We start from the raw sequence: 55,501 nt of genomic DNA on the forward strand, positions 1-55,501 counted from the left end.
CCCTCGTTCAAGCCCAGTTCCCGGGCAACGTCGGCGATCGTGCGTCCGGAATCGATCACCCGATGGGCAGCCTCGACCTTGTACTCGGTCGTGAATGACCGGCGCTTACGAGGAGGCATGGAGACATCCTTCCAGCAGGACCTTCGGTCCTGCCAAATCGGTGTCCACTATTCGGGGGAAGCCTCAGCGGGCGCAATTATCGCTGTGATCCGGATACGCACGCACTCGGTCTGGCCAGCGGTCGCAGCCCACCTCGGGTTGAACGAGTTCGCACTGCCGCTGCCGCAACTCACCGCCGCTTCGGACCACGCTCCCGACCCACTATTCGCCGGCCCGCTGAGCCTCATCACGTGGCCGATCATGATGATCGCCGCCGGCATGGCCCTGTACACCATCAGTGGCGCCCGACGTTCCAGCTCGCCGCAGCTGTCCATGTCCAAGCAATAGGGTCGCTGACCGACACTGCGGTTCCCGGCACCTGGCCTTCGCGCCGAGCCACCTTCAGCTGATCAGTTGACCAGCGAGGGTTCGTAGACCCGGCATGGGCCCTTCGCCTTCTCCGGGCAGGACCTGGATGGCGACGTGGTCCGCGCCGGCAGCGAAGTGGCCGGCCAATCCAGTGGCGATCGTTTCCGGCGTCCCGTGCAGGATCAGGTCGTCGATCAGACGATCGCTCCCGTCGCCTGCGACGTCGGTCTCGTCGTAGCCCTGCCGCAGGAGGTTGTTGACGTAGTTGGAGAGTCGCAAGTAGGGATTACTGACGAAGGCGCGGCCACGCCGGCGAGCCTCCGCGGGGTCCGTGTCGACGACCACCGTGTGCTCGGGGGCGAGCAGCGGGCCCGGGCCGAGGAGGCGGCGGGCTTGCTGGGTGTGGCCGGGCACCGTCAGATATGGGTGGGTTCCGGCGGCGCGGTCGGTGGCCAGGCGCAGCGTTCGCGGTGCGAGCGCGGCGAGGACGCGACGATCCCGGGGATGTCCTTCGGCGTCGAGGGCGTCGAGGAACGATTCCATGTGCTGGTACGGGGAACGATAGCCGGTCACCGTTTCCGGGTGGCCGAGTCCGATGCCCAGCAGGAAACGACCAGGATGGCGAGCCTCCAGGCGGTCACAGGACTTGGCGAGCGTGGTCGGGTCGTTGGTCCACATGTTGACGATCGCGGTCGCCACGACGACGTGCCTGGTCGCGTCCAGGACCTGCTCGACCAACCGGAGCTCGCTCTCGTCACGCTGACCGAGGCCGAGCCACACGGCGCCGTATCCCAGCGCCTCGGCCTCGACCGCGTAGCCGATGCGGCTGGGATCGTCGTACACGGGGTGGAGCCAGGCTCCATATCTACCGAGTGTGATCATTGTGCTGTCTCCTCTCTCAGTGCTCGATGACCAGGTTCACCAATGCGCCCGTCCCGCAACGTGAATCGGAATTGAAGATCGACGACGCCGCCGGAGAAATCACCGTCGAGGCGGCGGTGCACTGGTGTTCAGCACTCAGGTTGGGGTCTCCCGGGGCACCCGGGAGAACTCGCCGATCGTCAGGCCCTCGCGCATGGTTCCAGTATCAACTCTCCCGTTACGGGAGGGTCCAGTGCACAGCCGGGGTTGACACTCCGGTGACCGGACGGTCGAGCGTGGTACTCACGCCCCGCAGCGGGCCTGCACACACGACTGGACGGGATGGCCACGATGAAGCCACAGAACCTGACCGGCGAGGTACCCGCCATGTCCAATCAGCACGCCCCGCAGTCCGCGTAACGGACGCCGCGAACACCACGAAGGGAGCATCCGATGAGCACGACTGTGGTGACCGAGTTCTTCGCCCGGCCAGGCCGCGGCGATGACGTGGCCAAACTCCTCCTGGAGATCCTCGGGGCGAGCCTCGAGCACACAGGATGCGAGGACATCCGTATCCTGCGCGACGAGGATGACGTCGACCATGTCGCAGGGCTGACCCGGTGGACCGAGCGGCACAACTACACCGACTACCTCGACTGGCGTACCGAGCATGGCTTCACCGCCACCTTCGAAGCGATGCTGACCCAGCCGCTGGTCATCCATTACTACGAAGAGGTCTTCCAGGGCGAGGGGATCGCGCTACGCAACCGCTGAACATGCGACCCGAGGCCACCCACGACCTGGGGTGGACACGTATTGCCAAACAGCCGCGGACCTGAGTGTCGAAGAATTCTCATATACAGCGCACATTCGCGAACAAACGATAGAAGTCGATGCGATTCGAGGCCCACGCACACAACAACCAATAGTAGGGAGCGACATGACCGAGATCCGTCCATTCCGCGTCGAGATCAGCGACGCGGTGATCGATGACCTCCGCGAGCGGCTGGCGCGGACGCGCTGGCCCGAAAGGGAGCCCGTCGACGACTGGTCGATGGGAATTCCACAAGCCTACGTGCAGGACCTCGCGGGGTACTGGGCGGAGTCCTACGAGATGCGGCGTGTCGCCGATCAGCTGAACCGCTACGAACAGTTCACGACGACGATCGACGGAGTCGACATCCACTTCCTGCACGTCCGCTCGCCTGTTGACGGGGCGACGCCGTGCATCATGACGCATGGCTGGCCGGGGTCGGTGATGGAATTCGTCAAGGTGATCGATCCGCTTGTGGATCCGGTCAGTCACGGCGGGAAGGCGTCCGACGCGCTTGATCTGGTGATTCCGTCGCTCCCGGGCTATGGGTGGAGCGGCAAGCCGACGGTGACCGGCTGGAATGTCGAGAAGATCGCGTGGGCGTGGATCGAGCTGATGGACCGGCTCGGCTATGAGCGCTGGACAGCTCAGGGCGGCGACTGGGGAGCGCAGGTCAGTTCGGCGATCGGGCGGCTGGCCGATCCCGCCAAGCTGATCGGGATCCACGTCAACTGGGCGCTCGCCGATCCGGCGAAGCTCACGGAGCTCGGCGGGCCGACCGAAGAGGAGCAGCGCTACCTCGCGCGCATCGAGAATTCCAGCAAGGCCGAGGTCGGATACGCGATCGAGCAGGGGACCAAGCCGCAAACGCTCGGATACGGCCTGACCGATTCGCCGGTCGGCCAGCTCGCCTGGATCGTCGAGAAATTCAAAACGTGGTCGGACTGCGGCGATGACATAGAGAATTCCTTTACGAAGGACGAGTTGCTGGACAACGTGATGGTCTACTGGACGTGTGCTGCGGCGGCCTCATCGGCGCGCCTGTACTGGGATTCGCTCGCGTCGAGTTTGGGGAGCTTCGACGAGGTGCCCGCGCCGTCCGCGTACTCTCTCTTTCCCGCGGACAACGTCGCGATGTCCGAGCGCTGGGCGCGGACCCGCTATACCAACCTGCGCTACTACGGCACGCCGGTGCGGGGTGGCCATTTCGCTGCCTACGAGGCTCCTGCCGAGTTCATCGCCGAGGTGCGCGCAGGGCTGGCCGCTCTCCTGCCAGGGTCGATTCGCGTGTGACGTTTCCCGTACGGCGTGTCTCAGCAGCTGTTCCACAATGGACGGTGTGTGGCTCGCACACCCCGCGCACCGTGAGTGCGGCCCGCCTCTGCGTGCCGACGATGTCGAGGGCTGCGTCCAGCAGCGCCGTACGGCGATTCGTGGACTGACCTGTTGTTACGCGTGCGCCGACGGAGGCCCGCTCGGGAAAATAGGTATGCCCCCGGCCATTCGACCCTCGTGGGAGTCCCCCGGACAGGCGATGCTGACACGAAATCCACCAGCACCATTGCGCGGAGGCTTTCATGTTCCCACCGAATGCCCAGCCCCCAGACGGTGTCAGCGACGACAGCGCCCGTTGTGTCGAAGACACGTTGACGATCCGGCGTTGTGCGGCCTGCGATAAGGTCTTCGCGCCGCTGACCACGGCGTGTTCGGCCTGCGCGTCCGAGGATCTCGAGTGGGTGCCCTCGTCCGGCGCCGGTTTGATCGTCTCGTGGCGGGCGGTGCGTCGCATGAGTTTTCCGCACGGCGAGTTGACGCCGTTGACGATCGCCATCGTCGAACTCGACGAGGGCCCATGGGTCTACGCCTCCATCGAAGATGAAGTCCCGCTGATCTACACCGGGCCGGTGCGTGTGCACTTCCAGCCGAGTCCCCGCCAGAACAGGTTTCCGGTCTTCACAGTCGACGCCGATCCACGGCAGCCACCGTTCTGGCGTGTGTCCCGCGAAACCGTTGCGAATGGGAACGACCGGCCGGAGGCGGCTGCGACCTAAATGGCAAGCCGTGTACTTCGATGACTGCTTTATTACCTCTTGCCTACGGATACGTGCGCGACGATCTGCTCAGTGACCGCGACTCGGAGTCCGCCGACAACATACTGCGGGCTGCCGCCAGATCACTCGGGTATGCACTGGGCACCGTATTCCACGAGTTGGCACCACAGAACGCGACACTGCCGCCGGCGTTCGTCGATCTCGTCCAGGAATGCCGGCGCGCCGAGGCACACACCGTGCTGACGCTCCCCGGACACCTGTCTGACATGCCCGTGTGCCGCATGGTCCTGCTCGCGATCCTCGAGGCACGAGCCGAAGCCGCAGTACAAGAAGTCCGCCCCTGACCGATCACCCCGGTCTGGTCGGATGGGCCGGCCTTCCTGGTATCGCCTCAGTTCGACGTTGGACCCTCGCCGCCGCTAGTCCAGCCCGAGTTGCCCGCCAATACTTCCGCGACTTCTCGTCGGGTCGCCGCGCTGTCACACCAATAAGTCTCCGGACTCACCGTGCGGATTCACTTGGGAAGGCGCACGCCTCGGACGGAGCGCTCGCCCGTGAACACCCCGGTCTGAAGATGCCGGGGTGACCCTTTCTCGCCCCTGCACCCTGTCGCGCCGTCGCGCAGGATCCGTCTGGATGCCCCCGCCGCTCCGCTGTTACAGCAGTCCGAGCTGTTGCAGGTTGGTGATGTATTTGACGATGAGCGGCGCGGTGATGTGTGGGATGTCTTTGTCCGGGCCGATTTTCGCCTCCTGGACCGCGGTGTGGAACCGTTCGGCCGTTGCGAGGGCTCCGTGCAGCGGCTTGTCGGGTTGTTGGTAGAAGTGCAGCAGCGGCAGCACGGAATGCCGGCGCTGCCGGTCCGGCAGGGCACGCATGGCGGTCTCGAACCGGTCCAGCCAATCGTGGTAGTCACCGATCCGTTCGATCGGGTGGCCGGCGTCGATGAGCCAGTCGACGTATTCGTCGAGCCCGACGCCGTCGTCGTGCGGGTTGAGCACGTGATACGTCTGGGCCCCGGGTTCCAGCCATGTGCCCAGGGTGGCGATCGCTTCGGGTGCGTGGAAGTCGGCCGAGGCGGGTGCGGCCGTGAGGGTGGTGGCGACTGCGGCCGTCAGCCCGTGACGGTCCACATGATCAGCTTCCGTATGCCGATGTCGGCGGCCATGAATTCTCCTGTTCAGCAGGTCCCGATGTTGGGACCGCCCAGAACATAGCGCCGCGCGATAGTGAAGCGTAAATGTTTCGGATACTGCAAATTTCATGTCTTGCGGTGCTACGAATGTCGGCCAGGCCGGCACTGTGCCCGTCGTCAATCGCGGTCCCCGCGCGCTGGGTCGCGCCGCGGACTGCGATTCGACCGCGCACGGGGGAGGTCACGATCCCCAGGGCCAACTGATCTTCGATCCCAGGCTTCCAGCCATCGTTTTCCGAACGCCCCGGCAGAGCATGCCGAGGCGTTTGGTGGAGCTGCTCGACACCCTCGCCGACGCGCCGATCGACCTCGCGGCCGAACGCGCCCACGTATGGAAACTTCTCGGCGGCCAGCAGATTCGGGCGAACGAATTTCGTTGGATTTCGGCGATTACTACCGGGACCCCGCGACACCCTCTTCTGACCTCGGTTCCCCTGCCCCGGCCGCCTCTCAGGTGCGTCCTGCGATAGCCGATGAGCGTGCGGTCGGGGCCTACTGTGACCATGTATCCGCTACACGGCCGCGCGATTCAGGCTCAGCCAGGGGTACGGACGTCGGTGTCGGCGAGTACGGGTGTGAGGTCGACGCCGGGCGGGGGACGCAGGCGGCGTAGGTTGCCGTCGATGCTGGTGACATACAGCGCCCAGCCCTGTCCGTTGCGGGCGATCCGGACCGAGGTCGGGCCGTTGGGCAGCATCGGGCTCGAGGTCTGCCAGCCGGTAGCGATGGCGCAGGTGGCGCCCGTCACCGGATCCATGCTGTAGACACTGCCGGAGGTGTCGCCAGCGAGATAGAGCTGCCCGGCCTGGGTGGCCTCCATGTCGTCGAGGCCCGGGAAGAGGCCGTCGTGAACGCCGGCGACCACAGTGGCGGCCGTCGGCGCATCCAGCGGAATCCTCAGCACCTGCGAGGTGAAGTCGTTCTCGGTGTAGATGGCTGTCTGGTCCGCTGTCAGCGCAATACCGTTGGGGTAGGGCGTATTCGACCAGTGCGGGGTGAATTCACCGGTGGACGGCCGATACCGGCTCATGCCCACCGGTATGGGAATCGACAGGTGGGAGATGAGCAGGTCCCCGTCGGGAAGCAGCAGCAACCCGTTGGGTTGAACCAGCCCGGTCAACAGCGTGGTCACCGCGCCGGTGGTCACGTTGTAGCGCCGCAGGGTGCCGGTGCCGGTGAACGCGGTGCCGTCGCCGGTCAGGAAGTACAGATCGTCACCGACCAGCCGCAACCCAGCCGGATTGTCCAGACTCGACAGCAGCGTGGTGACCTCGCCGCTGGAATCGACGTGGTACAGGACGCCTCTGACAATGCCGGACACGTAGAAGCCGCCGCCCCCGTCGGGCTCGAGATTCTCCAGACCACCCAGACCCGACGCGAGAATATCGGCTTGCCAGCCCTCCGCGCACGAAGCGCCATCGGTCTCGGCGTGCGCGACCGGAGCGGTCGCCATCAGTCCGGCCACAGCGGCCGCCGCACATGCGCTCGACAGCAACCTATGCATCCGATGAACTGCTCCCACCCCGATCGACATGCGGCAGATCCTATCGATGGGGACTTACATCTGCAGTGCCAACCGGCCAACAGGCGATCCGCACTCGCTCCGTCGAGTAGAAGCGGTAGCAAGGAAGAATCGCACGCTATTGCGCTTCATGCGCCAAGCAACATGCACTCATGCCTGTGGTCTCAATGGGTTAGCGCAACACTGGGTTTGACAGCGCCACAGCAGGTTGCGCGGCGCCCGTCCCGATCGAGGGGTTCGCTACTGGTGCAGTCGCGTATTTCGAACATCGACGCCACCTGAGGCTGCGAGAACACCGCCATCTACGGCTGCGAGTCACACCCAGGTCCCCCTGATCCGGTCGTTGAGTTGCGGGTGGGGGCAGGTATGGGGTGAGAGGCCGGAACGTCATCGAGGGCGGGGCGACATACCCTCACACAGCGACAACCCCGGGCGGATAGGCGCCGCCCGGGGTTGTCGCGTTCGAAGGGGTCATCGGAGTTGGAGTTCGTCCGTCCACGGTTGGTAGTGCGGGCCCGCGGGTGTTCCTGCCCGGTAGGGGCCGGTAAGAATTGTGTCGCCTGGTACATGCGTGTCTCCCGGTCTTCGGCCTCTGTGCGAGCTACAGCATCTCGGCGTACATGCGGCCGTCGCGCACCCCGAATTCGATCCGACACGGGAACTCCGACGGGTATCCGGCCTGGAGGTTGTGCAGATTGCCTCCGATGACGAACGTCGCCCACTCCCGCAACTCTTCGGGCAGCTCGAACATCCAGCCGTCGGTGGCGCGCACGTACGGGATGTCGGCACCGAGGGGATCGTGGCGGCCGAGAGCGGCCACATCGAGGATCATCCCCTTCTCCCGCGCGGACGCGATCGTGGGCGGCTGCAGCAGCATCATGGCGGAACCGTAGCGCCACCCACGCCCTCCGCGGCCGAGGCGCGACGAGGCGCGACGAGGACGCCCGATTTGCCCGGCCGGCAAGCCCGGAACCTACTGAAACCGCTGGTCGACCGACGCAATGAAAGCGCGGCGGCGTTTTGCCGCAAGGCATTTCAGCGGCTTCATGTACCACCTGACGCGATTCTTACTTTCACCCCCCAGTGGTGATCCGCGATCCGCCGAGGATGACGAGCGCCGACGCCGCTGCGCCAGGTCGGGCGTCCCATTTGACCGAACGGCCGGTGGGGTGTTGTGAACCGGGCTCATACTTGTTCGGCCGGGTCTTCACAACCGAGCTGGCGCGGCTCAACGCGTTATCCGGCCAGCGTTCGCGCCGCTGATTCCTTGTTCAAGGGCACACAACCGAGGGAGGCGCAAGTGACCGAGATCAACTTGGAAGGCGAAGGCGAGGAACTGTTCGTGCCGTTGTCGGAGTTGGGCGGAAAGGAGCCCGATGAACCAGACGGGTCTCGTGCGCCGACGTGCAAGCTGTACAACGATTACCCCGTCGGCATCACGATCCTCCGGCGAGCCGGCGGAAAGTATCGTTACCTGTTCACTCTGGATTCCGGTGCCACCAGCGATGATTTCTGGACCGACGACGAGCTGTGGATAGCGAGCAACACCGGATTCAAGTACCGGGTCGAGTTCCAGTCCGGCGGCGGCCACCGTTTCTTCGCGATGCACAAAGTGTCTCCGGCAGCCGGCACGAACAACGTCAGCCGCTTGTAGGGACGTGACCGATCGGATGACTGACGGTGAGGGGGTTTGCCTCCCACCACACCGAAGTTCGACAGATCGGCCTTCAACCATTCAAGCTGACCTGATGGGGTCCCGGCGGCTTCCGCTGTTGTGCATCACCGTCGGGTCCATCGCCGCCGTGGCGATCATCTGGACCAGCACGCATTAGCGCATCCGCGGCCACCCGCGTGACGAGGCGCGAGCACATCGGCTCGCGGGTGGCCGCGATCAGTAAACGAACGAGCTCCCGAACACCGGTTCACGCTGAGGAGTGGAGGTCCAGGGTGGGGCCGCTCGCGTTCAGTCGACCATGGTGGGTTCAAGGGATCGCTGCATCACCGCGTGAATGATCATGTCAGCGTGGAGGTTTGGGTGCGGGAAATACGGAATGTCGGCTGCTCGTCAGGACGAGTTGTGGCGCCGGTGGCGGGCTGGCGAATCGCTCAGTGCGATAGCTCGATCCCTCGAGATGTCACTGCAACACGTCCGGCGGTTCCTCTTGCAGGCCGGAGGGATCCGCCGGTCGCCATCACGGCGACGCATCCAATACTTGACGATGGCCGAGCGAGAGGAGATATCTCGCGGCCTGGCAAGGGGTCGGTCTGCCCGGGAGATCGCCGCTTAATTCCCACCGCCGGTTCGATTCCCGACGTTCGGCGCCCGAGACGCCGCCCCAACGAACGGGTTTCCGAACACCTCGACCTGCGAGAACACCAGACACAGAGCAGCCGTGCCTGCGTTCGGCCCACCATCGTTTTCCGAACGGCTGTCGGCATGCCCAGACCGACACTCCGCCCGTTCGAATCATTGGCGCGGGCCGAGCCAGACCCGGCCGGCCACCGTCGCCGCCACAACACGCTGATCCACCCCGACACTTGCGCCCGGAAGCCGACACCTGACGCTTCGACATGACATGGTGCTACCAAGTGATCAGACTGCACATCAGGGGGCTATGTCATGTCGAATATTCCTGCCGACCTCAAATACACCGACGAGCACGAGTGGGTGCGTACCGAAGCAGACGGAATACTGACGATCGGCCTCACCGACCACGCCCAGAACACCCTCGGGGACATCGTGTTCCTGGAGCTGCCCTCGGTGGGCAAGCAGGTCAAGGCCGGTGACGCCATCGGCGTCGTGGAATCGGTCAAGGCCGCCTCCGACATCTACAGCCCGGTCACCGGCGAGGTCGTCGCGATCAACATCGACGCGGCCGACGCGCCCGAGGAAGTGAACAGCGACCCGTACGACGTGTGGCTGTTCAAGATCAAGCTGGCGGCCGGTACCTCCACCAACGCTCTGCTCGACGCCGCCGCATACAAGAGGTTGGTCGGGTGACCACCCTGCTGCGCGGCGCCCTCGGCCGGTGGCCGGCACCGGCTCGCAGAGCCCACCTTCCTCCGCGGTGCGGGCTCGGGGCGACATCGTCCGGATCAGGACCCGTTGGGTGCCGGAGCCGGGCGGCGGCTGCTGTTGTCGACCGTGGCGCTGAGGTAGTCGATGCCCGTCACACTGTTCCAGTCCATGGTTCCGTGGTGGCGTAACAACCACTCGTCCGGGCATGAGGCACTGACTTGTTGGGTGGAGTGGCTGTTGACCAAGAACGAGGTCTCGTGTGGGCCAACGGTGCCCGTGCACTGCACCCGGGCCTGCACGCGGTAGACGTCGTCGGTGTCGTTGCGGCAACTGCGATCGTTGCACGACACCCCTTCGGCCAGGTCCGTGGCGTTCGCCGCCGGGGCGAGCGCGCCAGCCGCAGCGGCGATCAGAGCGGCAGTACCCAGACCGACCAGCAACCGTTGAGCCATGCGTGTAACTCCTTATCGACAGTGTCCCGACCCGGGATTCAGCTTGTCGCGCAGGAGGTTTGGCGCGCATCGGGGTGAACCCGGAATTCTTCCGCTCAGGCACCCTGATTCGCGGTGAGTGCCGCCGTGCCGGACTCAGATCCGGGTGGAGAGGATGATGAGGCACCCACCAGCAGCTCGACGCTATCGACGCCTCGGGGCGTGGACTCCGGGTGCTGACGACATCGCCGACCGGCTCGCCCGCGCCGCCCGGCATGAAACTCACCGAACCTTCGTGCCGACAGAAACGAGAGCTGCCCCGGACCTGAGGTCCGGGGCAGCTCTCGTGATCGGTTGCGGCTCACATAGGCCAGTGGTCCCGAGGCGGGCCGTGGGGGTCAGCCCCAGGGGACGTCGGACTTGGCCATGGCCTTGATTCGCCGGTCCTTCGCGGACGACAGCAGGCTCGCCCCGAAGCCGTCGGAGGAGACGAAGAAACCGATCCGGTCGGGATCGACGTCCACGTGTTCGGCCAGCCAATCGACAACCGCGATGGCGTCGGCCACGTCCTGCGGTCCGGCGACGCGGGTCCCGCCCGTGGAGTCGGCTGGGTCGCGCCGGCTGTAGTCCAGGACGACGTAGTCGTTGCGGGCCCAGCGCGGGAACACGTCGAGGTAAGCCAAGTATCCGTTGCTGATCGGCGGGGCGGGCAGGATGACTGCGGGGTAGGGCTGCCCGGGGGCGGGGTTGAGCGGAACGCTCAGCGCCACGTCGAGCTTTGCCCCGTCTGCCCCGGCGATCGAGACCTCCCTGTACTGGGCGACCTCCGTGTAGGTCTCGTATTCGTCGGCCAGGCCCCACTGGTCCAGACGGCCGATCCGTCGCGGCGACGGGTCCAACAGCGCCTCGCGGATCGCCCCCAACCTGGCGAGATCTTCGGCACTGAGCGCGGTCGTCTTCTCTGGTGTTCCGCCAACAGTCATGACTATGCAGCCTTCCGTAGCAGTGATGATGACGAATTTGCGGATACGTTCCCACACCGAGGAAACCACAGGGACACGCGTCGGAAGCGCGACTTCGATACTGCGGGAACGGTTTTCAGCTTTCCAGCCTGGGCGGGTCCCGGTAGCTTTCGCGGAATGAACTCGGCACGATCGGTCAGGACCGCGCCCCATGTTGTCACCGTCCGGGCCCGCTGGGGAGCCGAATACCTGCCAGCTCCATCACTCGTGGGGTCGATGCGCCTGCCCGCGCCCATTCTTCGGACACCGCAATCCAGACAATGCGTGCAGGCGCATCGCAACACCACCACCCGAACGCTCGTCCGGTTTGCGGTGCCCGGGTAGACGACACTGCTCAGTCTGGCAGTGCCGCCGGTGCCGCGCGGGGGCTATTCGTCGTCGTCGGTTATTCCCTTGTAGCGCAGGAACTCCTCGAAGGAGACCCTCCCGTTCCCTGAGCGGTCTTGCTGAATATGGCGCTCAAAGGTGTCCCGCACTCCCTCGCGCTGGGTCATACCCCACGCCATTGCTTCGTCGAGGGTGATGAAGCCGTCGTGGTCTGTATCGATCTGGTCGAACTCCTCCCGGATGGCGATGATCTGCTCCTCCAGGTCCATGCCCGTCTCCTCTGCCGGGTGGTTACCAACTGAACAGCCACACCTTCGTTCGTCATCGAGCAGCACTGAGCGTACGCGGAAAGTTTGCTGGGGCGCCCGGATTGACGGGAATCGAAACGAACCGAATCACCGGTGCACGAGCTCCCGGCCCGCATGTGCTCATGGCCTCGGAGGGTGGCCATGAGCACATGCCAGCGGGTTGCCCGACATTCGGGCTGATCGTCTTCCGAACGCCTCTATCAGGGAGTTGGGGAGAGTGGTGCTGAGCCCCGGCGAGTGGCTGGACCATCGGTATCGGGTCTACGAATCTTTTGTATCGGGTGCTACGAATCCTTTGTGAGGTGCCCGCCCGGCGCCGGTGCTTCGGGGCGTGATCGTCTTCTGGGAGTTCACGTCGACCCTTGCGGGGCGTAGGCGGTCTTCTTGCCCGCAGCGGTTTTCACGGGGGTGGCCACATCGGGACATGGTTCGGATGAGGAGCTGAGGGTATGCGCATCGTGGTTGATCTGAATCGGTGTCAGGGGTACGCGCAGTGCGTTCCGCTGGCACCGGATGTGCTCGAAATGCTGGGTGAGGAGGCGCTGGCGTATGACCCCAACCCTGATGACGCACAGCGCCAGCGCGTCTTGAGAGCGGCGGCGGCGTGCCCGGTCCAGGCGATCGTCGTGGAGACCTATACCCCCGACGGGCCGGAGCCTGTTACTCCAGACGGGCCGGAGCCTGCGGCATGAGCACCGCGTCGCTGGCCGCGGACCTGGTCAGGATGTTTCGGGCCGAGGGCCGGATCGTAATCGTGGGGGCGTCGCTGGCCGGGCTTCGTGCCGCGGAGGCGTTGCGGGACAAGGGCTTCTGTGGGCCTTTGACCCTCATCGGTGACGAGTCGCACGAACCGTACGACCGCCCGCCGCTGTCCAAGCAAGTCCTCAAGGGCTGGGTTCGCGCCGATCACACCAAGCTTCCCCGCATGCGGGACATCGACGCGCAGTGGCGGCTGGGTGTGGCCGCGACCGGTTTGGACCGGGTGAACAAACAGGTTTTGCTGGCCACCGGAGACGCGGTGCCCTACGACCGGCTGCTCATCGCTACCGGCGTTCGCGCACGGCCGTGGTTCAACCCGGCCGAGGCCGCGCTGCAGGGGGTGTTCACGGTGCGCACCTGCGATGACGCGGCCCGGCTGCAAGCTGCACTGCATTCGAGCCCGAAACGGGTTCTCGTCGTCGGCTCGGGGTTTGTCGGCTCCGAGATGGCTTCGGTGTGCTGCGAGCTGGGGTTGCCGGTGACCGTCGCCGAGCGCGGAGGCGGGCCGCTGGTGGGGCCGCTGGGCGGGGTGATCGGCGACATCGCCGCCCGGATGCAGCGCGGCGCCGGAGTCGACCTGCGCACCGGCGTGTCGGTCGAAGCCCTCGACGGCGATGCCGGCGGGCATGTGCGCCGGGCCCGGCTCTCGGATGGAACCACGCTCGATGTCGATGTGGTGGTGGCGTCGTTGGGGTCGATCCGCAACGTCGAGTGGCTGGCAGGTGCCGGGTTGGCCGCCGGTTTCTGGGGAGTCGGTTGCGATGCGGGTTGTCGCGCGTTCGACATCAACGGGGTGGTGACCGACAACATTTTCGTGGCCGGGGATGTCGCGCGTCAGCCACACGTGCTGTATGGGTATCAGTTCATCTCGATGGAGCACTGGGACAACGCGGTGTGCGGGGCGCAGGTCGCCGCGAACAACATGATCAACCTGGAGACCGAGCGGCGACCGCACTTGCCGCTGCCCTCGTTCTGGTCGGGCCAATTCGGGGTGAACATCAAGGGCGTGGGGGTGTGCTCGTTCGGCGATGAGATCGTGTTCACCCAGGGGTCTCCCGAGGACTATCGCTTCGCCGCGGCGTACGGCCACCGCGGCCGCATCGTCGGAGCGGTGACGTTCAACCATGGCAAGTGGCTGCCGTACTACGCGGCGATGATCGAGCGCTCGGCACCGTTCCCGCCACCGCCGCCGGGCTATGACCAAGCGCCCGACCCGGCACCGATGCCGGCCCGCTTCCCCGATCCACGAGTGCCGACCGAGATTCCCGATGTGGTGCTGACCGGTCACGACCCCACCTCACGGGGCGCCGAGTTCCATTGACCAAGGGAGCCAGCATGACTGCAGCGATGGTCTGGGCGGAGGCGATGAAATACGAACACCGCGCCGACCCGTACCCGTTCTTCGACCAACTGCGCCAGACCCCCGTGGCGCGAGTTGCCGACAACCTGTACGTCGTGACCGGCTATCAGGAACTACTGACGCTGGCGCACGACCCCCGGGTCAGCTCCGATATCAGCCGCAGCCCGCTGGGAGCCACCCTGACCTCGGGTGCCGACTCCGAGCCGGGCGCCGAGGACATGCAGGCCTACGGTCGCCGGCCGAGCATCATCGTCTCCGATCCCCCCGAGCACGATCGGGCGCGCCGACAGGTGATCCGCCACTTCGGCCCACCACATTCACCCGATGTCATCCCCGGCATGGAGCCCGACATCGTGCGGTTGTGCAACCAGCTGCTCGACGGCATCGAGGCCACTGGCAGGACCCGGCTGGATGTGGTCGATGATTACGCCTACCCGGTGCCGGTGATGGTGATCTGCAAGATCCTCGGGGTCCCGCTCGCAGACGAACCCATGTTCCATTCCTGGATCCGCGACATGTTGACCGGCATCGATCTGGGCCCGGATGCGACTACCGAGCAGGGCAGGGCCCGCGCCGAGAAGTCCCGCGCAAGCCGTGACGCGCTCATGGACTATCTGGCCGGCCTGATCGAGCAGCTCCAACGCGAGCCTGGGCAGGGCTTGTTGTCCAAACTGATTCACGACCAGGGCCCCGATGGTCCGATGCCTGCCGAACAGGTGTTGTCCAATGCGGTGCTTCTGCTGGTCGCCGGTCATGACTCGACGGTCAATACCATCGCCAACTGTGTGATGACGCTGCTGCGCAACCCCGGATCCTACGACCAGGTCCGCAGCCGACCGGAGCTGGTCCCACGCGCGATCGAAGAGGTCCAGCGGCTGCAGGCGGCGGTGCAGTTCTTCCCCAGCCGCAGCGCCACCGCCGATATCGACATCGCCGGCACCGTCATCCCGAAAGGGGCAGCGGTGCACCTGGTCTACGCCGCCGCCAACCGCGACCCGAACCGCTTTGCCAACCCGAACCGATTCGACCTCCACCGCCCCGACAACGAACACTTCGGCTGGGGCAGCGGCATCCACACCTGCTTGGGCGGCCCGCTCGCACGACTGGAAGTCAACCTGGCGTTGGAAACCTTCCTACGCCGCGTCGCCACACCCCGCCTGGTCGTCGACCCGCCACCCTATCGGCGAAGCCAAATCTTCCGCGGCCCCCAACACCTGCTCATCGACTTCGACCACATCACCGACTGAGCAGCCCGGGTTCTGGGCATCGGGGTTCAGAGGTGGCTGTCGATGCCAGGGCTGGCGGGCTGGGGCTCGTGCACCGCGGGCCCGATCGCGACGTGTGCGAGAAACGCCGGCAGGTCGATGCCCAGATGCTGGGTGACCTCACACAGCGCGTTGTCGAGTGCCGCCTGCATGGAACCCGGCTGGGGGTGCAGTCGCACGACGGTGCCCGCCCGCCGGATTTCGACGTGGCAGACCTTGTCATCGCGGGCGCACCCGGCGACCGGCCGCGGTGCACCGATGACGACGTGGGCCTCACCGCCGCAGCGGCTGACCCGGCCGCTGATGAACATCTGCACTCCAGCACTTCCCCTCGAGCGACCATTTCCGCTGTGACGGTCCCATTGCTGCTCGGGCCGGGTGGATAGGAAGAGTCTGCGGGCCGATCCACCCGGCTGCCGAGCACGATGCGCCGCTCGGAGTTGGCGAAGCGGGGCATCGATTCCGGAGTCGTCCACTGTGACCCCGGTCGGATGATCCGACGTGAGAATGCGGCGCGATAACCGCACCCTGATTCCCGCCACGCTTCACGATCGGCTCACCCGCACCGAACCGTATCGAGTTCCTGTGCTGGAGCAGCCCGAATACCGCTCTGATGGCACGAATCGAGAGTGCCCAGGCACGGGAGGTCAGCGATATCTAGAAATTAGCTAAGTGGTCGAGATTGTCGTGCAGAATGCCGGGCAGAACCGGCCCGACCGGTCGGTGAACCTTAATGGGGTGAAATGACCGATCTGATGGGATCGACCGCGCATGAGCTGCTCGCGCAGGTCCTCGCGCGCTACGGCAGCATCGACGTCTTCATCGCCCGTCTGCACGCTCTGCTGGACACACCCACAGTCGCGCTTCCCGCGTCGGCATCCTCGGCCGATGGTCGGCACCGGCTCGCTGAGCGGAATCAAGGACTGGAACTCTGTGACGGGCATCGACTACCTGAGCGCCACGGTAGACAACAGCAGCCACCCTGCCCCAGCGCCCAGCGGGTCCGGGTCCTGATCCGGGACGAACTCCACCAGGAGTAAGAGATCCCGGAGCATCATGATGATGCGACCGTTCGGTATCTTTCCCGGGTAGGTTCGGGGTATGGTGCGCCATCCGGCGCCGATGCTCGCCACGGCCGGGCCCGCGCCCGCCGCCGACGACACCCGGTATGCCTACGAATGGAAGTATGACGGAATCCGCTGCCTGGCATGGATTTCCGACGGCGTCTGCCACATGGTCAGCCGCAACGGCAACTCCCTCACCGCCGCGTTCCCCGAGATCTCCCACGCCCTGGCGGCGCTGGCGGCGGGGGCGGGAGATCACCCTCGACGGTGAACTCGTGGCGCCGGACCGCGACGGGGTGCCGCGGTTCTCCCGTATCGGGCGCCGCCTGGGCGTGACACGGCCGAGCCCAGCGCTGATCCGGGCGCGGGTCGGCGTGCCTGTACGTGTTCGATCTGCTGGGTTTCGGCGATCGGGACCTGCGCACGCTGACCTACCTGGACCGCCGCGAGCGCCTCGAGCGGCTGGGCCTGCCCCACGGGCATGTTCTGCTCTGCCCGTCCTACCTCGACATCCCGGTCTCGCGGATGCTGGCGGTCGCCGCCGCCCACGACATCGAGGGCGTCATCGCCAAACGCGTGGACAGCACCTACCGGGCCGGGCGCTCGCAGGTATTGGCGCAAATTCCCGCTGCGCCGGTCGGCCGAGGTGGTGGTGGTCGGCTGGCTGGCCGGCCACACCCACAGCGAGATGTTCGGGTCCCTGCTCGTCGCCGCCCACGACAACCAGGGGCGGCTGGTGCTGCTCGGCGCGGTCGGGACCGGGTTCAACGACACCACCCGCCGCTCGCTGCAACGCGAGCTGCTGGCCCTGGCCGTTCCCGCGCCGCCGGTCACCGGTGAGATCCCGGCATCGATCACGGCCACCGCGCACTGGGTCGCCCCGCACCTGGTCGGTGATGTCGCCTACCGCGAACGCACCGCCACCGGCCTGCGCCACCCGTCCTGGCGCGGACTCCGCTTCGACCGCTCACCAGCGGAAATTTCGGTTCCCGAACACAACTGACCCTCCGCCGCGGGCGGTTGGCCATCGTTTTCCGAACGCTCCCGGAACAGGCTTCATCGGAAGCTGGCCGTAGAGGGCGTGGCCCGCAGCCCGGGCACTGGAAACGTTGATTCGGAGACGGGGTTCCAAGACCGATCCATCCAGCGACGCTGGCTGCCGCACAACGGATCTCGAAAGCGATCGTTTTAGAGACAGAACATCGCGAATCGCGATCACTCGGGCGGCGGGCGTCACCGTTATCCGCCCCCGAAAAGTGGGGCCATAGGATGGGACATAGCAGTACAGCGATCATCATCCGCGAGGGTGACGTATCTCGACCGAGAGTTTCGGAGGCGAGAACATGTACTTCACCGATCGATCACTGCTTCCCGAGAACCAGGCACCGCTGATCATCACCGCGGCCCCCTACGGGCCGGTGTGGGTTCCGTCGGACTATCCCGAAGACATCCCGGTGACCTGGGATGAGCAGGTCCAGAAAGCCGTCGACTGCTTCGAGGCCGGCGCCCGCCTGCTGCACATCCACGTCCGTGACCCGAAAACCGGCAAGATTTCCAAGAACTTCGACGACTACAGCGCGCAGATCGGCCGGCTGCGTGAGGCCGTGCCGGACATGGTGTTGCAAGTCGGCGGCTCCATCTCGTTTGCCCCCGAGGGCGATGCCGTCGCCAAATGGCAGAGCTATGACACCAGGCACATGCTGACCGAGCTGGACCCCAAGCCCGACCAGGTCACGGTGACCGTCGGCTCCACGCAGTACGACATCACCTCGATGCTGACCGTCGACGATGTCGAGGGCACCCACTTGGCTGATTCGCACGTCATGTGGCAGTACTCGCAAATGGTCGCCGACGCCACGCCGGAGTTCTACATCGAAAACCTCAGACGCCTGCGCGAGAACGGCATTCAGCCCTACTTCGCGCTCGCGCATGTGCACGGTCTCGAGATCGTCGAACGGCTGATCCGGCAGGGCTTGTACGCAGGTCCGGTCAATGGGTTCTACAGCATGGTCGGCGGCGGCTCGACCGGCTCGAACCCCTTCGACCTGATGGAACTCATACGCCGCGCTCCGCAGGGATCGGTCTTCACCTACCAGTCGATGTTCCGGCTCGTATATCCGATCTCGGCGGTATGCATCGCGCTCGGTCAACACGTCCGTGCCGGAATCGAAGAAAACCTGTGGGGTCCGGTCAAGGGCCAGAGGTTCACCACCGTGGAAATGATCCGCAAGATGGTGCGCATCGCCGAGGAGCTCGGCCGACCGATCGCGACCCCTGAGCAGACACGGCAGATCCTCAAGCTCGGCACCTGGTACAACACCGCTGAGGAGACACTGTTCAACCTCGGGCTACCACCCAACCGTGACGAAGGCCAGCGCGGCTTCCTCACCTACGAGGGCTTCCACACCTTCGAGGAAGAAGGCAGAGTCCACGCCGCAGCCGCAGCCGGACTCGCCGATCCACGCGACATCCTCTGACTGTGGTGTTTACAGGGCGTGGAGAACGTCGGTGCGAAAAGCAGCGCTAAGGCATCTACCGCACATAAGAGCAGTACATCTGCGGTACCCGCCTAGCGCCGGATCTCACAGAGGTGGGCTGCCAGGCGGTTCCGTCGCGCCAAGGGCTCGCCCGCGCGGTCGACTCCAGAATTTATCCGCGGCAGCACGCTGGATCGATAGCCAAACCGCTTAGCGTGACTTTTCGCAAATCTGTCCCTCAACCCCCTGATGAGGGAGGTCTGGGTCCGGGTAGAACCTCGTTGGATTCTCGGCGAGTTCCACCGGGACCCCAACGCCAACGTCGTGCCGCCGGGTTCGTTGATCACGACCATCGACCCTGGCGGAAGATCGATGCGGGGCTTGACGATTCGGGCGCCAAGATATGACGACGGCCTGGACGGGTGGCACGCGGTCAGCGCGGGCCGGGCTGGTCGGGCTCGGTTACATCGATGAACAGGGGGCGTAGGGAGTGGATCACGTCGTCGACCGGGTCGATCGACCCATCGACGCGACTGAGCACCACTGCGCCTTCGATCGCTGCCACAGCTAGGTTCGACAAGCGTCGGGCTGTGGCCGGTGCCGCGCCGTGGTCGCGCAGCACCGACTCCAAGGCGGTGCGCCAGGCTGTGAAGGCCCGGCCGGCTGCGTCGACCACACCTGGTGTGCGGTCGGCGGATTCGATGGCGGCCGCCAATATGGGGCAGCCCGAACGGAATTCGCCGGAGATCAGGCTTTCGCGCCAGGCGCCGGCGAAAGAATCGAAGACCTCGACCAGGCTGCGTTCGCCGGCATCGCCGAGGATTCGGTTGATACCGCCTCCGGCGATATCGACCGCCTCCTGGATGAGTTGGTCACGTCCGCCAGGGAAGTGGTGGTACAGCGAGCCGCGTGGTGCGCCGCTGTGGGCGAGGATCTCATCGAGACTGGTGCCCGACGCACCGGCGCGGCGGATCAGGGCGATGGCGCTGGTCAGCATGCGTTCGCGCGCATCGGAACGGCGTGGGCTCATCGCTGCCGTCCGGTCAGGGTCCGGCGAGGATCGAGCTGTGCGGAGATGCCGCGCGCGGGAAAGCCGAGCCCCGACCTCCACCAGCGGCCCCAGCCCCGGGGTCGCAACGCGATCGCGGCGAAGAGAGGCAGAGGATCCAGGTAGGTCACCCGGCCGCGCACCAGACCGTCCTCGAACCAGAAGCGGTCGCAGGCATCCCACGTCAACGGCCTGCCACCGACGGTCCCGGTGAGCCGCACCTCGATGTACACGCCACCGTCGAACACATTGGCCGCGAGGACCTCTCCACGCATGTCCGGAGCCAACGCGTAGACCCGCGCGAAGAAGTCGAGCAGCCCCGCCGGCCCCACCGCCGGTGGCGTTCCCGGCTGCACCGCAACGTAATCCGGATGCGTCACCAGGGCCAGGTCGGCCACCGCATCGAAACGACCGGCGGCGAAGGCCGCGGTGAACAGCTCTACCCAGTGCCCCGGGTCGCGCACCCGTTCAGGATAGGGACGATGGTCGACAGGTGTGGATTTCACGAGAACCCCTCCAGCTCAACGTATTATGTCATATGGCATAATATATAGTCCACGGGCTGAAGAGGTCAACCGTCCACCCCACGTCGAGCGATGGCCGCAACAGCCGGAACGTCGTTGTTCGGCTGTCTCTCTCAGTGAGGTTGCGTCGACGAACCAGGTGGCCCATGGCGATCCCGGTCCGTTCCGCATCCACCTGGCGCGATGTAATCGACTGCGGCATCAGGGATTTCAGCCCGCACGCGCGGAAACCGGCCCCGCTCGGTATAGGCTCATGAGGTCCAAACGGCCGAAATCCGGCGGTAAGCCGTGACTGCAGATGGTTTCGGGAGTCGGCATCCCCTGCGCGGTGGAAGAAGTCGAACGGCCGGACAGCGAAGTCGCCGGATGGCAGCCGGTCTGTGAATGCGGCTGGCGGGGGTCGCTGTGGCGGCGCGTGGCCACCGACGCCGAGCAGATCTCACCGCATACCGCGCCTACAGCCCGGACTCGCTCAGCGACGACTTCGACGACGTGCTGATGGTCGAGTGGGAAAAGCACATTGCCCCCGCCACCGCGGTTCACGAGGTCGCGCTCATCACCGCGGAGATCAAGGACGCCGAGCAGCGGCGCGTCGAGGCCGTGACCCGCGCCCGTGCCGCCGGCGCCTCCTGGGAAGCAATCGCCCAGGCAGCGAACATCACTCGCCAGTCGGCTCACGAACGCTGGTCAAAGATCGTCCGATGAATATCAGGGCTGGGGCGACGTCGTTATCTTTTGAACCTGCGACCACTTGACCCCCAGATTGGCATCCGGATCATTTGTGCACGTCACACACGTCAGGCATGTTCGCCCAGCGTCCTTGCGACCAGGCATTGTTCGGTGGCGCGCACGCCGTGCGGCCACCAGATGGCCACCGCCGCGATTGTGATCGGCGCCGTTGGTCGTCAGCCTGTCGGGGTGGATCTGCTGGAGGTGGTGTCAAGTGAACGGTGGGACGTCCTGCTGGCAGACCGTGCCGGGTGGGGGCAGCGCGCCACGGATGACGTAGTCGCTCTCGTAGGCTTTCGCGCAGCTGCTCGGGTTGAACAGCGTGGTGTGCCCGTATCCAGCGACGGTAAGCAGCCTGGCGTTGTGCAGTTGGGCGGTCATGGCCAGGGCGTTGTGGTACGGGGTGGCGGGATCGTAGATGGCGTTGACGGTGAGGATCGGTGTCGCGGAGCGGCCCCACGGGCCGGTGTAGCGATGGGCGGCCTTGGCGGGCCAGGTGGAGCACGCCTCGGTCACCCACGCCCAGAAGGGCCCGACCGTACCGGCTCGAACGGTACTGAACTTCGCCATGGCGCCGTAGCTGTGCGGATCGCGCGGGTTGGGACTCTCGCCGCATATGATCGCCAAGGTCTGCTCGACGCCCGTGTACTTTTGCTGTTGGGCCGAACCTTCCCGGGAGGAGTCGCTCAGCGCTGTCGAGGACCGGTCCACCAGGCGATTCTCGCCCGGGTCGGGCATCTGCGGCGTTGCGCCCAGCCACAGCTGCTGCAGCAGCTCGGCCAGCGCCGTCCAGTTCGCTGGGGAACCGGCGGTGGCATGGACGGTATACAGATTAGCGCGCACGGCGTTGGCGGTGGCGGCGTAGGTGAACCCGTCCTGCGGGTGGATGAGCAGGCGGTGCAGCAGTGCCTCGTACTTCGCTCGGGTCGCCACCGCACTGCCGGCCGAGAACGGGCAGCGGATCGGGCCTGCTTGGCTGCACAGGTTCAAGAACTGTTCCAGCGTCTTGGCCGTTCCCAGGTCGGATGCCTGCCGTAGGAAGGTCGACAACACCGGATTCCAGTCGTACCACGCAGACGGATCGATATTGCCGTCCAGCACCATCGCCCGGACCCGGTCGGGGAAAAGGTTGGCGTAGGTGGCGCCCAGCAGCGTCCCGTAGGAGACCCCGAAGTAGGTCACCAGCTGTTCGCCGAGGACTCTGCGCAGCAGATCGATGTCGTACGCCGAGTCGGTGGTGGAGACGAACCGCAACAAGGCCGGATCACGCCGCTCGCAACCCCGGCCGAGCTCGGCGTACAGGTCGATCCACCGCTGCTCCTGCTCGTGGCCGACCGGAAACCCCACGGGCAACTGCGCGAACCAGGCATCGTACTCCGCCTTATCGTCGAAGCATTGGACGGAGGTCGATTCACCGACCCCGCGCGGATCCCAGCTGACGATGTCGAACCGTTCCTGGATCTGGAGTGGGAAGAGCGGATATGCGATTGGGAGGACTGTGGTGCCTGCTCCTGCCGGCCCGCCTGGGTTGAACAGCAGGCTGCCGATCCGATGCGCGGGGTCGGTTGCCCGGTGTCGGATGACCGCCAGCTCGATCGTGCGCCTGTCGGGATGCTGGTAGTCCAATGGTGCCGGCACGGTGGTGCATTCGAAATCCGGGTGGTCGGGGCACGGGGTCCAGACCGCGGCAGGCGTTCCCCCAGGCGCCTCATCCGACGGCTGAGCCGTGGCGGGCGCGGCGCCGCAGGCCACAGCCGCGGCCACCATCATGGATGCCACTATGCAACGGGTGAAACGAGCGCGGTTCGTCACAGATCCTCGCTATCGTCACGGTGAAAATGCGTGGCTGTCTCACAAGGAACCCTCGACGCCGAACCGTAGCCGATCACGCGGCAAATGCCTGGTTAGGTCGATTCACCGGCGTGGTTCGATCGGTATCGCACACAAGCCGGTGACTAACCAAATGAGCCATCTCAGGTCCGAGGGTTGCGGCGTGTGCCCCGACATGGGGCTCGCCCGTCTGTCCTACGGCCGGACTCGGCAACTCCCTGGACGCCACGACCTGCGGCGAGAACCCCGACGCGCACCGTTGACCGGGCCGAACGCGGCTTCATGTACCGCTGCGGACGGAGCCTCTCGTCGAGGTAGCGATGATCGTAGAGACCGCGCCCGACCTGCGGTGGGTGTGGGATTTGAACCCACGATGGCGTGAACCACGACGGTTTTCAAGGTAGCTGATCTCGACGTTTGCGTGTGACGGGTGACGTTGGCATTTGGGGGGGGATTCGACATCTGAGCAGGGGATCTTCCGCTGGCTTCGCCCGAACGGACTACCCCGTGCGACCGCAGCTGGCCAAGACCGGGGTGCCGGTATCGCCATGGATCGAGAATCGAAAGCGTGAGGGGCACAAGCAATTTGACCTAGAAGACACGGCCAGCGCCGTTCGGGGCTTGAAGATACTCGTAGAGCCGGTCCGAAGACGGCCTCCGACCTACAATCTGTCGGGCTGAGCGCCAGATCAGCGCGGTCTCCAAGTATCCGCTCATCATCCGCATACCGTGCTGACCGAAGCCGAGCAACCGGGCGACCCCGCCTGGTGAGTGCTGCCCTGTGGTTTCCCTTGTGTGTCAGGTCCGTTGGGTATTCTTCCAACTCAACGAGCTTGTGGGGAGTTGTCAGTTGGGGAGCATGCAGTGTGCAGCCGGGTTGGCTGGAGAGATGGTTGCTCATGCGGTGCAGTGGGTCTCGGAGGGGGTGGCGGCGGGTCCATTTCTGGCCTCTGTGGGCACCGGCGATTCGCGGGTGACGTTAGTTGATCTGATGTGGGCACCCGCAGCGATGCCGAGGCCGGACAGTTCTGGCGTCAGCACCAGTTGGGGTAGTGATCAATGGGGCTGATGCCGCGCTGTGTGAGACGAGGAGCCGCGATGGGTGGGATGCTGGGAGTTGAACTGGGCGGAGTCACGGCGGCGTGCGAAGGATCAGCGGGATCCGGCTGGCGGGAGATGGATGACCCGCTCGAGACGCTCCTGACGGTGGATGTGCCGGACCTGCCTACTGATCCGTTCGCGGCGGAAGGTTTGGCGCACGCGAAGCAGGCTGCGATGGCGTGGTTTTCGTCGGTGGATGCGGTGTTGGAGCCGGGGAACAGGCGCGCCTGGCGGAGAGACTGACGGCGGCCTACGGTGCATCGGCTCATACACGACGCTGAATAACACTCGAACGGCCCGTGTCGGACCCGAGGATGCCTGGCGGGGTAGCGGCCGAGATCGTGGTCGCCAGGTTGCGGCGGCTCGCCGAGGCCGTGCGCGTGGTCGACAATGAGGATCTGGCCGGCCGGTATTGAACGTGCCGGAAGGCATTGCGGCGCTGTCGATGCCGGCCGGGTGGTGTTGGCCATCGCGGTCCGCACCGAAGTCCGTTCGGCATGGTGGTGATGATCATGATTCGGATCTGATGGAATCGTCATCGGTTCGTGGGGTCGGTCGGGTCGAGCCCCCGCACGCCGAAGGTGCTGGCTCCGTTCGTCGTTCATGCTTGGATTGACGTCGGGAAAGGGCTGGGCGTTGCAGCGGACACGCGAATGTCCGCCATTGGCACGGACCTTGCTCCGCCCTGTGCTCGGATGTCCACCTCTGTGGCCGTCGAACACGTGGAACTGGCAAGTATCTGGCATTGAAGCGCACCCGTACGCAAATCTGCAGGTCAGGATGTGCCCTCGGCGGGGCATGCAAAACATTGGGCAACTGGGAAACGGCTGGTCATCGAAGGTGCATATTCGGTTTGACGCTCCGGCGGATGTGCCCAAAGATTGCTCGGACGTCCGCACGGACGTGCGGTGGCGCTCCCACCCGAACGGGTAGTCCTTGGACCCGCCGAACCGCACCCGGACCCGCTCCGGTCGCGGTTCGTATTCGGTGATCTCCGGAGTCTTGTCCTCCGGGACCCGGTCCTGCTTCCGACGGATGACGACCGCGCCAACCCGTGGATCGAGCATCGAACCCCCTCGCCTTCGCACGGCAACGTGCCATGTCTGGTTTCGCGCCGCTCCGGCTACGGCCGGTGGCTCGACGTTCGCGCAGCGCACACACCCACACGGCCCGCACACCTCACGCAGTCCGAAGCGGCTCGACTAAGCAGGGATCACGTCACCATGACTACTGAATGGAGGTTCGATTGGTCGATATGTGTTGCTGACGTTCCGGTGATCCGCCACCGGCGGAGCCGACCACAAGCGCATGGCAACGAATAGTTCTGTGCCGCAACGTTGTTCACGACGCTGGTGGTGGCATCACCGGCGGGCGCGGGGCGTGCGGCCTGGCGCTGCGCCACATGAGATCCGGCTGGCGCTCGGCTGTTATGCACCCGTCCTGGGACCGATTCGATCAGTTCCGTGTAGCCAGAGCGTACATTTGGGCGCTCGGGCCCCAGTCGTACCGGCCGGCGGCGAGCGGTGGGGCACGGGCGATCGTATCGGGCGGTTAGGTTAGCCCCAGAACGAATCGCTAGGGCGTCGTGCCTACCCGTGTCGTGCTACGTCCTCGCACAGGATGCTCGGCCAGCGTGCGAGATCGGCCGGTGTGTGCGCCACCTCCAGCGTGGCCGTCGGCAGCAGGTCCACCAGCGCCTCGGCGGTCGACACCGGATGGGCGGGGTCGTCGATCCAGGCCAACACCGTGGTCGGCACCTCGATCGCGGCGATCGCCTCGGGGGCGGGCAGGTCGCTCATCGCTGCCCCGCGGAACAGTGAGGGCAGTAGGTGCTCGGCGACATCCGGCACGGTTTCCGGCGTTCCGACGGTGGCCGGCGGGCGAGGCACGGTGAGATCGGCACCGAGGAAGGCGTCGAGTCCCTGCTCCTCGATCAAGCGGGCATTCTTCCGGTAGATGTCGGCCTTCGCGGCGCGGGTGCGCCAGGCGGTCGCGGGCACCAGCAGGGTGAGGCCGGCGAATCGGGCAGGATCGCGGACAGCGGCATGCAGCAGTGTCCCGGTGCCCATCGAAGGACCGACACCGTGCACCTGTTCACCGGGGAACCAGTGGTCGAGCAGGTTCAGCAGGTCATCGGCCAGGACCGGCCACCGATAGTCCTCGGGGACGGTACGGCCTGTCGAGTGGCCGTGGCCGCGCGCGTCGTACCGCAGCAGTCGGGTTCCGCTGAGTCCGCGGCCGAGATCGAGGTCCATCAGACGGTCGCGGTGGCGGCTGGAGGTGAGGCCGTGGAGTTGGACGACGGGGTGGCCGCCCTCGTCGCTCAGTTCCACGTCGAGGTCGGCGCCGGGAACACGGAAGGTCGGCACGGCGGCTCCAGGGTGCTGGTGAGACGGCGATCGCTCGGGAAAGAGCCTAGGCTACCGTCATGCGGCTGACCAACGTCGCGCACTTGCGCCTGCCGTTCGGCCGCCTGCTGGGCTTCGACGTCACTGCGGGTCGGGTGGGCCGGTCACTTCCCGTGTCCTTCGACCAGCGACGCCACGTCGGCGCCGGCGACCGAGCGGGATCCTGGATGGCGTTGTCCTTCAGGCTCTCCGCGCCGGTACCGCCCGACGAGCTCGCGACCGCCTGGCTGGCGGTGATCGAGCGGCACGGCACGCTGCGGTCGGTCTTCGTGCCGGGCGAGGACGGCGAGCCTCAGCTGCATGAGGTCGATATCATCCCCGGCGGCTGGGTCGAGCATGTGATCGCTCCGGGGCAGGCGGTCAACGATGCGCTCCGCGCCGTGCTCGACCGTGCTTGTTCACCGTACGGTCGTCCGTCGTACCGGCTCTGCGTGCTCGAGACCGCGGTAGGGCCGACCGTGGTGGTCGCCGCCGACCACGCGCACGTCGACATGTGGTCGATGCTGGTGATCGCGCGGGACCTGCTCACCGCGCTGGCCGCGGTGCAGAAGGGTCGTGCACCGTCGTTGCCGCCCGCCCCCGCCTTCGCGGAGCACACCCGCGCGCTGCGGGACCGCCCGCCGGCACCCGACGAGGTGCACCGCCGCTGGGCTGAGGTGCTGGCGGGCAGCGGCGATGTGATGCCACGGTTCCCGCTGCCGCTGGGTGAGGCGACCTTGCAGGAGGAGCGCGTGGAGGTGCGCGATGTCCTCGACGTCGACGACAGCGCCGCGTTCTCGGCGCAGGCCCGCGACGACGGCGTCTCGACCTTGGCGCTGGTGGTGGGGGCGATGACCGAGGTGACTCACGAGTTGGCCGGCACCGCACTGCGGGCCGTGTTTCCGGTGCACAGTCGGTACGACACCACCTGGCACGACTCGGTGGGGTGGTTCATCACCAACTCGGTGCTCGAGTCGGCCGACTCCGATCCCCGTGCCAGCGCGGAGGCGGTGAAGGAGGCCGTCCGGATGGGGTCCTGGCCACTGGAGGACATCCTGCGTCCGTGGGGCGGGATGCCCGAGGCGCCGGGGATGTTCGCGATTTCGTGGCTGGACCTGCGTCGGCTGCCGGTGCGAGTCGACGCGACCGGATTGGAGGCGCAGTACGTCGGCGCGACGATTCGGACCGACGGCGTGATGCTCTGGTTCATCCTCGACGAGGCGGGGCTGCACCTGCGCTGCCGATATCCGGACACTCCCGAAGCCCGGCGGCACGTCGGCGCCTGGCTGGACACGCTGATCGCCCGACTGCAGTCACGGGCACGGGCTTCGGTCGGTGGTCGGCTCCGACTCGGCGACCGGATCTATCGTGTGCAGCGGGCGGGGCGTGCCGACGTGCCAGCGCTGGTCGCGCTGCTCTCCGACGACGAGATCGGCCGTACCCGCGAAGGTTTCGAAATTTCCCGCTACGAGGAGGCATACGACGCCGTCACCAGGGACCCGTCGCACTATCTGGCCGTGGTCCGGGACGAGAGCGACCGGATCGTCGGCACCATGCAGCTCACCATTATTCCGGGGCTGTCCCGCGGCGGCGCCACCCGCCTCCAGATCGAGGGAGTCCGGGTCGCTGCCTCGGAACGCTCTCGCGGCATCGGAACCGCGATGCTCGAGTGGGCACACGATCACGGCAGGCACCGAGGTGCGACACTCGCGCAGGTCACCACAGACCGGGCGCGCGAGCGGGCTCACGCCTTTTATGCGCGGCTCGGGTACGACAACAGTCACGTCGGGCTGAAGCGGGCGCTCTGACCGATTCCCGGCGCTCGCTCAGGGGCGCGAGAGGGGCGCCTCGTCCAACGTCCGGTGGTGACTGAACCGCCGTGGCAAGCCGATCAGCTGGGCGACGAATTCCGGTGGCGGGCCGCGTGACCGAAGCGATCGAGTTGTTCGAACAGAATCTCGTCGACCGGATGCGGGTCCTCGCCGCTGACCACCCCGACACCTTGCGCTCCCGCCACGACATCACCCACGCCTCGTTCGAAGCACGCTTGTCCGAACCGGACAAGCACCGACGGCTCTATGCGACCGCAGAATCCGTGCCAGTCACTGCATCTCGAGATGCAGGCGGACCAATATGCCGAATTCCGTGTCGCAGGTTCGTGCCCTCGGCAGGATTCGAACCTGCTCCGCCTAGGAGGTTGGCCACCCGGCGAACTTCCTAGGCGCCCGCTTGTCCGCGACGGCCTCCGGGGACCGCTGGGTGGGTTCGTCATACCAATGCATAGGTACCTGGGCTCGGTGGTTGAGGGAACCGACTGTCCTGCAGCGGATTCCACCTCCAATACATCGCGCAGGACTTCTCGAGGGTCTCCGATTGCGGCTACGCACGGGTGTCGGCCTTCTGCGATACGATGCCCGAAACGGGTGGAAACGCCAGTAATCCTGGAGAAATCCTATGCAGGACAGCGATATTCGCTCCTGGGCGACAGGAGATTCGGCGGCAGGTCTGGGCGTATCTGCTGCAGGGCAAAAGAATGAGCGGTTGGCTGCGGTGTTGGCCGAGGTGGGGCTTCGGCCCAAAGGGCTTGCCAACAGGATGCGGCAGTACAGCGAGCAGGATGGCGGCCGTCCTGTGCATCCGAAGCACACCAATGTCGGCCGCTACATCGACGGTGTGCATCGGCCGAGCCGGCGCAGTCTGGACGTGATGCTCAGCGTGCTCAGTATCGAGGCCCGCCGCCCACTTTCGGCCGCTGATATCGGATATCTCGACGAGCCGTCGGGGAAGCTTGAAGACGAAGTCAAGCCGTCGGCACCGCCGTGGGCGACAAAGAACAGCGCGCGGCGCTGCTGGACGCACGATTGTTCGTCGGGCCGCGCGGCGGGCGGATCGCCACCGGTGTACAGCGCGACGCGACCCACTGGGATGACGTGGTGGCGCAGTCGGGATTCGAGCATCTGCGCCGGCACGATCTCCGGCACACCGGGCTCACCTGGTTCGCCGACGCCGGGGTGCCACTGCATCGGCTCCAGCAGATCGCCGGGCACACCGACCCGAGGATCACCCAGCGCTACCTGCACCCCGGCATCAAGGCTCTGCAGGATGACGGTGCGCTGCTTGCTCGGTTCCTGACAATGCCGAACGACGGTCCGGAGATTCCCGAGCTGCTGGCCCGCGTGCGACCCGACTATCGGCGTGACGACCCGGGTGGCCCCAGACTGGCCCCAAATCTTCGGGTGGTCGAGTAACAGAAAACCCCTTCCGACCCTGGTCGGAAGGGGTTTTTCTTGGTCGGGCTGACAGGATTTGAACCTGCGACCACTTGACCCCCAGGGTCGCAGAGCGGGCTGGGTGAGCTGCTGGCGGAGAAGGTGTCGATCACCTCGTCGCGGATCCGGTCGGGGGCGGCGAACCCGGGCCCGAAGCTGGCGACCCTGATCGCGGGGATGTGTGCGGGCGCGGACAGTATCGACGATATCGACGTGCTGCGCAGCGGCGGCATGGCAACGGTGTTCGATCGAGTGTATGCGCCCTCGACGGTCGGAACCCTGTTACTGACCCTCACCTCCGCCGAGGTAGCCCAACTCACCGCCGCGTCCCTCCGGTGAACCCGTCCCCCCAACGCCCGAAAGCACCCGCGAGCCGACGCTCCTTCCGGCCACGAATCGGCTACCTGATCCTGGCGACCCTCGCCTTTCCGGTCGTATTCGGTTGTGGCGCACTACTACTGATCATTTTCCTGGGCCCGCATCCCACCGACGGCTCCAGCCCACCCAGCCAGCCCTCGATCCAGGTCAGCCAATCCACCACACCGCCCGACCTACCCACCCGCCACCCCTGCTACCCATTTCAACTGGAATGCTGAGATTCAGGCGAGGTCGGCGATCTTGTCGGTGTTGAGGATGAGACGGATCGTGTGAATGCGGTCGCCATATCAAACATCCAGTCACAACAAACTGACTCGTCGCCAATTAGGTCGACGCAGCCTCCGAGCCGTCCGCACTGCGCCCCGGATTGCTGGGCTGGGTTACAGAACCGCGCGAGGTACTGGCGGGCGGCTGGCTGGATACCGCGCCCCGGGATTGCCAGGGGTGCTTCTTCTGTTGGTTGGAGTGCCCCTGCTGCGGGAAGCCTGCGGCTCCGCTCGGCACGGGGACCTTCCGGTGTACCGGGTTGGGGCGCTGCACCTTCGGCGGTGAGACCGGTGATGGTGTCCGATCGTCCGAGTCAGGTGTTTCCTCCGGTTCCTCGACCGGTCTATGAGCGGCCGCGGGTTTGTGAGTGGCGACCGGATGATGGGTGGCGGCGGGTTTGTGGGTGGTCGCCGGCTTGTGTGCCGCGGACCCGGAGTGATGCGGCGTGCTGTGGTGTGCCGGCTTCTGCTTTTCGGGCGGCTTGCCGGGCACGCTTGCCGGAGCATTCGGGTCGGGCGCGGTGGGCAGCGGCAGGCCCGCAGCCAGATGACCGACAGATTGCTCGTAGCTCGTCACGGCGCCGATCACTGTGGCCAGTACGTTGCTGAGCCGGTCGTAGATGTAGTTCCGGGTGTCCTTCGTCAGCGGTGGCCACGTGCCGTCGTCTTTGAGTCCGGACCGTGGGCCGATCTGCTCGAGCTCTCCCTTGAGAGTATCGACGTTATTCTGGATGGTCTTGAACTGCACGGTCTTCTCCAGGCCCGCCGCATGGGCGGCGTCCTGGTAGGTCTTGTCGAGATTCGCCCAGTCCTTTGCCTGCTGCTGTTTCGACGCGAGATCCTGCTGGTAGCTGGTCAGCGCGCTTCCGGACAGACCCTGGGCTGCCCCTGCTTCGAATTCGGCCCGAAGATCGGCCTGGCTCTTGTCCTTCAACGTGTTCTTCACGAAGGGAACGACGATGGGCTTGTCGCCGCCCATCATGTCCACCAGAGTCTGCAAATGCCAGGAGGTTTTGTTGATGGATACCGCGAGTGGATCGTTCGTGTCGAGGTTCACCGGCACCGGCAGAATCGTGTCCCAGTTGCCGGTGTGATGGGATGCGTCTTCCGGTTCGGCGAGGCCGTTTTTGTCCAGGGGGCCGAGATCGATGGACCCGACCAGCTTGCCCTTGCTCGGGTTCGTGTTGTCCCAAAACAGCAGCTGGCCGTCGTCGCTGAGCTGTACCGAGCGAGGGCGTTTATCCTCGGTGAGTAACTTACCTTTGGCGCCGTTGTTGTCACCGCTCCAGTTCGAGCCCGCCGCCCAGACCGCGTTCTTGGCGTTGGCATCCGCGGCACTGGGGTAAACGACCAGGTTCCCGTCGCGCTGGAACCGAAGTACCGGGCGGGCGTTCGGGTTCGCGGGGTCGGGTGTGACCTTCTTCTGGGACAGATAGGAGCAGTTGCTGTCCGGCCCGGCGATGACCACCTGGCCGTTCCGCTCGAAGGTCAGCCGGTAGAGGCCGTTCTTCGACACCAGCGAATCGCCGGGGTACAGGTCGGACAGGCCGCCCTGGGCATCCTGCTGGTTATCGGTGTTGGTCAGCGTGTCGCCGGAATTAGGGGAATAGATGTCCTGATCCGGGACCGGGGGAGGAGGTTGCAAGGGGCCACCACCGACCGCCGCGCCGCTCATGCTTCCGACGCTCCGGAGGCGCGCACCCGATCGGCGCCACCGTGGTCCGTACAGATGAAGGCGTCGGCCGTCGCGTAACAGTTGTCGCCGGAATCGACATACCCGTCCGCCAGCCCGTGTATTCCGGGGTGACGGGCATCGACCCAGTACTGCTGCATACGGTCGCTCAGGGCCTGGCCGGCCGCACCCATTGCCTTCTCATTATGGTCGAGCTGGGCCAGCGGCTCTGCCCAGTCACGCAGGCTGGCCGCATGGTTGTGATTGTGGCCTCCCATCCTTCGCCACCAGTCGGGGTCGGCATTCATCGATTCCGCCATGCTGCCTCCTACGGTCCGAGAGGTGTTCGACGTCAAGAGGTTCGAGCTCTTCCGTTCCGAACCGAAGAAACGATATGGCAGGTGACGAGCATAGACCTCACCACATATGGGAAGCCGTTGATCCGCGCCAGCTCGGATCAACGCGGATCCGCACTGCTTCCGACCGGGCCGTCCAACGTCGGCACCACAGCACGATGAAGATTGAATCGAAACCGGGGGTAAACGCGGTGACCGGTCCCCGATAACGGGACCACCCGGCCTTTGAGTCCGGGTTGTTTTCGATCCAGTTTCAGTTGATGTCACAGGCCACGGGGTGGTGGGTGTGGCTGCAGCGGGCAGCGTACTCGGCCGGGGTGAGATAGCCCAGCGCCGAATGCCGATGCCTATGGTTGTGTTCGAGTTTGGAGTCGCCGATCACCACGCGGGCTTCCAGCAGACTCGTCCAGTGGTTGCGGTTGAGACACTCACTGCGTAACCGGCGGTTGAACGACTCGATGAACCCGTTGTTCCACGGCGTCCCGGGCGGAATGTAGACGATCCCCACCCGATCCGCGCAAAACTGTTGCAACGCAGAGGAAATCATTTCCGGCCCGTTGTCCATCCGCAGTATTTTCGGCGGGCCGCCGCGGGTAGAGAACACCTTCTCCAGTTCGGCGACGAGTTTCTCAGCGGTAATCGAGCGCTCCACCAGGTGCAACAGCGACTCACGGGTGTGCTCGTCGATCATCGACGCGATCTTCACCGCTCTCCCGTCGACGGTGGAATCGAACTGAAAATCCAACGCCCACACCGCCTTCGGTGCATCCGCATCGACCGCCGGCGCCGACGGGCACCCAGCCCGCTTGCGTGGGGAATGCTCGCGCACCTGCAAGCCCTCCTCGCGCCAGAGCCGGTGCACCTTCTTCTTGTTCACTTGTGAGCCCTCATCGAACCGCAGCGCCGCCCATGCGCGCCGGAACCCGAGTCCTTGGTGTTTCGTGGCGTGGGAACGCAGCCAGACCCGCAAACCGGCGTCCGAATCTTCTGGGGTCTGCGCGGCCGGCAGCCGTCGATACGTCGACCGGTGGAGCCCAACAACCTTGCACGCCAACCGTTCCGACATGCGCTTGACGTCTTTGAGCATGTCCACGGCGCGGCGCTTGGCCGCTGGGCTCAGAATTTTCCAGTCATGATCGATGCCGGGTCGCACCACTGGCGGGACGGACCTGACTCGGAATTTTCCTGACCGCACACACGCGTGTCTTTCGAAGGACCCGTCGATCCGTTCGGCCGATGGTGCACCCGTTTCTATCGCCGAACCACACCATCCTGCGCGGGGGTTGTGACCTGATAGGAGCCTGCCGCGCCCGCCGCGCGGTCCCCTGACTGGCCTGTCCAACCCCTGGCTTCGCCCCGACGGAGCCGCAGGACCACGACACGAAGGACAGCCCGGAATTGACGACATCCCTGGTCCAGCAATCGGTGCTTGTCGGAGTCGACACCCACGCCGACACCCACCAGGTCGCGATCGTCAACGAGCACGGCAAGCATCTCGCCGATCGCGAATTTCCCACCACAGCAATCGGTTACGCGGCCATTGAGGAATGGATCCGATCCCATGGCGCCGTTGCACGAGTCGGGATCGAAGGCACCGGCTCCTACGGAGTGGAACTCGCCCGCTATCTGCGCCGGCGAGGATTCGATGTCGTCGAGGTCCCTCGGCCGACTCGGAAGTTGCGGCGTGTACGCGGCAAGACCGATGCGATCGACGCCTACGCCGCCGCACGTCAGCTGCTCGATGGCTCCGAGGTCACCGCACCGAAGAACCGCGACGGCGCGATCGAGTCCGTCCGCGCGCTGCGAGTGGCCCGCAACAATGCCGTCAAAGCGTCGACCACCGCACTCAACACCCTGCGATCGCTGGTCACGACCAGCCCGGAAACCCTTCGCGCGCAACTACGTTCACTGTCGGCCGCTCAGCTGCTCGCCACCTGCGCGGCATTCGATCCCGCACCACACACCCTCAGCGACCCGGTGCAGGCCACCAAACTGGCCCTGCGCTCACTCGCCCAACGCGTCCTCGACACCCAGGCCCACGCCGACCAGCTCAAGAAACATCTGGCCGCGCTGCTCGACCAGGTAGCACCCCGCACCATGGACGTCTTCGCGCTCGGACCCGATACCGCAGCGGCCCTCATTATTTCGATCGGTGACAACCCGCACCGACTGATCTCGGAGGCGGCGTTCGCCCGCCTCTGCGGCGTCGCGCCGATCCCGGCGTCATCCGGAAAAACGAACCGGCACCGCCTTCACCGCGGCGGTGACCGGCAAGCCAACCAGGCCCTGCACACCGCCGTCATCGTCCGGCTGCGCTACCACGAAAACACCAGGACCTACGCGGACCGGCGCCGCAGCGAAGGCAAGACGACACCCGAAATCATCCGCTGTCTCAAGCGATTTCTCGCCCGCGAAGTCTTCCGCGCCCTGCGCGCCGACTACCGGGCCATGGCCAGCTCAGCTTGACCCTTGACATCTATAGGAGCGTCCTTGGCGATCTCCCGAAGCGCGTCCTTCTCCAGCTCGGCATCGGCCAAAAGCCGCTTGAGCCGGGCGTTCTGCTCACGCAGCTCCTTGAGCTCTTTCGCTGCGTCGGTGTCCACGCCGCCGTATTGGCGGCGCCAGTTGTACATCGTCGCCGCCGAGATCCCCAGCTCCGCATGGAGAACGGGTATCGGGTGCACCTATTGAGGTTGAGAATCCATGTGCTCAAGAACGGGAACAGCATTCGCAGCCGAGGTTCTGCGTAGGCCGCCTCGATCAAGTCGTGGTAGGGGTAGGAGGCATGGGTCGGGTAGAAGTTCCACTTGGCCTCGACCAGGCCGCCGTCGGCCTGCGAATCTCTGGGTCGGTCGGCGGTGTCCGCGTTCACAACAGCGATCGTGCCAGCCTCCAGATCGTTGCCCCGACAGTGATTTTCGTGTAATCGGCTAGCACACCTGAGTGCGGTAGGCATCCGATTTCGGTCACACGGCGAAGTTGGCAAATGAGGACCGCCCTGACCCTTGAACGAGTAGCGAACCTGCGGCCCGGTGGCAGCGAGTGAGGGTATTTCATTATCCCAGCGCATCCCACCAGTACCAACCGAGACCCTTGGAATCTCACCTTTCCGCCCGCAAATTGCACCGGAATTCCCACTACATCCCACCGGTTCCGCCGCATCGACCGTTCGGACGGGCGTCGGGATCCCCTCCAGCAGCCACGATGACACATACCCTGCGGCCTCTGGTTGTGAGCCAGCGAGGACCCTTCCCGCACGGTCGCGTCGCGCTGCAATGAATCAATTCTGTGCTGGTCAGCGAAGTTTCGTTTGTTTGTGCTGCCCGCGTCGTGTCACCCCGGGCCCGCTGGGTTTCGCCGGGTCCGGTTGCCAAATCCGTTGCCAATCAAGGCCGATCGCAGACGGCGCACGGGCATTGCCCGGCACCTGTGGCTTCTAACGGGTGTGGCAGCCGAACAACAGCCGATCGCATCTCGTCAGCTGCGTGTCCGGGCTGAGTTCAGAGTCCGGGTGAGCCAGTCGGTGCGAGCTCGGCGGGCGGCGATGGCGAGTTCGGCGTGTGGGAACAGCGAGTCGAAGCCGTGGCAGCCGCCTGCCCATACATGGAGTTCGGCCTGGCCTCCGGATGCCCAGATCCGCGTCGCGTAGTCGACGTCCTCGTCTCGGAAGACCTCCGCGGATCCGACGTCGATATAGGTGGCGGGCAGGCCGGAGAGGTCGCCGGCGTGGCTGGGCGAGATGTAGGCCGGGATCAGGTCTTCGGGGATTTCGGCCAGCACGGCGTTCCAGGCGTAGGCATTGGTTTCGCGGGTCCACACGGCTGGCTCGCCCGAGTACTGGAGGCTCGAGGTGGTGGTGTTGCCATGGTCGAGCATCGGGCAGCTCAGGATCTGGGCGAGGATGGGTGGTCCACCCAGGTCGCGGGCCATGAGCGTGACTCCTGCTGCGAGTCCGCCTCCGGCGCTGGTGCCCGCGACGACGATCTTGGCCGGATCTATGCCGAGGTCGTGGCAGTGTTCGGCGATCCAGATCAGGCCGTGGTAGCAATCCTCGACAGGGGTGGTGCCGCCGTGCTCGGGGGCCAGCCGGTAGTCGACGGTCACTACGACCGCTCTGGCCGCGTCGAGCCATTCCAGAGGGATGTCTAGCTGGGAGTACCTGTCTCCCATAATCATTCCGCCGCCGTGCATCCAGTAGATACACGCGGCGTTCCCGGTCGCGGCTGCGGGCGTGAAGACGGTGAGCGGGATGTCGGCTCCGTCGGCGGCGGGTGCGATGACCTCCTGCCGGTCGACGGTGCGGCTGCCGAGTAGGGCCTCGAGCGGGGTGGAGGGCAACTGCCGGAACTGGGTGAGGAGCTCGTCGGTGATCGCTGGGACGAGCGGCATCGCGGTGAGCAACAAGGCGAGTTCGGGATCGAGACCGGGGCGTGGGAGAGGAGACATGACTTTTCTTTCGGGTGGGTGCTTCGGTGGTCAGAACAGCGCTTTGCCGCCGACTGGTACGTAGTCGGTGTACGGCCCCTCACCGGCGGCCAGAGCCCCGACCTTCGCGACGATCGCCTGGGCTGCGGCGCCTGCAAAGAGCTGGTGGTGGTCTTCTTCGCTGGTCCAGCCCTCAGTGATGTGAATCGTGTTCGGGGCGGAAGCCGATCGGCAGACGAGGTAGACGAGGCAGTGCTCGCTGGCGGCCGGGTTGCCCTCCTCCAGTCCGCTCAGCAGCAGGGCGACGAGTTCGTCGGCCATACCGGGGCGGGCGGTCAGGGTCGTGTTGAATCCGTAGCGGAGGGTCATGTCGAATACTCCTTTGGATGGTCGAGTGAAACGTTCCGCCGACAGTGTCGGGCGGTATGGATATGTATCTATTGCACGGCTTTTCGACAACTTCCAGTAGCAAAAAGCTCCCTCACACTTGCCTGATCCTCCCGATCAGTGGGTGCTTAGGTTGTGATTGTGCTGCAATCGGGACATGAGTCTTGAGGAGCTGGATGCCCTACTGGCCAAGCACGTCCGAGCCGATGAGACGACCGCTATCGACGGATTGCACATCGCAAAGGTCGAGCGCGTGGCTCCGCCGACGATGGAGATGTCCGGCACGGTGCTTGCGGTTCTGGCCCGCGGCGTCAAACGTCTCGCAGTCGGTGATCAGGTGCACGAGTACCGTCCCGGCGGTTACCTTGTCGCTTCGATCGATCTGCCGGTGACCGGCCAATTCGTCGGCGCGGGGCCTGGCCGCCCCGCACTGGGTTTCGCGCTGGTCCTGGACTCGTCAGTGATCGCCGAGTTGCTGCTCGACGCCGCTCCCGCCGATCTCGTTAGCACACGGTCGGCGACGGTGCCGGGCATCGCGGTGGGGTCGCTGACTCCCGAACTGCTCGACGCCTCGGTGCGCCTGCTCCGGCTCCTCGATCATCCGCGCGACCGGGCGGCGTTGGCTCCGCTGGTCAAACGAGAGATCTTGTGGCGCTTGATCACCGGCGAGCAGGGTGCCACGATCCGGCAGCTCGGGCTCGCCGACAGCGGCCTGCACCATATCGCTCGGGCCGTGCGGTGGATTCGCGACAACTACGACGAGCCGTTCCGTGTCGCCGACCTGGCGCGACGGGTCGGCATGAGTTCTTCGGCGTTCTACCGGAATTTCCAGGCGGTGACGACCCAAAGCCCCATCCAGTTCCAGAAGCGGATCCGCCTGGAGCAGGCCCGCCTCCTGATCGCGTCACAGGCGACCGACATGACAGCCATCGCCCACCGCGTCGGCTACGACAGCCCATCGCAGTTCAGCCGCGAATATCGGCGCATGTTCGGCATGCCGCCGAGCCGGGACACGCCCGGCGCTCAACGTGCACCAGCCGTCGCATGAGTCTGTGCGACAGTCGATTTCACACGAGTAGCGAAGTCGGAGTGCCCACCGCGCGAATGCAAGCGCGGCCTGCGGCAGTGGTAGACGAAGGCCGGCGGCAGGTTGGCCCACACGGTGCGGCAGGCGAGCACCTCTTCGAAATGGTCTGCAAGCCGCCGCCGCAGTCGGCGAGCCGACGGCATCCAGCGTGTGGAGCTGTAAGCGAAAGTGGAGAAGACACCATCAGCCGCCAGGCCACTCGCGATGGCGGCAAGCAGGTCATCCTGGCGTTCAGGGGCGAACGCAGCCCAGGGCAGACCGCTGACAATGATATCGGCGTGCCCGAAGCCATTGCCGGTCAGGACTTCCCGGAGGTTGCTCGCATCGCCCACGATGACATGGACGGCCGGGAATCCGGTGGCCGTCGCCGCCGCGAAGCGCTCGTTGATCTCGATGGCGAGGTGCTGCCCGCGTCCGGACAGCCGCCGCTGGATCGCCGCGGTGAAAGCTCCTGTGCCGGGGCCGAGTTCGAGCACCACGGGCGCGCCGTCGAGAGGCACGGGAACTGTGACGGCGGCGGCCAGCGCTGCGCTGCTGGGTGTGACGGCAGCGACTATGTCAGGGGCACGCAGGAATTCGGTGAGGAAGCCGAATCGGTGGATGGTGGTCATGGTGGATACTCCCGGAGGCTGTGATCGTGACAGGTTCAACTGTCGCCGCAGCGGTGGGTGGAGCACATCTGTCGTTCGACTGTCGTTCTCGCCGTCGATCGCGGCCGGTGACTTAGTCACCGCGCCGCTCGGGGCCGAGCGGACCGGGCTGTCGCGACAGCGCGTCCGCGAGCCCGGCGCGCGAACTCACGCCGAGTTTCGGATAGATCCGATAGAGGTGGGCTCCGACGGTGCGGTGCGACAGATACAGCTGCTCACCGATCTGTTTATTAGTCAGACCCCGGGCCGCCAGCCGGGCAATGAGGGCCTCCTGATCGGTCAGGATGGCGAGCACCGCACTTGCCGCTGTTGAGGTGCCTTGTCGATACCCTGTGGCGCGCAGCTCGTTTCGCGCCCGCTCCAGCCACGGCTCGGCACTCATCGCCGCGAAACCGTCCCGCGCCGCGATCAGATGCGGTCGCGCCCTTGTCACTTCGGAAGCCCGGCGCAGTCTCTCGCCCAACACGAGCCGGACTCGTGAGGAGTCGAACTGCCACCGATCGATGTCCGGCGAGGCCAGCCTGGCCTCCAGCCCGGACAAGACGTTGGGGTCATCACCCGTGAGGGCCTCGGCTCCGGCAACGAGCAGCGCCATCCGGGGTGACAGCGCGGCCACGCCGGCAGCATCCATGGCCTCCACGTGAGCGCGTGCCTCACCGATACGGCCGGTGCGCACGGCGGCTTCCACGAGATCGAACATGACCCAGGTGCAGTGCGGGATGTGGGAGGCGAGGACTCCGGGAGGACTCACCGCAGCGGCGTGGTGGAATGCCGCTTCGAAATCGCCGGCGCCCAGGGTGGCCAGCACGCGCGGGTGCTGAGCGAAAACCGTCGCCGCCGCCACTCCGCGCGGCATTGCCCAGTGGGTGATCTCATCGGCCAGCTCGTGCGCCTGCGCGAAGCGGCCGCGACCGGCCGCCATGAGCGCACGATGGTATCGAAAATACCAGGCGAAGAAGGGGAAACCCGCACTGTCGCAGACTGTTTGGCCTTCATTGGCGAGTTGCTCGGCCTCGTCCCATCTGCCGGTCAGATAGTCGTCCAGGCACAAGTGCATGAGCGCGCCGAGGTGTCGGCGGGGTGGGCCACCGTTGCGGCCCTGATGAACGAGGCGCCAGGATGGCTGGCGCGATTCGGCCAATCGGTCCAGATACACCGACGCCGTGCCGATCCGCATGATCCGGGTGGGATCGGTCTCCTCGGGCAGAGTCGCCAGGATGGAGTCGGCCTTCTCCGACGCGGTCGCGGCGGTCCGGACGGGGTCGGGGAAGGTCCGGCTGATGAGCGCGAGGATCGGCGGCGGCGCCGGGCGCAGGCTGTCCAGCACGCGAAAGTAAGGCTCCCAGTACCGTGGCGCACCGCCGTACCAGCACAGCAGCAGCAAGGTGTGCATGGCTTCGATCAGTGCCGGGTGATCGGCCCGATAGCCGTGGTCGCCGGTCTCGACCGCGCCCACCAGCAGCCGATGCGCGGTGTCCACATCGCCGTCGCCGTTGAGCATGAGGAACGCGGCGGCGTTGGCCGCGTGCAGGGCACCGACGGGATCGGGGACCGCCAGCTGTGCATCGGTCAGCAGCTGCCGCGCGGTGTCGGCGGTGCCGCCGGCTTCGGCCCCGATGTAGGCGGCTTCGGCGAGCCGCCGGCCCCGGGCGGTGTTCGCGGGACTCAACTCGGCGGCGCGGATCAACGCGGTGACAGCCCCGAACGCGTCGCCGCGCAACATCGTTCGATGCGCGGTCGCTTCAAGCAGTGCGGCGACGGTTTCGTCCGGGCGGTCCGCGGCGTGGGCGAGATGCCAGGCCTTGCGCTCCCGATCCGCGGGTAGCGCCGCCGCGAGCCGGACGTGCGCGCCGCGGCGTTCCTCATGGGTCGACATCGCGACGATAGAAGACCGAATCAACGGATGGCGGAAGATAATTCGCGCGGCGTCATCGTCCACCCGCACGAGCTGTTCGCGTTCGGCCGCAGCCAGGCAGGACAGGCCCTCACCGGTGTCGAGAATCGTCCTGAGCACCCGGAGGCTGCCGGTGCCTTCGAAGGTGGCCAGCAGCAGCATTTCGCGCGTCGGACCCGGCAGGGCGGCGATACGGCCAGCGAAGAGCTCATGAAGTCGTTCGTTGAGCGGCACCAGCACCGGCACGTCTCGATCCGTGTACCTATGCGCGGAGTCGGTGAGCGTCGAAGGAAGTTCCATCAACGCGAGCGGATTGCCCTGCGCGAGATCGAGCAATGCCCGCCGAAGCGAGGGCTGCATCTGCGGGAAGGCGGCATCGACCAGCTCCTGTGCGGCCGCCGCTGCCAGCGGTTCGATCACCATCGCGGTCATGTCCCCACGCCGCACGAAGCTCTCGGTTCCGGTGCGCGCCGAAACCAACAGTCCGGCACGGGTTCCCGCCAGTCGACGGGTGAGAAAGCTCAGTACGACCGCCGAGGCTCGATCGATCCACTGGATATCGTCCACGAACAGCGCCACCGGCTGCTCGGCCGCGACCGCGCCGATCAGCGCGAGCGCCGCGTTGCAGACCAACAGGACCTCCGGTGGTGATCCGGCACCGAAACCCAGTGCGACGGTCAATGCTCCCCGTTGGTCGGCCGCCAACTGCGGCAGCTGGGCGCGCAACGGCAGCAGCAGCTGATTCAATGCGGCGTAGCCGATATCGGCTTCGAATTCCGATCCCGAGGCCCACAAGACCTTCATCCCGCAGGTCTCGGCGCGGCGGGCGGTCACGCTGAGCAATGCCGATTTGCCCACGCCTGGCTCTCCCTCGAGTAGTACAGCCTCACCACCGTCGAGAAACGCCGCGAGCCGGGCTAGTTCGGCATCTCGCCCGAACAGGGTGCACTCGCTCACCGGCCAACCGCCGCACCGCGCTGCCGATCCTCGATCTCGGGTCCCCGGCGGTCGAGAAGCAGGACGATCGGCAGCAGCGCGGCCATGACGCCGAGAGCCGCCAGCGGGGGCAATTGGCCGATCACGACCGCCATCGAGAGCAGAATCGACGCGGCGAGTAGACGCGGACGAATGTCCACACCGGCGACACGGCGCGCGAAAGTCGCGGTGCCCGACAGATAGACCGCCGCACCGCCGGTCAGCGCGACGGCGCTGAACCACCCGAGTGGCCGCGTACTCGAGATATGCGCCATCGCGACTTCGATCCCCAAGGCGGACACGACGATTCCGGCGACGATCGGAAAGTGCAGCAGACTGTAACCGTGATGGGCGGCGCGTGCTCGATCCCGCGAGTCGAGTCCGGACAACGCCTGCTCCGCGGCCTCGGCCAGTCCGCTGAAGTACCCCCGCCACAGACCGATGGCGATCGCGACCGCCAGCAGCACGCCCACCAGCAGTGGGAGATCGATCGGCCCCGCCGCGGCGCCGATCGCCACGGTCGATTCGCCGAGCGCGAGAATGACCACCAGCCGATGCCGTTCGACGAAATGTGCCGCCGAACCGATACGGCTGCGCACGCCCCACGTGGTCAGATTCGCGATGATCGGTTCGATGGTGACCGCGGCCAACGCGCACCACACCTGCCACGGCGATCCGAGCACCGCGCCTCCCGCCAGCAGTGCACCCGAGGGAAGAAGCGAACAACATACCGTTTGGACCACTTCTCGCCGAGCTGCGCGACCACCCACAGAAGTGACCAGGTAGACGGTCAAGTGGGTCAGCCGGGCGACGAGGTAGGCCGCCACGAAGACCAGCGGGCCCGACAGTCCGCTCGACCGGTCACCGTAGGCTTCGGGCACAACGACGGCCACGACGAACACCGCCGCCATGCCCGCGAACATGGCGACGCGCACGAATCCCTCGTCGGCATGGAGCTGATTGGCCAGCCAGCTGTAGGCCGTCCACGACCACCACAGCAGGGCGAGCACGATGAGACCCTGCAGGACGCCCATCGGCGCGTGGGCGTCGGCCATCAATCGGCTGACTTGCGTGAACCCGAATACGTAGGCGAGATCGAAGAAGAGTTCCACGGGGGTGACCCGATCGCCTCCCACACTCGCGACGGCTTTCGACGGCGGTGCAGGCCGATGCTCTCGCACCGCGTGCACCCTGGCTCTACGCCTCACCGAACTGCGCTCCTCGCTGTACATCCCTGATTGTGTTCGCCATTCATGCGTGACAGTTCCGGGAAGTCAACGAGATCGGCAGGATCGTGCAAGTACCCGCGACTTCTGTGTTAACGCCACCGATCAGGGCGCTGGTTACATGGAAATCGGCCTGGACGCCCCAGTCCACCGAGAACGGGAGGTCATGTCATGGCCGACGACATGCGAAGCGAGATAACACTTTTCGTCAATGGCAAAACCCAGGAGCTGGAGGTGGACAATCGCCGGACCCTGCTGGACGCGCTGCGCGGCAACCTCGGGTGGACCGGCCCAAAGAAGGGCTGCGATCACGGCCAATGTGGTGCCTGCACAGTGCTGCTGGGCGGCCGCAGGATCGTGTCGTGCTTGACCCTGGCCGTCGCGGCCCACGGCGCGCAGATCACGACGATCGAGGGCCTCGCCGACGGTGACGCGCTGTCGCCGCTGCAAGCGGCCATCCTGCGCCAGGACGGCTTTCAGTGCGGATTCTGCACGCCGGGACAGATCTGCTCAGCGGTCGGCATGCTGTCCGAGCATGCCGAGGGCTGGCCCAGCGCGGTCACCGCCGACGTCTCACCAGACCTGCCCGCCGCGGAGCTCGACGCCGCCGAGGTGCGAGAGCGGCTGAGCGGCAACCTCTGCCGCTGTGGTGCGTATCCGGCGATCGTTCGCGCTGTACTGGAAACGGCCGCGTCGAACGGGGAACCGTCGTGAAGGAGTTCAGCTATCACCGCCCGACCGATGTTGATGAGGCGCTGAGCTCGGTGGAAGGTGACGGAGCCCGCTTTCTGGGCGGCGGAACGAATCTCGTGGACCTCATGAAACGCGGTGTGGAATCGCCGCGACGGCTGGTCGACGTCCGGTTCCTGCCGCTGGCGGGGATCTCCGCGACCACCGACGGCGGACTGCTGCTCGGAGCGACGACGACCAACAGCGATATCGCCGCGCATGCCGAGGTTCGCCGCCGGTATCCCGCTCTGTCACAGGCGATTCTGGCGGGGGCGTCCGGTCAGCTGCGCAATATGGCGACGGCGGCGGGAAATCTCCTGCAGCGCACCCGTTGTGCGTATTTCGCCGATCCGGCCGAGCCGTGCAATCGGCGGTCGCCGGGCACCGGATGCGGCGCACTCACCGGTGAACACCACAATCACGCGATCCTGGACTGGACCGAAAGCTGTATCGCCACACACCCTTCCGATATGGCGGTCGCGCTGGCTCTCTTCGACGCCGATGTGCACTACCGGACCTCGGGAGCCAGCGGGGTGGTGCCGTTTGCGCGGTTCTACCATCCGGTTGGCGATGCCCCGCATGAGGAGACGATGCTGCCCGATCATTCCCTGATCACCGGTATCACGCTCGCTCCGGTCACGCCGGCGCTGCGATCGCGCTACCGCAAGGTCCGCGAACGCGCCTCTTACGCGTTCGCAACCGTATCCTTGGCGGCCGCGCTCGAGCTGGACGGCGGTCGAATCGCCGATGTCCGGCTCGCATTGGGCGGAGTCGCGTCCATGCCTTGGCGCGCCCGCACCGCAGAGCAGCTGCTGCGTGGCGGGCCAGCCACCCCGGAGCTCTTCCGGGAGGCTGCGGACGCCGAGCTGTCGGCGGCGCGGCCGCTGCGCGACAACGCCTACAAGGTGGCACTCGCCCGCAATCTCGTTCCGGCGGTGCTGGCCGAGCTGGCCGACGCCGGAGCCCGTTGACTCGCATCGAAGAAGGACCGCCGTGCACACACCGCCACGATCAGAACCACCGGAGCCTGGGCGCGCCGGCGCGCTGGGCCTCGCCCGCACCCGATTGGAGGGGCCGGGCAAGGTCACCGGCGAAATCCGCTACGCCGCCGACGAACCGTTCGAGAATCTGGCCTTCGGCTACCTCGTGACATCCCCGGTCACGCGCGGGCGCGTCCGTCATCTCGCCGCCGACGCGGTGCGGGACATGCCCGGCGTCCTCGATGTCATCGACCACACGAACGCGCCGCGCCTGAACTCGGCGGCGGGCTCGTATTTCGGCCCGGACGGCAATCTGCAACTGCTGCAATCCGCCGAGATCCCTTACGCGGGTTGGCCGGTGGCGCTCGTCGTCGCGGAAACCTGGGAGCAGGCCCGGCTTGCGGCGGCGGCTCTGCCGGTCGACTACGAGCCGGACAGCCACGACATCGCCTTCTCGGCCGGCCACCCTGCCGCCCGCCCGGCCCTGGACCTTTTCGGTCCCGAAGCAGCCCTTGGCGACCTCGACGCCGAACTCGACGCCTCCACCGTGCTGGTCGACGAACGGTACCGGACGCCCGAAGAATATTGCAGCGCAATGGAACCGCACTGCGCCACCGCCTGGTGGGACGGTGCGGATCTGCACGCCGTCGATACCAATCAGGGTCCGTGGATCGTGGCCGGCGCGCTGTCGGCACTCTTCGAGCTCGAGCCGAGCCGGGTGCACATCCGCGCCGAACATGTGGGCGGGGGCTTCGGATCCAAGGGGCTGTGCGGCCCGCAGCTGATCCTGGCGGTGATGGCCACGACGAGGACCGGGCGGCCGGTGCGGGTCGCCCTCAGCCGCACCGACGTTTTCCTGATCACGACCATGCGCCCGCCGACCGACCAGCGGGTGCGGATCGGCGCGGATCCCGACGGCCGCTTCCGCGCCTTGCATCATGAGGCAGCGTTCGCGATCTCACCGCTCGTCGAATATATCGAGGGCTGCACCGAACTCACCAAAACCCTCTACGCCGCCCGTGCCATCCACACCGGACTGACAGCGGTTCCCGTCGACACCGTGCCGCCGTACTCCATGCGCGCTCCCGGCGCGGCCCCCGGCTCGTTCGCCCTGGAATCAGCCGTCGACGAGGTCGCTGAGCGTCTGGGCATGGATCCGGTCGAACTGCGGCTGGTCAACGAGCCTGCCGCCGGACCGGTCTCCGGACTCCCTTTCAGCAGTCGCCAGGTCGGCGCCTGTCTGAGGGAAGGAGCCTGCCGCTTCGGCTGGTCTTCGCGCGATCATCGACCGCGACGCCGCAAAGAGGGGCACCTGCTGGTCGGAACCGGCGTTGCGACAACCAGTTTCAGTGTTGGAGCGTTTCCCTCGTCCGCATCGATTACCGCCGAGCCCGATGGCACCTTCACCGTGAGCATCGGAGCCGCCGATATCGGCACCGGCGCGCGCACCGCGCTCACCGCGGTCGCGGCCGAAGCGCTCGGCGTCGACATCGGCCGGATCCGGCCGATCCGGATCGCCGACAGTGATCTCGGCGCGGCCTGGAGCGCGGGAGGATCCCGCGGCACCACCTCCTGGACGTGGGCCATCACGGAGGCCGCGGCCCGGTTGCGGGAGGCGACCGTCGAAACACCGCTGCCCGCCACCGCAACGGTCGATACGACGAATCTCCTGGGAGCGCTGGCCGATTGCGAACGCCACGCCTTCAGCGCCGTCTTCGCCGAGGTCACGGTTGACCCGGCAACCGGTGAGGTCAGGGTGCGCAGGCTGCTCGGCATGTTCGCCATCGGCCGAGTCATCAACCCGTTGCTGGCGCGCAGCCAGGTGGTCGGCGGGATGATCGGTGGACTGTCCATGGCTCTTCACGAGGAAGGTGTCCGCGACCGGGTCACGGGCCGGTTGATCAATGCGGATTTCGCCGGCTACCACATCGCCGCCCACGCCGACGTGCCCGAGATCGAAGCCGATTTCGTACCGGACTACGAGCCCGGAATTCCGTTGGGCGTCAAAGGCGCCGGCGAGATCGGCAATGTCGGGACCGCCGCGGCGATCGCCAATGCGGTCTGGCATGCGACCGGGGTCCGGCACCGCACACTGCCGTTGCGGCTCGACCGGCTACTGGAAGCACCGGTCGGATGAGCACGGACACGCTGCGGGTTCTCGGCCCGCGCATGCTGGGTGAGGTCTGGACGTTCGTGGACGACCACCATCGTGCGGGCCGGTCCGTTGCATTGGCCCGCCTCGTCGAGCGTGACGGTCCCGGAGCCCGGCCGTTGGGCGCCACCATGGCGGTGGCAGCCGACGGAAGCTGGCGCGGCTCGGTATCGGGCGGCTGCATCGAGGGCATCGTGCTCGATGCAGCTCGCGAAGTACTCGACACCGGGCGTGGGCGAATGCTTACCCTCGTGCCGGGCGAACAGCTTCTGCCGTGGGAGACCGGCCCTGCCTGTTCCGGGGAACTCCGTGTGCTCGTCACTGCGGCACCGCCGGATCCGGTACACACCGCGATCACCGCCGCGCTAGCGCACGACACCGAACTGACCGTCAGCCTAGGGCTACTGCCTCCGTATACGTGGTGCGCCGCAACGGATAGAGGCTTGGAGACGACGGCGGGCCCGGCTCTTGTCGATGTGATCTCGGGTCGACGCAGACTCGTCCTCGCCGGCGCCACCGACCTGGCCGCGGCCATCGCCGGGTTCGCTGCGGCCATGCAGTTCGCGGTCGTCATCCTGGATCCGCGTGGCAGGCATCTGGAGTCGGGAGCCTTCCCCTCTTCCGCGGCGCTGGTGCGCGGGTGGCCGGCCGAATGGCTGACCGCCAATCCGCTGCGCCCTTACGATGCACTCATCGCGCTGAGCCATGACCCGCGCATCGACGACAGCGCGTTGCGCACGGCTCTCGCGGGAAAGGCGGAATACGTTGCCGCGCTTGGCAGCAGAGCCACGCACGCGCACCGACTGCGGCGGCTCGCCGCAACCGCCGGTCTGGAACGACTGACGGGGCCGGTTGGCCTCGATCTGGGAGGGAGCACCGTTGCCGAAACAGCACTGTCCATCCTCGGAGAGCTCGTCGCCAGCGGAAACGGGCGTTCTGGCGGCCCGCTCCGGACCGGTACCCGCCCGATCCATCCCCGCCCCGACCTCGCCTCCGCATGAAGGACACCGCCCGCACGATCGTCGATGTTCTGCGAATTGCTCTGCTGGGGAGCGGAATCGGGCGGCGAGCCTCGACGAGCTGTGCGACCTGATGAACCGTCACGCCCGCCCGGATCTGACGACCGCCATCGACGCGGTCAGGATATTCAAGGCCGTCGCGCCCCAGCCGCCCAAAACGGTGACCTATGGCCGGGTCTTCGCGCTGGTCGGGCAGGGTACCAAACGATTCGCACTCGGCGAGCGCATGTACGAGCATCGAGCCGGGCAGTATCTCATTGCCTCGCTCGACCTTCCGGTGGTCAGCCACTTCATCGAGGCCGCACCCGGCCGCCCGGGGCTCGGGGTCGGCATCGGCATCGATCCCGCCGAGATCGTCGAACTGCTCGTTCGCGCACCGGCTGGTCTGCCCGAGATCGCCACGCTCACACCACCCGGTCTGGCGGTCAGCGACGCCGATGACGACCTGATCGACGCCGTTGTGCGCTTGCTGCGACTACTCGACCGGCCGGGCGATATCGCGATCCTCGCACCGCTGATCAAACGCGAAATCTTGTGGCGGCTCATCACCGGCGAACAAGCCGCGATGATCCGCCAGTTCGGCACGCCCGAGAGCAATCTCAATCGCATCGCCACCGCTATCCATTGGATCAAAGAGCACTACCATCAGCCGTTCCGCGTCGAGGATCTCGCCGCTCGCGTAGCTATGAGCGCCTCGGCCTTCCACCGCAGCTTCCGTGCCGTCACCACAATGAGCCCGGTCCAGTTCCAGAAGCGAATTCGGCTACACGAGGCTCGCCTGCTGCTCATCGCCAACCCCAGCGACGTCACCGGCATAGGTCGCAAGGTCGGCTACGCCAGTCCCTCCCAGTTCACCCGAGAGTACCGGCGCCAATACGGTGCTCCGCCAAGCCATGAAGCCCGGGAATTTCAGTCCACCTCGGCCGCCGGGGCCAGGACCTGAGGATCGTGGCGAATTTCGGATGGGAGTCCCCCGGATTCGGTTCGCCGGTGATGAGCGAGCCGATGCGGTCGGTGCGGAATCGACTGCCTTTGCGAGGCTCCAGACGATCGTCGGCTGGTAGACGTTTACCGGTCCCAGCGGAGGTCCGACTTCATGCGTCAGTCGTTCGGCGAGCTCCGCGAGGGTATCGACCAGCTATACGTGGCCCTCCGGCGAGCCGTCGTCCACCTCGTCAGTGACGAGTACGCGCAAGCGCCTGATTTCCCCTCCGCCGCTATAGCATTCGCGGAGGAACTCAGAAGCATGCTCCGCATGTCCCCAAGGCTCCGACACCATCAGGCCGGCCTTAAGGTCGGTACCACCATAGGACAGTGGCCCAGGCCGCCAACTTGCCTCCTGATAGAACTGTTCGACGTTCTCGACTGTCCAAGACCAGTCGAAACCTGCTGCGAGACGGGCGATACGCACCGCCTCTTCGAAATCAGCTTGCACGCTCGGATGCTAACCGCTGACCTGCAAGTTGTCCGAGACGATCGCCGCCCGATAGGAGTGGCGGTGCGAAACGGCCCGTCGAGGGCTGCCCATTGAATCAGCATGATGGTCTTTGCGTCGGCGATCTCGCTGGTTCGGATCATGGTGAGCGCCTGAGGGAAAGGGATTTCGATGGTTCGGATGTCCTCGCCCTCGGCGGTGATGCCGTGGCTGTCGTTCGTGGATTTCCCGGGGTCGTATGGAGCGGCGAAGAAATGGAGGCGCTCGGTGACGGAGCCTGGGCTCATGTAGGCAACGAACACGGGGCGGGCTGTGCCCACGTGGTGGCCGGTTTCTTCCTGTGCTTCGCGGCGGATGGCTTCGTGTGGGGTGTGACCGTCCAGGAGTCCAGCGGCGGTCTCGAGCAGCATGCCGTCCGGATGCCCGTTGACGTATGCGGGGAGTCGGAATTGCTGGGTAAGGAGGATGGTTCGGCGGTCGGTGTTGTAGAGCAGAATGGTGGCGCCGTCGCCGCGGTCGTAGGTCTCACGCTGTTCGCGGGTCCAGTGTCCATCGCTGTGCTGGTAGTCGAATGTGGTGTTGCGCAGGACGTACCAGTTGCAGGAGAGCACCTCTACGTCGTGGATGCGGACGCGCGGGTTGCCGGTGAGATCGCGGCCGTGGCGGTCGAGGCCGGTGCGGCCGCGACGGTCGGGAGTATCGATGCCGGCGGTCATCGGCTGGCCCGGGAATGGCTGTGGCGGAATGCGTTCAGGTGTTCGGTGAGGAATGCCTCCATGGTGCGTGGGGGTCTGCCGAGGATGCGGGTGACGGTATCGGCGGGGTGTTCTGGATGGGTGATGGCGAGCTGCTGGATTTCGGTGACATGGTCTGCGAGCCAGTGGGGGAGGCCGGAGCGCTGGATGAGCTGTTGGCGGAATTCGGCGGGCGGTAGATCCACGTAGCGAATGGTGGTGCCGAGCCGCTCGCTGAACAGGGCCGCCAGCTGAGGGTGGCTGTAGGTCTCGGGGCCGGTGAGAGTGTATGTGCCTCCGGCGATTTCGGATCGTGTCAGAGCGGCGGCCGCGACGTCGGCGATATCGCGGCAGTCGATGTAGTTGCAGGGGGCATCGCCCATGGCTCCGACGAAATGGCCCTGCGCGGACAGCTGGGGTGTGAGCAGGAGCAGCTTCTGCATGAACGCGTAGGGGCGCAGAATCGTGTGCGAGATGCCGGTTTCGCGCAGTGCTTCTTCGATGGCGTAGTGCCACCGGGCGATTGTGACCGGTGAGTCCGGGGCGGCGGTGGGTGCCGAGAGCTTGACGATGTGGTCGATGCCGTTGTCGACGGCAATTTCGATGGTGCGGGTTTCGAGTTCGACTTGGTCTGGGCCATTTGTCATGGTCAGGAACAGTTGCGATGCGCCCTCGAACGCGGTGCGCAGCGAGGCGGCGTTCGAGGAGTCGGCGTATCGGATTGCGACGGTGGGCAGTGCATTCGCGCTGGCGCGCAACCGATCCGGATCTCGGGTCAGTGCCCGGCACGGTATCCCCGCATCAGCGAGGCGGTGCACGAGCGCGTTGCCGCTAGCGCTCGCGGCTCCCATGACGACGATCACTTGTCTTCCCTTCGGTGAGTGGAGCACCAGCGCCACGTGATGATCGTGGCCGCCAGCGCCGCGGCGATCGGGACATCGGCGCGAATGCGTTCGGGAAATGCCGATGCCATGGTCAGTAGTCGGGCAAGCGCGGCTCCCAGTGCGCCGGCGGCGATGCCGAACATTGCCGACAACGCCATCGGCGTTGAGCCGGGCAGTCGGCGACGCCGAATCAGGCCGCGTTGCAGCAGGATTCCCAGCGCAAGGGCTACTGCGGCGGAGGTGCCCGCGATGGAGGTCAGCGCCGCGAGCATCAGATCGAGGCGGCCGGTGATCAAGCCGCCAGCGCCTGCGCAGATCGCCGGAGCGAGATAGGCGAAGAGGACTTCTCGCCACAGCACGAACTGCGGCGGCCTTGTCACTGCGCTCATCTAATTAGGAGCCTAACTATATAGTCGCAAAGAGATGGGTGCATGGTCGTCGCTGGATTAATCGGTGAGTGCTGCGATGCCCTGGTTGACGCGTTCGAGCAGGTCGAGGAAGGTTGTTCGCTCCTTGCGGGTGAGCTCTCCGACCATCGATTGGAGGCGTCCGAAGTGCTCGGGCGCGACCTCGCGCAGCTTGTGCGCTCCTCGTGCGGTGAGAACCACGACGACGGCGCGACCATCTTCGGCCGAGGCCCGTCGGCACACCAGCCCCTGTTGTTCCAGGCCATCGATCAGGCCGGTCACCGTGGCTCTGGTGACGGCGAGTTCCTCCGCCAGTTGCGAGGGCGACAGTTCGCCGTCTCGGTCCTCGAGGGCGGCGAGGAGGCGATACCGTCCGGTGGACAGTCCGAATCGGGCGAAATGCGTTTCGGCTGCCTGGTTGAGCCTCGTCCCGGCGCTGATCAGGCGAACGGCGACCAGCACCGCCTGCGGATCGATCTCGGCCTCCAGCTCGTAGTGTCGCAGCTGTTTGCGCGCCTGTGCGAGGGTGGGAGATTCGGTGCTAGCCGAGCTGGTTGCCATGAATCTAATATGGCACCTAACTATCTGTTCGTCAAAGAGTTGAGAGAGGGAGGCTGGCCGCGGAGCGCGACCGAGGGGCCGCGGTATGCCCCTCGTCGGATGAGAATCCATCCGACGGGAAGTGCCCTGGCGATGTCGAAGTGATGGTCCAGCAGCCGCTGTCTGGCCAGGCGCTCACCGAGTTCGGGCAGCGCACCAGCAGGGATGCCTGCCAAGTCTTTCAGACTCCACCGCAAACACCGACACGATTGCTGACGCGCCGGAGTCGTTCATCGACAGCGGTGGTTTGGTGTCGGGCAAAGGAAGGATGGCGGTGTTGTTCATCGGATGGTTCCTCGCGGGTGTCGATGGCGGTCGACAGGGCGGTCAGAGTTCGACGGTCACTTCGGTGTCCGGCGGCAGGGTGAGCGGGCGTTCGCCGGAGTAGCCGGTCGTTACGTAGGCGACGAGGTAGCTCGATTTGCGTTCGAGGCCAGCGATTCTCACTCAGTGGGTGCTGCCTCGGTCGCGGTAGACGAGGGCCTTGCCAACGTCGTAGCTGGTGAGCTGGCCGAATGGCTTGGTCATGCTGCCTTACTGGCTCGGCGGTGACTGGATTGGGTAGCCGAGGCAGCGGCCGTCGGAGTGGTAGCGGGCGTGCCCTTCCGGGAGGGGGTCGCTTCGGCCGACGAGGGCCGTGCGCAGTCGGCGCAGTGGGAGGGGGCGCAGCTGGTAGACCTTGGCGAGTTGGCCACTGTGGCCGGTCGCGGAGCAGCAGTTCTTACATAGGCCGTGGTCGGCGAGCCGGGCTTCGTTGATGCCCAGCGGTTCTCCGGCGAGGACCAGGCGGCGTTCACATCGGGGCATACGGGGATGCGGTGTTCGGGGCGGCCGTAGCGGTTGATCACTTCCCGCAGTGCGAGGGTGGTGTTGTTGTCGCCTCGGCACACGACTCCGGCGGCGATGACACCGTCGGCGGGGAGGGTGATGTCGGGCTCGGTGGCGAGTTGCCCGGAGCCGAGGGCGCGGTCAGGCGGCATGCATGGCTTGAACTGCAACACGCGCGAACCCTTCCAGCTCCAAGAAGGGGAGCGAGACCATGAAGTCTCTTTTCGGAAGACTTCCGGTTTCTCGGACTCGTATTGCCACGGCACCCCCAATCGGACTTTAAGTGCATCACCCAAAGCGTGTGGGATAAGGGGTGGGTATGAGCGGGTTAGATGACGATAAAACAAAGCCCAAAGACAAGTGGACAATTTCCGTATCCATCTTAGCTCTAATTGTAGGTTTCGGATCATTCTCCGCGGCGGCGGTGTCGTGCTCAACTAGTCGCGACGCATTGCGCACGGCCAAGCAGGCAGAGAAAATCCAAGAGAGCGACACATCTGGGCATATTCTTGCTACCTTTGCGTTGCAGAATGTTCAAAACGGAAAAACGATATACACAAGCGTGGATACCACTTACAGTGGCCCGTTGAACATGTCGCGCGGTGATGCCGAGGCACCCAACACCTGGTTAAACATCACCCTCACCAACATCGGAAATAGGGTTGTATCCATACAGAACGTCGGACTCGCGACGAACTCCAAGCCCAACGCGAGCCTGTGGGTATATCAAAAGGGCTTCGATATTCCCGACTACTGCAACGGGGATGCCAGCACCGACCGCGATATTCGATGCTTCTCTTTTACGTACAATATCGAAGTCGGCAAGTCGGTAGTATTCCATTGGCCGCTGCTATCAGATTGGATCGATCCTATCCTTGGCAATAACTCAGGAAATCCGATAACAGTCGGCCTTGCAACTAGCGTGGGTTCTATCGCCGTCCCAACCCAGCTAATAATTGGATAGATTTGCACCGGCAAGTAACCGCTATATACGACTTGGAGAACATTCAGCTCAATCAGCGCAGCGAGAACTTCACACCCTGTGCCGGACCCCGAAGGCAGGTACGGCGCGATTCCGTAGAGGTGTGCTGACCACCCGCATCGTTGAGGGCCGGCACCTGCGGCAGGTAGGCGAACGCTTCGGCCAAGGCGGTCTCGATGCGGCGCTTGGCCCGCAGAACATCGAACCGCCCCGGGCCGTTTCCGGCAGAGCCGTATTCGGCCGGGTAACCGACCCAGAGGGACGTGAACCGGTTGGATAGGCGGCCGGTGACGCCAAGCAACGTCCCGGACACTTCGGTGCGGGTGTCGCCGGGGTGGGACTCTCCGGTGCCACCGACAGTGAGCGAAGTCAACTGAGACATGGAAATCCTTCAAGGGATGCAGAATCGATGACAGGAGGTCCGCGCGAGCGAGGTCAGCGTCAACTACGGCCAGGTTGTCGATTGCAAGCACTGCGGCGGGTATGCGGCAGGTCGCGATCGGTATCGGACGCCCTCTGGCAATGGGATTACCCTCGGTCCCTGGGCGACCCGCCGCCGGGCCGCTGCGTCTCGTTCCACTACGAGGACAGGTCCGAGACGTCGCCCGCCTGCGTGAGGTAGACGAGCGCGCCGCGCCGTACGGTTCAACAATATTTGGCCGTGTTCGAGCCCTACCGAAGCGAGTGGCTTGCTGTCAGACTCGCAACATGAACGATAAGTTCTTCCAGAACTATTGGCGCGCAATCGTGATCATCGCGGTGCTTGGAACCGGAGTGGATACCGTTACACAAGGCTTCGATCTCGCTCGGTTCGTCCTAATCGCGCTAGGTATGCTTGTTCTCGCGACAATTGCATGCCTTCTTTACGACACGTGTTCTTGGCGTGAAACGATCACCAAATTGCTTAAGAGCTCCTAACAGGTTCGGTCAGTTGTCGTCGGGTTGCGTTGCAGTGCAGTATGTTTCGTTGTGGCAGCACCTTGGATCGTGGATGACGAGTTGTGGGCGGTAATCGAACCGCTACTGCCGACGAAACTGGCCGGGACACCGGGACCGCCGCAGATGGACAGCCGCCGGGTGCTGCGGGGGATCTTGTTCGTGTTGATCACCGGGATCGGGTGGGAAGATCTGCCCCAGGAGCTGGGGTTCGGGTCCGGGATGACGTGTCGGCGCAGGTTGCGGGACTGGCAGGCTGCTGGGGCGTTCGAGCAGATCCATCAGGGCGTGCTCGCCCGTGCCCATGCAGCCAGGTTGATCGATTTCGACCGGATCATGGTCGACGGCTCGCACGTGCGGGCGAGAAGAGACATCCCAGGGCCTGGGTTGTCAAGTAGCAGCGGCCGGGTCGCCGGTGTGTGGAGACCAGGCGGTGGTTTCGTTGTAGGAGGTGCGGGTCTTGAGGCAGCCGTGGAGGATGCCCACGAGCCGGTTGGCGAGCTGGCGTAGCGCGGCGCGGTGTTCCAGGCCGCGGGCGCGATGCCGGTCGTAGTAGGAGCGGGCGCCGGGTGAGGCGGTCAGGGCGCAGAACGCCTGCTGGGCCAGGGAATCGATGAGCCGGTCGTTGTGCACGAATCGGGCGGCGACGATCTTCTTCTTGCCGGAAG

56 protein-coding genes and 5 pseudogenes (1 of these 61 cut by a window edge) are annotated in these 55,501 nt (G+C 65.7%); 30 read left to right on the plus strand and 31 right to left on the minus strand.

What is annotated here, in order from left to right; genetic code table 11:
- Positions 1–119 (minus strand): transposase (locus ACFXHE_RS40100; protein WP_379390451.1); only part of this gene is annotated, 119 nt, incomplete at its 3' end.
- A gap of 139 nt (positions 120–258) precedes the next feature.
- On the opposite strand from ACFXHE_RS40100, the gene ACFXHE_RS40105 reads away from it, so the two are divergent.
- Complete coding sequence (locus ACFXHE_RS40105) at positions 259–447, plus strand: hypothetical protein (RefSeq protein ID WP_379390342.1); 189 nt, start codon at positions 259–261, stop codon at positions 445–447.
- A 54-nt stretch (positions 448–501) separates the two neighbouring features.
- On the opposite strand, the gene ACFXHE_RS40110 is transcribed toward ACFXHE_RS40105, so the two are convergent.
- On the minus strand, positions 502–1,350 hold the full coding sequence (locus tag ACFXHE_RS40110) for an LLM class F420-dependent oxidoreductase (protein ID WP_379390344.1): 849 nt from the start codon (positions 1,348–1,350) through the stop codon (positions 502–504).
- Positions 1,351–1,782: 432 nt separating this feature from the next.
- On the opposite strand from ACFXHE_RS40110, the gene ACFXHE_RS40115 reads away from it, so the two are divergent.
- The 4 genes from ACFXHE_RS40115 to ACFXHE_RS40130 all read left to right on the plus strand — a co-directional run bounded on the left by ACFXHE_RS40115 (position 1,783) and on the right by ACFXHE_RS40130 (position 4,538).
- On the plus strand, positions 1,783–2,103 hold the full coding sequence (locus ACFXHE_RS40115; RefSeq protein WP_379390346.1) for a putative quinol monooxygenase: 321 nt from the start codon (positions 1,783–1,785) through the stop codon (positions 2,101–2,103).
- A 175-nt stretch (positions 2,104–2,278) separates the two neighbouring features.
- Entirely contained in the window at positions 2,279–3,436 is a 1,158-nt protein-coding gene (locus ACFXHE_RS40120) for an epoxide hydrolase family protein (protein WP_379390452.1), read from the plus strand.
- Between the two features lie 284 nt (positions 3,437–3,720).
- Positions 3,721–4,194 carry a Zn-ribbon domain-containing OB-fold protein gene (locus ACFXHE_RS40125; protein ID WP_379390348.1) on the plus strand — a complete coding sequence of 158 codons (474 nt, stop codon included), beginning with the start codon at positions 3,721–3,723 and terminating at the stop codon, positions 4,192–4,194.
- 53 nt (positions 4,195–4,247) lie between these two features.
- Positions 4,248–4,538 (plus strand): hypothetical protein, encoded by a 291-nt coding sequence (locus tag ACFXHE_RS40130; RefSeq protein WP_379390350.1) that lies wholly within the window; start codon positions 4,248–4,250, stop codon positions 4,536–4,538.
- Between the two features lie 312 nt (positions 4,539–4,850).
- On the opposite strand, the pseudogene ACFXHE_RS40135 reads toward ACFXHE_RS40130, so the two are convergent.
- The 3 genes and pseudogenes from ACFXHE_RS40135 to ACFXHE_RS40145 all read right to left on the minus strand — a co-directional run.
- Positions 4,851–5,246: pseudogene (locus tag ACFXHE_RS40135) on the minus strand (oxidoreductase); the annotation flags it as partial.
- 678 nt (positions 5,247–5,924) lie between these two features.
- Complete coding sequence (locus ACFXHE_RS40140) at positions 5,925–6,893, minus strand: hypothetical protein (RefSeq protein ID WP_379390352.1); 969 nt, start codon at positions 6,891–6,893, stop codon at positions 5,925–5,927.
- A gap of 619 nt (positions 6,894–7,512) precedes the next feature.
- Entirely contained in the window at positions 7,513–7,791 is a 279-nt protein-coding gene (locus tag ACFXHE_RS40145; RefSeq protein ID WP_379390354.1) for a hypothetical protein, read from the minus strand.
- Positions 7,792–8,211: 420 nt separating this feature from the next.
- Here ACFXHE_RS40145 and ACFXHE_RS40150 point away from each other — a divergent pair, with 420 nt between their 5' ends.
- The 3 genes from ACFXHE_RS40150 to gcvH all read left to right on the plus strand — a co-directional run bounded on the left by ACFXHE_RS40150 (position 8,212) and on the right by gcvH (position 9,912).
- A complete protein-coding gene (locus ACFXHE_RS40150; protein ID WP_379390356.1) occupies positions 8,212–8,565 on the plus strand; it encodes a hypothetical protein in 354 nt (117 codons plus the stop codon).
- Between the two features lie 478 nt (positions 8,566–9,043).
- Positions 9,044–9,199 (plus strand): helix-turn-helix domain-containing protein, encoded by a 156-nt coding sequence (locus ACFXHE_RS40155; protein ID WP_379390358.1) that lies wholly within the window; start codon positions 9,044–9,046, stop codon positions 9,197–9,199.
- A 332-nt stretch (positions 9,200–9,531) separates the two neighbouring features.
- Positions 9,532–9,912 (plus strand): glycine cleavage system protein GcvH, encoded by a 381-nt coding sequence (gene gcvH, locus ACFXHE_RS40160; RefSeq protein WP_379390360.1) that lies wholly within the window; start codon positions 9,532–9,534, stop codon positions 9,910–9,912.
- A gap of 95 nt (positions 9,913–10,007) precedes the next feature.
- Here gcvH and ACFXHE_RS40165 read toward each other — a convergent pair whose 3' ends face one another.
- The 3 genes from ACFXHE_RS40165 to ACFXHE_RS40175 all read right to left on the minus strand — a co-directional run bounded on the left by ACFXHE_RS40165 (position 10,008) and on the right by ACFXHE_RS40175 (position 11,979).
- Positions 10,008–10,382, minus strand: a complete 375-nt coding sequence (locus ACFXHE_RS40165; protein ID WP_379390362.1) for a hypothetical protein — start codon at positions 10,380–10,382, stop codon at positions 10,008–10,010.
- Positions 10,383–10,759: 377 nt separating this feature from the next.
- Positions 10,760–11,344, minus strand: coding sequence for a CocE/NonD family hydrolase (locus ACFXHE_RS40170; RefSeq protein ID WP_379390364.1), 585 nt, complete (start codon positions 11,342–11,344; stop codon positions 10,760–10,762).
- 407 nt (positions 11,345–11,751) lie between these two features.
- Positions 11,752–11,979, minus strand: coding sequence for an EF-hand domain-containing protein (locus ACFXHE_RS40175; protein ID WP_379390366.1), 228 nt, complete (start codon positions 11,977–11,979; stop codon positions 11,752–11,754).
- Positions 11,980–12,467: 488 nt separating this feature from the next.
- Between ACFXHE_RS40175 and ACFXHE_RS40180 the strand changes: the two genes are divergently transcribed.
- From ACFXHE_RS40180 to ACFXHE_RS40190, 3 genes are read left to right on the plus strand one after another with little or no spacing between them, the layout of a single operon-like run.
- Positions 12,468–12,710 carry a ferredoxin gene (locus ACFXHE_RS40180; protein ID WP_379390368.1) on the plus strand — a complete coding sequence of 81 codons (243 nt, stop codon included), beginning with the start codon at positions 12,468–12,470 and terminating at the stop codon, positions 12,708–12,710.
- Positions 12,707–14,098: an NAD(P)/FAD-dependent oxidoreductase gene (locus ACFXHE_RS40185; protein WP_379390370.1), complete on the plus strand. Its 1,392-nt coding sequence runs from the start codon at positions 12,707–12,709 to the stop codon at positions 14,096–14,098. Before ACFXHE_RS40180 ends, ACFXHE_RS40185 begins: the two co-directional genes overlap by 4 nt.
- A gap of 14 nt (positions 14,099–14,112) precedes the next feature.
- The gene (locus tag ACFXHE_RS40190; protein WP_379390372.1) at positions 14,113–15,384 is read left to right on the plus strand and encodes a cytochrome P450; all 1,272 of its coding nucleotides are present in this window, start codon (positions 14,113–14,115) and stop codon (positions 15,382–15,384) included.
- A 26-nt stretch (positions 15,385–15,410) separates the two neighbouring features.
- Here ACFXHE_RS40190 and ACFXHE_RS40195 read toward each other — a convergent pair whose 3' ends face one another.
- Positions 15,411–15,713, minus strand: a complete 303-nt coding sequence (locus ACFXHE_RS40195; RefSeq protein WP_379390374.1) for a hypothetical protein — start codon at positions 15,711–15,713, stop codon at positions 15,411–15,413.
- Between the two features lie 432 nt (positions 15,714–16,145).
- On the opposite strand from ACFXHE_RS40195, the gene ACFXHE_RS40200 reads away from it, so the two are divergent.
- The 5 genes and pseudogenes from ACFXHE_RS40200 (at position 16,146) to ACFXHE_RS40220 (ending at position 18,943) form a co-directional block, all read left to right on the plus strand.
- Positions 16,146–16,442, plus strand: a complete 297-nt coding sequence (locus ACFXHE_RS40200) for a hypothetical protein (protein ID WP_379390376.1) — start codon at positions 16,146–16,148, stop codon at positions 16,440–16,442.
- A gap of 61 nt (positions 16,443–16,503) precedes the next feature.
- On the plus strand, positions 16,504–16,737 hold the full coding sequence (locus ACFXHE_RS40205) for a hypothetical protein (protein WP_379390378.1): 234 nt from the start codon (positions 16,504–16,506) through the stop codon (positions 16,735–16,737).
- A gap of 107 nt (positions 16,738–16,844) precedes the next feature.
- Positions 16,845–17,060: pseudogene (locus tag ACFXHE_RS40210) on the plus strand (ATP-dependent DNA ligase); the annotation flags it as partial.
- Positions 17,061–17,118: 58 nt separating this feature from the next.
- Positions 17,119–17,469, plus strand: a complete 351-nt coding sequence (locus ACFXHE_RS40215; RefSeq protein WP_379390379.1) for a hypothetical protein — start codon at positions 17,119–17,121, stop codon at positions 17,467–17,469.
- Between the two features lie 340 nt (positions 17,470–17,809).
- Positions 17,810–18,943, plus strand: coding sequence for a 3-keto-5-aminohexanoate cleavage protein (locus ACFXHE_RS40220; RefSeq protein WP_379390381.1), 1,134 nt, complete (start codon positions 17,810–17,812; stop codon positions 18,941–18,943).
- Between the two features lie 433 nt (positions 18,944–19,376).
- Here ACFXHE_RS40220 and ACFXHE_RS40225 read toward each other — a convergent pair whose 3' ends face one another.
- Both ACFXHE_RS40225 and ACFXHE_RS40230 read right to left on the minus strand, forming a co-directional pair.
- Positions 19,377–19,973, minus strand: coding sequence for a TetR/AcrR family transcriptional regulator (locus ACFXHE_RS40225; RefSeq protein WP_379390383.1), 597 nt, complete (start codon positions 19,971–19,973; stop codon positions 19,377–19,379).
- Entirely contained in the window at positions 19,970–20,455 is a 486-nt protein-coding gene (locus ACFXHE_RS40230; protein ID WP_379390385.1) for a nuclear transport factor 2 family protein, read from the minus strand. Before ACFXHE_RS40230 ends, ACFXHE_RS40225 begins: the two co-directional genes overlap by 4 nt.
- Before the next feature lie 444 nt (positions 20,456–20,899).
- Here ACFXHE_RS40230 and ACFXHE_RS40235 point away from each other — a divergent pair, with 444 nt between their 5' ends.
- On the plus strand, positions 20,900–21,220 hold the full coding sequence (locus ACFXHE_RS40235; RefSeq protein ID WP_379390387.1) for a hypothetical protein: 321 nt from the start codon (positions 20,900–20,902) through the stop codon (positions 21,218–21,220).
- A 234-nt stretch (positions 21,221–21,454) separates the two neighbouring features.
- Here the strand turns inward: ACFXHE_RS40235 and ACFXHE_RS40240 are convergent, their stop codons facing one another.
- Positions 21,455–22,882: an alpha/beta hydrolase gene (locus tag ACFXHE_RS40240; protein ID WP_379390389.1), complete on the minus strand. Its 1,428-nt coding sequence runs from the start codon at positions 22,880–22,882 to the stop codon at positions 21,455–21,457.
- 1,290 nt (positions 22,883–24,172) lie between these two features.
- Between ACFXHE_RS40240 and ACFXHE_RS40245 the strand changes: the two genes are divergently transcribed.
- Entirely contained in the window at positions 24,173–24,418 is a 246-nt protein-coding gene (locus tag ACFXHE_RS40245) for a hypothetical protein (protein WP_379390391.1), read from the plus strand.
- A 1,346-nt stretch (positions 24,419–25,764) separates the two neighbouring features.
- On the opposite strand, the gene ACFXHE_RS40250 is transcribed toward ACFXHE_RS40245, so the two are convergent.
- A complete protein-coding gene (locus ACFXHE_RS40250; protein ID WP_379390393.1) occupies positions 25,765–26,544 on the minus strand; it encodes an alpha/beta fold hydrolase in 780 nt (259 codons plus the stop codon).
- 59 nt (positions 26,545–26,603) lie between these two features.
- Here ACFXHE_RS40250 and ACFXHE_RS40255 point away from each other — a divergent pair, with 59 nt between their 5' ends.
- Complete coding sequence (locus tag ACFXHE_RS40255; protein WP_379390395.1) at positions 26,604–28,370, plus strand: GNAT family N-acetyltransferase; 1,767 nt, start codon at positions 26,604–26,606, stop codon at positions 28,368–28,370.
- A gap of 83 nt (positions 28,371–28,453) precedes the next feature.
- Here the strand turns inward: ACFXHE_RS40255 and ACFXHE_RS40260 are convergent, their stop codons facing one another.
- The gene (locus tag ACFXHE_RS40260) at positions 28,454–28,579 is read right to left on the minus strand and encodes a hypothetical protein (RefSeq protein ID WP_379390397.1); all 126 of its coding nucleotides are present in this window, start codon (positions 28,577–28,579) and stop codon (positions 28,454–28,456) included.
- A gap of 802 nt (positions 28,580–29,381) precedes the next feature.
- Between ACFXHE_RS40260 and ACFXHE_RS40265 the strand changes: the two genes are divergently transcribed.
- Positions 29,382–29,810, plus strand: a complete 429-nt coding sequence (locus tag ACFXHE_RS40265) for a tyrosine-type recombinase/integrase (protein ID WP_379390399.1) — start codon at positions 29,382–29,384, stop codon at positions 29,808–29,810.
- 87 nt (positions 29,811–29,897) lie between these two features.
- Positions 29,898–30,155, plus strand: a pseudogene (locus ACFXHE_RS40270) (IS1380 family transposase); the annotation flags it as partial.
- 378 nt (positions 30,156–30,533) lie between these two features.
- On the opposite strand, the gene ACFXHE_RS40275 reads toward ACFXHE_RS40270, so the two are convergent.
- The 3 genes from ACFXHE_RS40275 to ACFXHE_RS40285 form a co-directional block, all read right to left on the minus strand.
- A complete protein-coding gene (locus ACFXHE_RS40275; protein ID WP_379390401.1) occupies positions 30,534–32,150 on the minus strand; it encodes a hypothetical protein in 1,617 nt (538 codons plus the stop codon).
- Positions 32,147–32,467 (minus strand): hypothetical protein, encoded by a 321-nt coding sequence (locus ACFXHE_RS40280; protein WP_379390403.1) that lies wholly within the window; start codon positions 32,465–32,467, stop codon positions 32,147–32,149. The genes ACFXHE_RS40275 and ACFXHE_RS40280 overlap by 4 nt, the downstream gene beginning before the upstream one ends.
- Before the next feature lie 289 nt (positions 32,468–32,756).
- Entirely contained in the window at positions 32,757–33,659 is a 903-nt protein-coding gene (locus ACFXHE_RS40285) for an IS3 family transposase (protein WP_379390405.1), read from the minus strand.
- 242 nt (positions 33,660–33,901) lie between these two features.
- On the opposite strand from ACFXHE_RS40285, the gene ACFXHE_RS40290 reads away from it, so the two are divergent.
- Complete coding sequence (locus tag ACFXHE_RS40290; protein ID WP_379390407.1) at positions 33,902–34,969, plus strand: IS110 family transposase; 1,068 nt, start codon at positions 33,902–33,904, stop codon at positions 34,967–34,969.
- Between the two features lie 23 nt (positions 34,970–34,992).
- Here the strand turns inward: ACFXHE_RS40290 and ACFXHE_RS40295 are convergent.
- From ACFXHE_RS40295 to ACFXHE_RS40310, 4 genes and pseudogenes are all read right to left on the minus strand, one after another.
- Positions 34,993–35,160 (minus strand): annotated as a pseudogene (locus tag ACFXHE_RS40295) (transposase); the annotation flags it as partial.
- Between the two features lie 53 nt (positions 35,161–35,213).
- Positions 35,214–35,573, minus strand: a pseudogene (locus ACFXHE_RS40300) (DUF6193 family natural product biosynthesis protein); the annotation flags it as partial.
- A gap of 407 nt (positions 35,574–35,980) precedes the next feature.
- Entirely contained in the window at positions 35,981–36,949 is a 969-nt protein-coding gene (locus tag ACFXHE_RS40305) for an alpha/beta hydrolase (RefSeq protein ID WP_379390409.1), read from the minus strand.
- A gap of 30 nt (positions 36,950–36,979) precedes the next feature.
- Positions 36,980–37,297 (minus strand): putative quinol monooxygenase, encoded by a 318-nt coding sequence (locus tag ACFXHE_RS40310; protein ID WP_379390411.1) that lies wholly within the window; start codon positions 37,295–37,297, stop codon positions 36,980–36,982.
- A 175-nt stretch (positions 37,298–37,472) separates the two neighbouring features.
- Here ACFXHE_RS40310 and ACFXHE_RS40315 point away from each other — a divergent pair, with 175 nt between their 5' ends.
- Positions 37,473–38,363, plus strand: coding sequence for an AraC family transcriptional regulator N-terminal domain-containing protein (locus ACFXHE_RS40315; protein ID WP_379390413.1), 891 nt, complete (start codon positions 37,473–37,475; stop codon positions 38,361–38,363).
- Here the strand turns inward: ACFXHE_RS40315 and ACFXHE_RS40320 are convergent.
- The 3 genes from ACFXHE_RS40320 to ACFXHE_RS40330 all read right to left on the minus strand — a co-directional run bounded on the left by ACFXHE_RS40320 (position 38,339) and on the right by ACFXHE_RS40330 (position 43,033).
- A complete protein-coding gene (locus tag ACFXHE_RS40320; RefSeq protein WP_379390415.1) occupies positions 38,339–39,013 on the minus strand; it encodes a class I SAM-dependent methyltransferase in 675 nt (224 codons plus the stop codon). The two genes, ACFXHE_RS40315 and ACFXHE_RS40320, sit on opposite strands and share 25 nt — an antisense overlap.
- 112 nt (positions 39,014–39,125) lie before the next feature.
- The gene (locus tag ACFXHE_RS40325) at positions 39,126–41,903 is read right to left on the minus strand and encodes an ATP-binding protein (RefSeq protein ID WP_379390417.1); all 2,778 of its coding nucleotides are present in this window, start codon (positions 41,901–41,903) and stop codon (positions 39,126–39,128) included.
- Positions 41,900–43,033 (minus strand): low temperature requirement protein A, encoded by a 1,134-nt coding sequence (locus ACFXHE_RS40330; RefSeq protein WP_379390419.1) that lies wholly within the window; start codon positions 43,031–43,033, stop codon positions 41,900–41,902. Before ACFXHE_RS40330 ends, ACFXHE_RS40325 begins: the two co-directional genes overlap by 4 nt.
- Before the next feature lie 285 nt (positions 43,034–43,318).
- Between ACFXHE_RS40330 and ACFXHE_RS40335 the strand changes: the two genes are divergently transcribed.
- The 5 genes from ACFXHE_RS40335 to ACFXHE_RS40355 all read left to right on the plus strand — a co-directional run bounded on the left by ACFXHE_RS40335 (position 43,319) and on the right by ACFXHE_RS40355 (position 48,970).
- Entirely contained in the window at positions 43,319–43,861 is a 543-nt protein-coding gene (locus ACFXHE_RS40335) for a 2Fe-2S iron-sulfur cluster-binding protein (RefSeq protein ID WP_379390421.1), read from the plus strand.
- Positions 43,858–44,847: an FAD binding domain-containing protein gene (locus tag ACFXHE_RS40340; protein ID WP_379390423.1), complete on the plus strand. Its 990-nt coding sequence runs from the start codon at positions 43,858–43,860 to the stop codon at positions 44,845–44,847. Before ACFXHE_RS40335 ends, ACFXHE_RS40340 begins: the two co-directional genes overlap by 4 nt.
- A gap of 22 nt (positions 44,848–44,869) precedes the next feature.
- Positions 44,870–46,993 (plus strand): xanthine dehydrogenase family protein molybdopterin-binding subunit, encoded by a 2,124-nt coding sequence (locus ACFXHE_RS40345; protein WP_379390425.1) that lies wholly within the window; start codon positions 44,870–44,872, stop codon positions 46,991–46,993.
- On the plus strand, positions 46,990–48,009 hold the full coding sequence (locus ACFXHE_RS40350) for an XdhC family protein (protein ID WP_379390427.1): 1,020 nt from the start codon (positions 46,990–46,992) through the stop codon (positions 48,007–48,009). The genes ACFXHE_RS40345 and ACFXHE_RS40350 overlap by 4 nt, the downstream gene beginning before the upstream one ends.
- Positions 48,010–48,100: 91 nt before the next feature.
- The gene (locus ACFXHE_RS40355; RefSeq protein WP_379390429.1) at positions 48,101–48,970 is read left to right on the plus strand and encodes an AraC family transcriptional regulator N-terminal domain-containing protein; all 870 of its coding nucleotides are present in this window, start codon (positions 48,101–48,103) and stop codon (positions 48,968–48,970) included.
- Positions 48,971–49,305: 335 nt separating this feature from the next.
- Here the strand turns inward: ACFXHE_RS40355 and ACFXHE_RS40360 are convergent, their stop codons facing one another.
- From ACFXHE_RS40360 to ACFXHE_RS40380, 5 genes are all read right to left on the minus strand, one after another.
- Entirely contained in the window at positions 49,306–50,178 is an 873-nt protein-coding gene (locus ACFXHE_RS40360) for an NUDIX domain-containing protein (RefSeq protein WP_379390431.1), read from the minus strand.
- Positions 50,175–51,059, minus strand: a complete 885-nt coding sequence (locus tag ACFXHE_RS40365) for an NmrA family NAD(P)-binding protein (protein WP_379390433.1) — start codon at positions 51,057–51,059, stop codon at positions 50,175–50,177. Before ACFXHE_RS40365 ends, ACFXHE_RS40360 begins: the two co-directional genes overlap by 4 nt.
- Positions 51,056–51,469, minus strand: coding sequence for a hypothetical protein (locus ACFXHE_RS40370; protein WP_379390434.1), 414 nt, complete (start codon positions 51,467–51,469; stop codon positions 51,056–51,058). Before ACFXHE_RS40370 ends, ACFXHE_RS40365 begins: the two co-directional genes overlap by 4 nt.
- Positions 51,470–51,526: 57 nt before the next feature.
- Positions 51,527–52,048 (minus strand): MarR family winged helix-turn-helix transcriptional regulator, encoded by a 522-nt coding sequence (locus ACFXHE_RS40375; protein ID WP_379390436.1) that lies wholly within the window; start codon positions 52,046–52,048, stop codon positions 51,527–51,529.
- Positions 52,049–52,621: 573 nt separating this feature from the next.
- A complete protein-coding gene (locus ACFXHE_RS40380; RefSeq protein WP_379390438.1) occupies positions 52,622–52,894 on the minus strand; it encodes a hypothetical protein in 273 nt (90 codons plus the stop codon).
- 340 nt (positions 52,895–53,234) lie between these two features.
- Here ACFXHE_RS40380 and ACFXHE_RS40385 point away from each other — a divergent pair, with 340 nt between their 5' ends.
- On the plus strand, positions 53,235–53,879 hold the full coding sequence (locus ACFXHE_RS40385) for a hypothetical protein (RefSeq protein WP_379390440.1): 645 nt from the start codon (positions 53,235–53,237) through the stop codon (positions 53,877–53,879).
- A 52-nt stretch (positions 53,880–53,931) separates the two neighbouring features.
- Here ACFXHE_RS40385 and ACFXHE_RS40390 read toward each other — a convergent pair whose 3' ends face one another.
- Complete coding sequence (locus ACFXHE_RS40390) at positions 53,932–54,279, minus strand: hypothetical protein (RefSeq protein WP_379390441.1); 348 nt, start codon at positions 54,277–54,279, stop codon at positions 53,932–53,934.
- 605 nt (positions 54,280–54,884) lie between these two features.
- Between ACFXHE_RS40390 and ACFXHE_RS40395 the strand changes: the two genes are divergently transcribed.
- Positions 54,885–55,343: a transposase gene (locus ACFXHE_RS40395; protein WP_379390443.1), complete on the plus strand. Its 459-nt coding sequence runs from the start codon at positions 54,885–54,887 to the stop codon at positions 55,341–55,343.
- On the opposite strand, the gene ACFXHE_RS40400 is transcribed toward ACFXHE_RS40395, so the two are convergent.
- Positions 55,224–55,501 carry the 3' end of an IS110 family transposase gene (locus ACFXHE_RS40400; RefSeq protein ID WP_379390445.1) on the minus strand. It continues 949 nt past the right edge of the window, so 278 of the gene's 1,227 nt are visible here — the last part of the coding sequence; its start codon lies beyond the right edge, outside the window; its stop codon occupies positions 55,224–55,226. The two genes, ACFXHE_RS40395 and ACFXHE_RS40400, sit on opposite strands and share 120 nt — an antisense overlap.

Origin of the sequence: Nocardia sp. NPDC059229, from assembly GCF_042754165.1 — a bacterium.
In the GTDB taxonomy this organism is placed as follows: Bacteria; Actinomycetota; Actinomycetes; order Mycobacteriales; family Mycobacteriaceae; genus Nocardia.

Excerpts from the sequence above, each read along its gene's own strand:
- ACFXHE_RS40110 (WP_379390344.1), bottom strand. The coding sequence starts at position 1,350 with ATGATCACACTCGGTAGATATGGAGCCTGGCTCCACCCCGTGTACGAC.
- ACFXHE_RS40115 (WP_379390346.1), top strand. The coding sequence starts at position 1,783 with ATGAGCACGACTGTGGTGACCGAGTTCTTCGCCCGGCCAGGCCGCGGC.
- ACFXHE_RS40125 (WP_379390348.1), top strand. The coding sequence starts at position 3,721 with ATGTTCCCACCGAATGCCCAGCCCCCAGACGGTGTCAGCGACGACAGC.
- ACFXHE_RS40140 (WP_379390352.1), bottom strand. The coding sequence starts at position 6,893 with ATGCATAGGTTGCTGTCGAGCGCATGTGCGGCGGCCGCTGTGGCCGGA.
- ACFXHE_RS40145 (WP_379390354.1), bottom strand. The coding sequence starts at position 7,791 with ATGATGCTGCTGCAGCCGCCCACGATCGCGTCCGCGCGGGAGAAGGGG.
- ACFXHE_RS40155 (WP_379390358.1), top strand. The coding sequence starts at position 9,044 with ATGTCACTGCAACACGTCCGGCGGTTCCTCTTGCAGGCCGGAGGGATC.
- gcvH (WP_379390360.1), top strand. The coding sequence starts at position 9,532 with ATGTCGAATATTCCTGCCGACCTCAAATACACCGACGAGCACGAGTGG.
- ACFXHE_RS40165 (WP_379390362.1), bottom strand. The coding sequence starts at position 10,382 with ATGGCTCAACGGTTGCTGGTCGGTCTGGGTACTGCCGCTCTGATCGCC.
- ACFXHE_RS40170 (WP_379390364.1), bottom strand. The coding sequence starts at position 11,344 with ATGACTGTTGGCGGAACACCAGAGAAGACGACCGCGCTCAGTGCCGAA.
- ACFXHE_RS40175 (WP_379390366.1), bottom strand. The coding sequence starts at position 11,979 with ATGGACCTGGAGGAGCAGATCATCGCCATCCGGGAGGAGTTCGACCAG.
- ACFXHE_RS40180 (WP_379390368.1), top strand. The coding sequence starts at position 12,468 with ATGCGCATCGTGGTTGATCTGAATCGGTGTCAGGGGTACGCGCAGTGC.
- ACFXHE_RS40185 (WP_379390370.1), top strand. The coding sequence starts at position 12,707 with ATGAGCACCGCGTCGCTGGCCGCGGACCTGGTCAGGATGTTTCGGGCC.
- ACFXHE_RS40190 (WP_379390372.1), top strand. The coding sequence starts at position 14,113 with ATGACTGCAGCGATGGTCTGGGCGGAGGCGATGAAATACGAACACCGC.
- ACFXHE_RS40195 (WP_379390374.1), bottom strand. The coding sequence starts at position 15,713 with ATGTTCATCAGCGGCCGGGTCAGCCGCTGCGGCGGTGAGGCCCACGTC.
- ACFXHE_RS40200 (WP_379390376.1), top strand. The coding sequence starts at position 16,146 with ATGACCGATCTGATGGGATCGACCGCGCATGAGCTGCTCGCGCAGGTC.
- ACFXHE_RS40205 (WP_379390378.1), top strand. The coding sequence starts at position 16,504 with ATGGTGCGCCATCCGGCGCCGATGCTCGCCACGGCCGGGCCCGCGCCC.
- ACFXHE_RS40220 (WP_379390381.1), top strand. The coding sequence starts at position 17,810 with ATGTACTTCACCGATCGATCACTGCTTCCCGAGAACCAGGCACCGCTG.
- ACFXHE_RS40225 (WP_379390383.1), bottom strand. The coding sequence starts at position 19,973 with ATGAGCCCACGCCGTTCCGATGCGCGCGAACGCATGCTGACCAGCGCC.
- ACFXHE_RS40235 (WP_379390387.1), top strand. The coding sequence starts at position 20,900 with ATGCGGCTGGCGGGGGTCGCTGTGGCGGCGCGTGGCCACCGACGCCGA.
- ACFXHE_RS40245 (WP_379390391.1), top strand. The coding sequence starts at position 24,173 with ATGGGTGGGATGCTGGGAGTTGAACTGGGCGGAGTCACGGCGGCGTGC.
- ACFXHE_RS40255 (WP_379390395.1), top strand. The coding sequence starts at position 26,604 with ATGCGGCTGACCAACGTCGCGCACTTGCGCCTGCCGTTCGGCCGCCTG.
- ACFXHE_RS40275 (WP_379390401.1), bottom strand. The coding sequence starts at position 32,150 with ATGAGCGGCGCGGCGGTCGGTGGTGGCCCCTTGCAACCTCCTCCCCCG.
- ACFXHE_RS40280 (WP_379390403.1), bottom strand. The coding sequence starts at position 32,467 with ATGGCGGAATCGATGAATGCCGACCCCGACTGGTGGCGAAGGATGGGA.
- ACFXHE_RS40305 (WP_379390409.1), bottom strand. The coding sequence starts at position 36,949 with ATGTCTCCTCTCCCACGCCCCGGTCTCGATCCCGAACTCGCCTTGTTG.
- ACFXHE_RS40310 (WP_379390411.1), bottom strand. The coding sequence starts at position 37,297 with ATGACCCTCCGCTACGGATTCAACACGACCCTGACCGCCCGCCCCGGT.
- ACFXHE_RS40315 (WP_379390413.1), top strand. The coding sequence starts at position 37,473 with ATGAGTCTTGAGGAGCTGGATGCCCTACTGGCCAAGCACGTCCGAGCC.
- ACFXHE_RS40320 (WP_379390415.1), bottom strand. The coding sequence starts at position 39,013 with ATGACCACCATCCACCGATTCGGCTTCCTCACCGAATTCCTGCGTGCC.
- ACFXHE_RS40335 (WP_379390421.1), top strand. The coding sequence starts at position 43,319 with ATGGCCGACGACATGCGAAGCGAGATAACACTTTTCGTCAATGGCAAA.
- ACFXHE_RS40350 (WP_379390427.1), top strand. The coding sequence starts at position 46,990 with ATGAGCACGGACACGCTGCGGGTTCTCGGCCCGCGCATGCTGGGTGAG.
- ACFXHE_RS40355 (WP_379390429.1), top strand. The coding sequence starts at position 48,101 with ATGAACCGTCACGCCCGCCCGGATCTGACGACCGCCATCGACGCGGTC.
- ACFXHE_RS40360 (WP_379390431.1), bottom strand. The coding sequence starts at position 50,178 with ATGACCGCCGGCATCGATACTCCCGACCGTCGCGGCCGCACCGGCCTC.
- ACFXHE_RS40370 (WP_379390434.1), bottom strand. The coding sequence starts at position 51,469 with ATGAGCGCAGTGACAAGGCCGCCGCAGTTCGTGCTGTGGCGAGAAGTC.
- ACFXHE_RS40375 (WP_379390436.1), bottom strand. The coding sequence starts at position 52,048 with ATGGCAACCAGCTCGGCTAGCACCGAATCTCCCACCCTCGCACAGGCG.
- ACFXHE_RS40380 (WP_379390438.1), bottom strand. The coding sequence starts at position 52,894 with ATGCCCCGATGTGAACGCCGCCTGGTCCTCGCCGGAGAACCGCTGGGC.
- ACFXHE_RS40385 (WP_379390440.1), top strand. The coding sequence starts at position 53,235 with ATGAGCGGGTTAGATGACGATAAAACAAAGCCCAAAGACAAGTGGACA.
- ACFXHE_RS40390 (WP_379390441.1), bottom strand. The coding sequence starts at position 54,279 with ATGTCTCAGTTGACTTCGCTCACTGTCGGTGGCACCGGAGAGTCCCAC.